At 64.9% G+C, this 52,040-nt stretch carries 42 protein-coding genes; 19 read left to right on the top strand and 23 right to left on the bottom strand.

Annotated elements, in window-relative coordinates; genetic code table 11:
• Positions 1–637 precede the first annotated feature (637 nt).
• The 3 genes from pyk to BM125_RS16800 form a co-directional block, all read right to left on the bottom strand.
• Entirely contained in the window at positions 638–2,104 is a 1,467-nt protein-coding gene (gene pyk / locus BM125_RS16810; RefSeq protein WP_092410112.1) for a pyruvate kinase, read from the bottom strand.
• 289 nt (positions 2,105–2,393) lie between these two features.
• Positions 2,394–3,041, bottom strand: a complete 648-nt coding sequence (locus BM125_RS16805; RefSeq protein ID WP_175498152.1) for an HAD hydrolase-like protein — start codon at positions 3,039–3,041, stop codon at positions 2,394–2,396.
• Positions 3,038–4,213, bottom strand: coding sequence for a phosphoglycerate kinase (locus BM125_RS16800; protein WP_092410110.1), 1,176 nt, complete (start codon positions 4,211–4,213; stop codon positions 3,038–3,040). Before BM125_RS16800 ends, BM125_RS16805 begins: the two co-directional genes overlap by 4 nt.
• Positions 4,214–4,444: 231 nt before the next feature.
• Between BM125_RS16800 and BM125_RS16795 the strand changes: the two genes are divergently transcribed.
• From BM125_RS16795 to BM125_RS16785, 3 genes are read left to right on the top strand one after another with little or no spacing between them, the layout of a single operon-like run.
• Positions 4,445–5,746, top strand: coding sequence for a cytochrome c (locus BM125_RS16795; protein ID WP_092410108.1), 1,302 nt, complete (start codon positions 4,445–4,447; stop codon positions 5,744–5,746).
• A gap of 57 nt (positions 5,747–5,803) precedes the next feature.
• Complete coding sequence (locus BM125_RS16790) at positions 5,804–6,277, top strand: (2Fe-2S)-binding protein (protein ID WP_092410106.1); 474 nt, start codon at positions 5,804–5,806, stop codon at positions 6,275–6,277.
• Positions 6,270–8,573 carry a xanthine dehydrogenase family protein molybdopterin-binding subunit gene (locus BM125_RS16785; RefSeq protein ID WP_092410104.1) on the top strand — a complete coding sequence of 768 codons (2,304 nt, stop codon included), beginning with the start codon at positions 6,270–6,272 and terminating at the stop codon, positions 8,571–8,573. Before BM125_RS16790 ends, BM125_RS16785 begins: the two co-directional genes overlap by 8 nt.
• Positions 8,574–8,639: 66 nt before the next feature.
• Here the strand turns inward: BM125_RS16785 and BM125_RS16780 are convergent, their stop codons facing one another.
• Positions 8,640–9,569, bottom strand: coding sequence for a M23 family metallopeptidase (locus BM125_RS16780; protein ID WP_175498151.1), 930 nt, complete (start codon positions 9,567–9,569; stop codon positions 8,640–8,642).
• 671 nt (positions 9,570–10,240) lie between these two features.
• Here BM125_RS16780 and BM125_RS16775 point away from each other — a divergent pair.
• Positions 10,241–11,125, top strand: a complete 885-nt coding sequence (locus BM125_RS16775) for an SH3 domain-containing protein (protein ID WP_139225082.1) — start codon at positions 10,241–10,243, stop codon at positions 11,123–11,125.
• A gap of 130 nt (positions 11,126–11,255) precedes the next feature.
• On the opposite strand, the gene BM125_RS16770 is transcribed toward BM125_RS16775, so the two are convergent.
• The 3 genes from BM125_RS16770 to BM125_RS16760 all read right to left on the bottom strand — a co-directional run bounded on the left by BM125_RS16770 (position 11,256) and on the right by BM125_RS16760 (position 13,937).
• A complete protein-coding gene (locus BM125_RS16770; RefSeq protein ID WP_092410100.1) occupies positions 11,256–11,594 on the bottom strand; it encodes a glutaredoxin domain-containing protein in 339 nt (112 codons plus the stop codon).
• Between the two features lie 116 nt (positions 11,595–11,710).
• Complete coding sequence (locus tag BM125_RS16765; RefSeq protein WP_092410098.1) at positions 11,711–13,240, bottom strand: B12-binding domain-containing radical SAM protein; 1,530 nt, start codon at positions 13,238–13,240, stop codon at positions 11,711–11,713.
• Between the two features lie 67 nt (positions 13,241–13,307).
• Positions 13,308–13,937, bottom strand: coding sequence for a P-loop nucleotide/nucleoside kinase family protein (locus tag BM125_RS16760; protein WP_175498150.1), 630 nt, complete (start codon positions 13,935–13,937; stop codon positions 13,308–13,310).
• A 219-nt stretch (positions 13,938–14,156) separates the two neighbouring features.
• On the opposite strand from BM125_RS16760, the gene BM125_RS16755 reads away from it, so the two are divergent.
• Entirely contained in the window at positions 14,157–14,858 is a 702-nt protein-coding gene (locus BM125_RS16755; protein WP_092410094.1) for a DUF502 domain-containing protein, read from the top strand.
• Between the two features lie 10 nt (positions 14,859–14,868).
• Here the strand turns inward: BM125_RS16755 and BM125_RS16750 are convergent, their stop codons facing one another.
• Positions 14,869–15,417: an SEL1-like repeat protein gene (locus BM125_RS16750; protein ID WP_092410092.1), complete on the bottom strand. Its 549-nt coding sequence runs from the start codon at positions 15,415–15,417 to the stop codon at positions 14,869–14,871.
• Between the two features lie 305 nt (positions 15,418–15,722).
• Between BM125_RS16750 and BM125_RS16745 the strand changes: the two genes are divergently transcribed.
• The 4 genes from BM125_RS16745 to rapA all read left to right on the top strand — a co-directional run bounded on the left by BM125_RS16745 (position 15,723) and on the right by rapA (position 23,425).
• Positions 15,723–17,822 carry a M13 family metallopeptidase gene (locus BM125_RS16745; RefSeq protein WP_092410090.1) on the top strand — a complete coding sequence of 700 codons (2,100 nt, stop codon included), beginning with the start codon at positions 15,723–15,725 and terminating at the stop codon, positions 17,820–17,822.
• A 179-nt stretch (positions 17,823–18,001) separates the two neighbouring features.
• Entirely contained in the window at positions 18,002–19,027 is a 1,026-nt protein-coding gene (locus tag BM125_RS16740; RefSeq protein WP_092410088.1) for a stealth family protein, read from the top strand.
• A 122-nt stretch (positions 19,028–19,149) separates the two neighbouring features.
• A complete protein-coding gene (locus tag BM125_RS16735; RefSeq protein WP_092410086.1) occupies positions 19,150–20,433 on the top strand; it encodes a DUF7453 family protein in 1,284 nt (427 codons plus the stop codon).
• A gap of 133 nt (positions 20,434–20,566) precedes the next feature.
• The gene (rapA, locus tag BM125_RS16730; RefSeq protein ID WP_245778965.1) at positions 20,567–23,425 is read left to right on the top strand and encodes an RNA polymerase-associated protein RapA; all 2,859 of its coding nucleotides are present in this window, start codon (positions 20,567–20,569) and stop codon (positions 23,423–23,425) included.
• A gap of 193 nt (positions 23,426–23,618) precedes the next feature.
• Here the strand turns inward: rapA and accD are convergent, their stop codons facing one another.
• The 9 genes from accD to prmB form a co-directional block, all read right to left on the bottom strand.
• Positions 23,619–24,482, bottom strand: coding sequence for an acetyl-CoA carboxylase, carboxyltransferase subunit beta (gene accD, locus BM125_RS16725; RefSeq protein ID WP_092410084.1), 864 nt, complete (start codon positions 24,480–24,482; stop codon positions 23,619–23,621).
• A 77-nt stretch (positions 24,483–24,559) separates the two neighbouring features.
• Positions 24,560–25,372, bottom strand: coding sequence for a tryptophan synthase subunit alpha (gene trpA, locus BM125_RS16720; protein WP_092410082.1), 813 nt, complete (start codon positions 25,370–25,372; stop codon positions 24,560–24,562).
• The gene (gene trpB / locus BM125_RS16715) at positions 25,369–26,589 is read right to left on the bottom strand and encodes a tryptophan synthase subunit beta (RefSeq protein WP_175498149.1); all 1,221 of its coding nucleotides are present in this window, start codon (positions 26,587–26,589) and stop codon (positions 25,369–25,371) included. The genes trpA and trpB overlap by 4 nt, the downstream gene beginning before the upstream one ends.
• A gap of 13 nt (positions 26,590–26,602) precedes the next feature.
• Entirely contained in the window at positions 26,603–27,229 is a 627-nt protein-coding gene (locus BM125_RS16710; RefSeq protein ID WP_092410080.1) for a phosphoribosylanthranilate isomerase, read from the bottom strand.
• A complete protein-coding gene (gene truA, locus BM125_RS16705) occupies positions 27,226–27,996 on the bottom strand; it encodes a tRNA pseudouridine(38-40) synthase TruA (RefSeq protein ID WP_092410118.1) in 771 nt (256 codons plus the stop codon). Before truA ends, BM125_RS16710 begins: the two co-directional genes overlap by 4 nt.
• Before the next feature lie 94 nt (positions 27,997–28,090).
• Entirely contained in the window at positions 28,091–30,616 is a 2,526-nt protein-coding gene (locus BM125_RS20855; protein WP_092410078.1) for a FimV/HubP family polar landmark protein, read from the bottom strand.
• Between the two features lie 103 nt (positions 30,617–30,719).
• The gene (locus BM125_RS16695; RefSeq protein WP_092410076.1) at positions 30,720–31,748 is read right to left on the bottom strand and encodes an aspartate-semialdehyde dehydrogenase; all 1,029 of its coding nucleotides are present in this window, start codon (positions 31,746–31,748) and stop codon (positions 30,720–30,722) included.
• A gap of 133 nt (positions 31,749–31,881) precedes the next feature.
• A complete protein-coding gene (gene aroC / locus BM125_RS16690) occupies positions 31,882–32,985 on the bottom strand; it encodes a chorismate synthase (RefSeq protein ID WP_092410074.1) in 1,104 nt (367 codons plus the stop codon).
• Positions 32,986–33,011: 26 nt separating this feature from the next.
• A complete protein-coding gene (prmB, locus tag BM125_RS16685) occupies positions 33,012–33,926 on the bottom strand; it encodes a 50S ribosomal protein L3 N(5)-glutamine methyltransferase (protein WP_092410072.1) in 915 nt (304 codons plus the stop codon).
• Positions 33,927–34,124: 198 nt separating this feature from the next.
• Between prmB and BM125_RS16680 the strand changes: the two genes are divergently transcribed.
• From BM125_RS16680 to BM125_RS16670, 3 genes are all read left to right on the top strand, one after another.
• The gene (locus BM125_RS16680; RefSeq protein ID WP_175498148.1) at positions 34,125–34,766 is read left to right on the top strand and encodes an SCO family protein; all 642 of its coding nucleotides are present in this window, start codon (positions 34,125–34,127) and stop codon (positions 34,764–34,766) included.
• Complete coding sequence (gene asd, locus BM125_RS16675; protein WP_092410116.1) at positions 34,766–35,656, top strand: archaetidylserine decarboxylase; 891 nt, start codon at positions 34,766–34,768, stop codon at positions 35,654–35,656. Before BM125_RS16680 ends, asd begins: the two co-directional genes overlap by 1 nt.
• 87 nt (positions 35,657–35,743) lie before the next feature.
• Complete coding sequence (locus tag BM125_RS16670; RefSeq protein ID WP_092410068.1) at positions 35,744–36,181, top strand: hypothetical protein; 438 nt, start codon at positions 35,744–35,746, stop codon at positions 36,179–36,181.
• 89 nt (positions 36,182–36,270) lie between these two features.
• Here BM125_RS16670 and BM125_RS16665 read toward each other — a convergent pair whose 3' ends face one another.
• Positions 36,271–37,770: a transglycosylase SLT domain-containing protein gene (locus BM125_RS16665; RefSeq protein ID WP_245778964.1), complete on the bottom strand. Its 1,500-nt coding sequence runs from the start codon at positions 37,768–37,770 to the stop codon at positions 36,271–36,273.
• A gap of 123 nt (positions 37,771–37,893) precedes the next feature.
• On the opposite strand from BM125_RS16665, the gene BM125_RS16660 reads away from it, so the two are divergent.
• On the top strand, positions 37,894–39,393 hold the full coding sequence (locus BM125_RS16660) for a helicase HerA-like domain-containing protein (protein ID WP_092410066.1): 1,500 nt from the start codon (positions 37,894–37,896) through the stop codon (positions 39,391–39,393).
• Positions 39,394–39,571: 178 nt separating this feature from the next.
• On the top strand, positions 39,572–40,078 hold the full coding sequence (gene greB / locus BM125_RS16655) for a transcription elongation factor GreB (protein ID WP_092410064.1): 507 nt from the start codon (positions 39,572–39,574) through the stop codon (positions 40,076–40,078).
• Positions 40,079–40,219: 141 nt separating this feature from the next.
• Here greB and BM125_RS16650 read toward each other — a convergent pair whose 3' ends face one another.
• The 3 genes from BM125_RS16650 to BM125_RS16640 all read right to left on the bottom strand — a co-directional run bounded on the left by BM125_RS16650 (position 40,220) and on the right by BM125_RS16640 (position 43,392).
• Complete coding sequence (locus BM125_RS16650; RefSeq protein ID WP_092410062.1) at positions 40,220–41,368, bottom strand: SRPBCC family protein; 1,149 nt, start codon at positions 41,366–41,368, stop codon at positions 40,220–40,222.
• 210 nt (positions 41,369–41,578) lie between these two features.
• A complete protein-coding gene (locus BM125_RS16645; RefSeq protein ID WP_092410060.1) occupies positions 41,579–42,220 on the bottom strand; it encodes a response regulator in 642 nt (213 codons plus the stop codon).
• Positions 42,217–43,392, bottom strand: a complete 1,176-nt coding sequence (locus BM125_RS16640) for a sensor histidine kinase (protein WP_245778963.1) — start codon at positions 43,390–43,392, stop codon at positions 42,217–42,219. Before BM125_RS16640 ends, BM125_RS16645 begins: the two co-directional genes overlap by 4 nt.
• 213 nt (positions 43,393–43,605) lie before the next feature.
• Between BM125_RS16640 and BM125_RS16635 the strand changes: the two genes are divergently transcribed.
• The 5 genes from BM125_RS16635 to BM125_RS16615 are packed head-to-tail and all read left to right on the top strand — an operon-like array spanning position 43,606 to position 46,585.
• On the top strand, positions 43,606–44,220 hold the full coding sequence (locus BM125_RS16635) for a GNAT family N-acetyltransferase (protein ID WP_092410056.1): 615 nt from the start codon (positions 43,606–43,608) through the stop codon (positions 44,218–44,220).
• A gap of 9 nt (positions 44,221–44,229) precedes the next feature.
• Positions 44,230–45,000 (top strand): septum site-determining protein MinC, encoded by a 771-nt coding sequence (minC, locus tag BM125_RS16630; protein ID WP_092410054.1) that lies wholly within the window; start codon positions 44,230–44,232, stop codon positions 44,998–45,000.
• 41 nt (positions 45,001–45,041) lie between these two features.
• Positions 45,042–45,854: a septum site-determining protein MinD gene (gene minD / locus BM125_RS16625; protein WP_092410052.1), complete on the top strand. Its 813-nt coding sequence runs from the start codon at positions 45,042–45,044 to the stop codon at positions 45,852–45,854.
• A gap of 2 nt (positions 45,855–45,856) precedes the next feature.
• Positions 45,857–46,132, top strand: coding sequence for a cell division topological specificity factor MinE (gene minE / locus BM125_RS16620; protein WP_092410050.1), 276 nt, complete (start codon positions 45,857–45,859; stop codon positions 46,130–46,132).
• Positions 46,133–46,138: 6 nt separating this feature from the next.
• Complete coding sequence (locus BM125_RS16615; RefSeq protein ID WP_092410048.1) at positions 46,139–46,585, top strand: hypothetical protein; 447 nt, start codon at positions 46,139–46,141, stop codon at positions 46,583–46,585.
• Between the two features lie 157 nt (positions 46,586–46,742).
• On the opposite strand, the gene BM125_RS16610 is transcribed toward BM125_RS16615, so the two are convergent.
• Both BM125_RS16610 and BM125_RS16605 read right to left on the bottom strand, forming a co-directional pair.
• Entirely contained in the window at positions 46,743–49,460 is a 2,718-nt protein-coding gene (locus BM125_RS16610; protein WP_139225080.1) for a beta propeller repeat protein, read from the bottom strand.
• 254 nt (positions 49,461–49,714) lie between these two features.
• Positions 49,715–52,040, bottom strand: a 2,326-nt coding sequence (locus tag BM125_RS16605) for a beta strand repeat-containing protein (protein ID WP_139225079.1), incomplete at its 5' end; no start/stop codon positions are given.

The raw sequence follows: 52,040 nt of genomic DNA, 5'->3' as shown, positions 1-52,040 counted from the left end.
TTGGGGTGGCCTTCTCTTTGGTTACTTTCTCTTGGCCACGCAAGAGAAAGTGACTCGCTCGCCGAAGGCGAGTGAAAGCTTGGCACTGGATCGACACATCTCGCGCCGCGTAGCGATGCACGAACATGCGCAGAAGCCGAGTCATAAGGTCCCTGCCTGCACAGGGACGACGATGTAGAAGTTCGAAGCGTGCAGGAAAGCATCGCGCCTGAAGGCGCTCCTACAGTGCAATCGGAGTGACTCGCTCGCCGCGGGCGAGTGAAAGCTCTGCATTGGATTCAGGCATGCGCCGCGAAGCGATGTCGAACAGAGCGACAAGCACTGTTACTGGATCCCTGCCTGCATAGGGACAACGGCGTGGATGTTCGAATCGTGCGGAAAGGCATCGCGCCTGAAGGCGCTCCTACCGTGGAATCGGAGTGACTCGCTCGCCGACGGCGAGTGAAAACCATTACCTCCACGAGAAGGCCCAAGGCAAACCATCGTGATTCGGCGGATTGGGACGAACGTCCCCCGGAGCGTGCACGCAACTGCTCTTCGATATCAAAGTCCCGGCCAGCATCACCGTGCCGTGCCGGATCACCATGCAAAGAGTCATCTAATGCTCAGGTACGCTCTCCCTTCGGCCAGGGACCCATCAGAGGTCTCCCAACCCCTCCGCCAACCCATTCGCCCCGACACGTAGCAACTTGAGCGTGTTCGTTCCGCCGAGCTGGCCGGTATGGTCGCCGGTGGTCAGGATCACACGGTCGTTCTCGGCGAGGTGGCCGAGAGTGAACAGGTGCTGGATCGCGGCACGCCCGGCCTGGGTCGGGCCGACGTCATGCGGATCGAATTCGATCGGATGCACGTCGCGGAACAGCAGCATGCGCCGACGCGCCGGGCCGTTGCGCGAAAGCGCGTAGATCGGCACGCTTGAGCGGTGTCGCGAGAGCCAGCGGGCGGTCGCGCCCGATTCGGTCAGGGCGACGATCGCGCGCACGCTGATGCGATCGGCAAGGAACATGGTCGCCAGCGCGATCGCCTGGTCGGTGCGATCGAGCACGCGCGCGCCCGGCGCGACATCCGAGGGTGGTTCGAACTGGCGCTCGGCACCGAGGCAGACGCGACGCATGGCGGCCACGGCCTTGTCTGGATGCCGGCCCGAGGCGGTTTCCTGCGAGAGCATGACCGCATCGGTGCCGTCGATGACGGCGTTGGCGACATCGAGCACTTCGGCCCGGGTCGGGATCGGCGATTCGACCATCGACTGCATCATCTGAGTCGCCGTGATGACGACGCGGCTGCGTTCGAGGGTTTCGCGGATGATCTTCTTCTGCAGGCCCGGCAGTTCGGCATCGCCGATTTCGACGCCGAGATCGCCACGCGCGACCATGACGACGTCGCTCGCGTCGATGATCTCGCCGAGCGCCGTGATCGCCTCGGTGCGCTCGATCTTGGCGACAATGGATGCATCGCCACCGGCTTCATGCAGCAACCTGCGCGCCTGCTCGACGTCGGTCGCGCTCTTCACGAACGAGACGGCGAGGAATTCGACCTGCAGTTCGGCGGCAAGCTGGATGTCGCGGCGGTCCTTGTCCGACAGCGCGGCGACGGTCAGGCCGCCGCCCTGGCGGTTGATGCCCTTGCGATCGGACAGGCGGCCGCCGATGGTCACGCGGCAATGCACCTGTTCGACGGCGACGTCGACGACCTCGAGCGCAATCAGGCCGTCGTCGAGCAGGAGCAGGTCGCCTGGCTTCACATCCCGCCAGAGATCGAGATAACCGACGCCGACCCGCTCGATGTCTCCGGGCGGCGCATCGGCGCGACAGTCGAGGGTGAAGCGCGCACCGACTTCGAGGTGCACCGCGCCATCGGCAAACCGTTCGACGCGGATCTTCGGCCCCTGCAGGTCGCCGAGCACGGCCACTTCACGCCCGAGTTCGGCGGCGGCAGCACGCGCCGCCGCGGCCCGTGCGCGGTGATCGTCGGGATGACCGTGCGAGAAATTGAGGCGGACCACGTCGACACCTTCGGCCAGGACTTTCTTGAGCATGCCTGGCGCATCGGTGGCCGGGCCGAGCGTGGCGATGATGCGGGTACGGCGCAGTTGTTCGGACATCCATCGGCTCCTGTTTCCAGCGCGTGAACCTATCACAGCTGGTCGCCGGGAAGATGTGCGAAGCCGATCAATGCAAACCTATTCATTGCATCCTGTCTTGTCGGTCAGGACGCAGCAGGGAAATGTCCTGCGCGACATTCCCTCGAATTCCATCAGCGTCATCCGGGCGAAGGGCAACCGCGACATGGCGGACCAGGACTGGAGCACTCCACAACAGCCGCGGCGCGGTCCGTCCAGCGCAGCGACTGCCGCGCAAGTGAGCTTGGGGCGTATCCAGCACCCGCTGGATTCAGAGCGCTGCCAGAAGCTCGCCGGGCGCCGTGACGATCGCATGGGCGCCGGCCTTGCGCAGTTCGTCGGTACTGCCGAAACCCCAGAGAACGCCGACCGCACGCACAGCGTTCGCGCGGGCCCCTTCGATGTCGTAGCGACGGTCACCGATCATCGCGGTCTTCGATGGGTCGCCATCGAGCGTGCGCAAGGCTTCGGCGACGAGCATGGCCTTGGTGCTCGACCGCGTCTCCGGGGTCGGCCCGAACACGGCATCGAAGCGGTGACCGAACGGCAGATGTGCAACGATGCGCCTGGCCTGCGTCACGACCTTGCTCGTGACGACGGCGAGGCGGTCGCCGCGCGCGTGCAGCTCGTCCAGCAGCTCGACGATGCCCGGATAGACGACATGCTCGCTCCAGCCGATGGCGTCGAAGCGTTCGTGGTAGTGCTGCACGGCCAGATCGACGCGCTCGCTGTCGGCGCCGAGCACCTGCGGGAACGAGGCATGCAGCGGCGGCCCGATCCAGCTGCGCAGTACTTCGCGCGGCGGCGGCTCGACATCGAGCGCGCGCAGGGCGTGCGTCATCGAGCCGGTGATGCCGATCTCCGAGTCGATCAGGGTGCCGTCGAGGTCGAACAGGACCAGGCGCGGGCGCCCGTTCAAACCGCGCGTGCCCGCAAGGCGGCCACGGCAGGCAGCTCCTGCCCTTCGAGGAATTCGAGGAACGCGCCGCCGCCGGTGGAGATGTAGGAAACCTTGTCGGCGATGCCGTACTTGTCGACCGCGGCCAGGGTGTCGCCACCGCCGGCAATCGAGAACGCGGGCGACCTGGCGATGGCCTGCGCTAACACCTCGGTACCATGCCCGAATGCATCGAACTCGAAGACGCCGACCGGGCCGTTCCAGACCACGGTACCGGCCCTTTCAATGAGTGCCGCGTACTGCGCCGCGGTCTGCGGACCGATGTCGAGGATCATGTCCTCGTCGCCGACATCGGCGACCGCCTTCACCGTGGCCGGCGCGTCGGCCGCGAAGCGCGGCGCGACGATGACATCGACCGGAATCGGCACCTGGCCGCCGCGTGCGCGTGCCGCTGCGCTGATCCGGTTCGCCGTTTCGATCAGGTCCGGTTCGCACAGCGACTTGCCGACCTTGAAGCCGGCGGCGGCGAGGAACGTATTGGCGATGCCGCCACCGACAATGAGCTGGTCGACCTTGTCGACGAGATTCTCGAGCAGGGTCAGCTTGGTCGAGACCTTCGAGCCGGCGACGATCGCGAGCAGGGGGCGCGCCGGGTACTCGAGCGCCTTGGCCAGCGCATCGAGTTCGGCCATCAGCAGCGGGCCGCCGGCGGCGATCCGGGCGTAGCGGATCACGCCGTGCGTGGACGCCTGGGCACGATGCGCAGTGCCGAACGCGTCCATGACGAAGACATCGCAGAGTGCGGCGTACTTGCGCGATAGCGCTTCGTCGTCCTTCGCTTCGCCGACGTTCATGCGGCAGTTCTCGAGCAGGACGATGCCGCCATCGGGGACATCGATGCCATCGACCCAGTCACGCACCAGCGGCACCTCGCGACCGAGCAGTTCGGCGAGGCGCGCAGCGACCGGGGCCAGCGAATCGGCCTCGCTCCAGGCGCCCTCCTTGGGCCGGCCGAGATGCGACATCACGAGCACGGTCGCACCTTTCTCGAGGGCGAGTTTCAGCGTCGGCAGCGAGGCCGTGATGCGCTGCTCGGACGTGATCCTGCCGTCCTCGATCGGCACGTTGAGATCCTGGCGGATCAGCACGCGCTTGCCGCGCAGGTCGAGTTCGCTCATGCGGATGATCGGCATCGGAGGTCCTTGCAGTGGGCTGGAGTGGCAGCCCGACATTACAGCGGCGCGCCGGAGACTTTGCAATGCCGTCGCCCCTGCGGATGTCGACAAGATGAACGCGATCCTGTCCGCGCACCGAGCATGACGGGCATTGGAGTCGGAACGGGAGTACCCTTTAGGGCCTGTCGCGGCAATGCCCTATCCGACAGCCGTCGGATCGCCCCAGTTCACGCAACGCGGAGGCCGTCCATGTTCAAGCGCGTGATCCTCTTCCTGCTGGCCCTGATCGTGGTCGGCATCGCCGGGGTCTTCGTCCTCGCCTGGCACCCATCCTACGAGCCGATCGAACCGCCGGCAGCCGCATCATTCGATGCCGGCCAGGTGCAGCGCGGCGAGATGCTCGCCAGCGCGGGCTACTGCGCCACCTGCCATACAGCGAAGGGCGGCGCGCGCAATGCCGGCGGCTATCCGCTGAAGACCGGATTCGGCACGATCCATTCGACCAACATCACGCCCGATCCGGCCACCGGCATCGGCACCTGGTCCGAGGCCGCATTCGCCCGCGCCATGCGCGAGGGCATCGCGCGCGACGGCTCGGAACTGTATCCGGCATTCCCGTTCGATCACTTCACCCGCTTGAGTGATGAAGACGTTGCCGCGCTGTATGCCTACCTGATGAGCCAGGCCGCGGTCAGTGCTCCGGCCAAGGACAACAAGCTGCCATTCCCGCTCAACATCCGTGCCCTGCAGGCGGGCTGGAAGCTGCTTTTTCTCGATCAGGGCCGCTTCGAACCGGTCGCCGGCAAGAGCGAGGAATGGAACCGCGGCGCCTACCTGGCCGAAGGTCTCGGTCACTGCGGTGCCTGCCACACCCCGCGTAATGCGCTCGGCGCGGAGAAGTCCGGCGAGCACGTATACGCCGGCGCCTTCATCGATGGCTGGACGGCTCCGGCGCTGAACGCCGCCCAGGCGGCGCCGCTGGCCTGGAATGCCGACGAGTTGTTCGGCTTCCTGCGCCGCGGCGGCACGGCCCTGCACGGCGTTGCCGCCGGACCGATGTCCGAGGTCGTGCACGAGGGTCTTTCGGCCCTTCCCGACAGCGACATCCATGCGCTTGCGACCTACTTCGCCGAGGTCAACGGATCTGACGCACGCAGTGCCGAGTCGAACGCACGCCTGGCCACGCTCGTCGAATCCGGGGCACCAGATCCACGCGCCCGCTATGACGAAGGAGCCGACCTGTACCGCTCGGCCTGCGCCGCCTGTCATTACAACAGCGCCCATCCGCCTGCCCTGCTGCGCCCCGAGTTGGCCCTCAACAGTGCCTTGAGCGAAGCCGTCCCGACCAATTTCATACGCGTCGTGCTGCATGGCGTCGGAATTGGCGAAGGCATTCCCGGCGCCATGATGCCGCCGTTCGACCGGGCCCTGAGCGATCCCGAAATCGCGGCGATCGCGGCCTATCTGCGCGACACGATGACCGACAAGCCGGCGTGGACCGATCTGTCCACGCGCATCGCCGCGGTGCGCCAGGGCGGTTCCGGCTCGTGACCAGCGCCGCCTATTCCCCTTCGCCCTGATCGTTCGCAGCACGGGAGTCAGCCCACCATGACGACATTGAAACTCAATGGACGCGACGTCTCGTTCGACGTCGATCCGGAAACGCCGCTGCTCTGGGTCATCCGCGACCAGCTCGGACTGACCGGCACCAAGTTCGGCTGCGGCATCGGCATGTGCGGCGCCTGCACGGTGCATCTGAACGGCCGCGCCGTGCGTTCCTGCATCCTCCCGGCCGCAGCCGCCGACGGCGCCGCGATCACGACGATCGAGGGCCTCGACCCGAATGGCCAGCACCCGCTGCAACAGGCCTGGATCGAGACCCAGGCGCCGCAGTGCGGCTACTGCCAGTCCGGCCAGATCATGCAGGCCGCGACCTTGCTCCAGGATTTTCCGCAACCCACCGACAAGGACATCGACTCGGTCATGAACGGCAACCTGTGCCGCTGCATGGCCTACCGGCGCATCCGCGCCGCGATCAAGCTGGCGGCCACGCGCATGGGCGAGGAGGCGGGCCATGAGTAAGCTGCGGCAACATGCCGACGATGCGTCCACGTTCGCGATGTCGCGCCGCGGCTTCCTGATCGGCGCCGCGGGCGCCGGGCTCATGCTGGCCTTCGCCCGCAACGGACTCGCCGCGACCGATCCTGACAAGACGATCGCAGAAGGTGCCTACGAGCCGAACCTCTGGTGTCGCATCGCCCCCGACGAAACGATCACGGTCAACATCATCCGCGCCGAGATGGGCCAGCACGTCGGCACCGCGCTGGCGCGCATCCTCGCCGACGAGCTCGAGGCCGACTGGGACCACGTGCGCATCGAGCACGTCGACTCCGATCCGAAATGGGGCACCATGGTGACCGGCGGCAGCTGGTCGGTCTGGCAGAGTTTCACCCCGCTGAGCCAGGCCGGCGCCGCCGCGCGCACGGCCCTGATCGCGGAAGGGGCGCGCCTGCTCGGTGTCGCTGCCTCGGCCTGCACGGCGCGCGCCAGCGTGGTGAGTGCCGGCGCGAAATCGATCTCCTACGCCGACATCGTCAGGCGCGGCAAGCTCAGCCGCAGCTACTCCGCGGACGAACTCAAGGCCATGCCGGTCAAGCCGCCGGACCAGCGCCGCCTGGTCGGCCACGACACGCAGGCCATCGATATCCCCGACAAGACCGATGGCAAGGCGCTGTATGGCATCGATGCCAGCGTCGAAGGCATGGTCCACGCACGGCCCGTGATTCCACCGACACGCAACGGCTCGAACGTGGTGTCGGTCGATGATTCGGCGGCCAAGCAGGTCATGGGCTACTTGGGCCATCTCGTGCTCGACGATCCGTCGGGCACGGTGCCGGGCTGGGTCATGGTCTTCGCCGACTCGTTCGATGCGGCCAATCGCGCGGTCGAACGGGTCAAGGTCGAATGGACCAACGACGACACCGTCGGCATTTCCGAGAAGGACATCCTCGACCACGGCGCCGAGCTCATTGCCGATGCGAGCACCGGCGCCATGGTCTTCAACGACGAGGGCGTCGATGCCGCCTTTGCGAGCGCGGACTCGACCCTCGAACAGACCTACACCACCGCCAGCGTGCTGCATTTCGCACTCGAGCCGATCAACGCACTGGCCTTCGAGAAGGACGGCATCTGGGAAATCCACACCGGCAACCAGTGGCAGACCCTGATCCTGCCGGTGCTGGCCAAGGCCCTCGGCGTCGACGAGAGCAAGATCGTCATGCGCACCTATCGACTCGGCGGTGGCTTCGGTCGCCGCCTCAATGGCGACTACGCGGTGCCGGCGGCGCTGGCCGCCAAGGCCCTCGGCAAGCCGGTCAAGATGGTCTGCACGCGCGCCGACGACGTGCATTTCGATTCAATCCGCTCGCCCTCGATCCAGCGCGTGCGCATGGCCTTCGACAAGGAGGGCAAGGTCACCGCCATGCAGCATGATGCCGCCGCCGGCTGGCCGACCCAGGTCATGGTGCCGTCGTTCATGCCGAAGGGTCTCAACGACCAGCCCTACGATCCATTCTCGATCTCCGGCGCGGACAGCTGGTACACGGTCGGTGCGCAACGCGTACGGGCGATTTCCAACGACATGGCCAATCGCGCGTTCCGCCCCGGCTGGCTGCGCTCGGTTGGTCCGGGTTGGACCAACTGGGCCTCGGAATGTTTCTTCGACGAGGCCGCACACAAGCTTGGCGTCGATCCGGTCGCGTTCCGCCTGCGCCTGCTCGACGCGACCGGCCGCAACGCCGGCAGCGCGCCCAACGCCGTCGGCGGCGCGAGTCGCCAGGCCGCCGTGGTCAGACGCCTGGCGGAAAAGACCAGCTGGGGCAAGCTCGCGCTGGCGGCCGATACCGGGGTCGGGTTCGCCACGACCTTCGGCCAGGAACGCGGCATGCCGACCTGGATCGCCTGCGTGGCCCAGGTCCATGTCGATCGCTCGACCGGCATGGTCCGCTTGCAGAAGCTCACGCTCGTCGTCGACGCCGGCACCATCGTGCATCCGGATGGCGCGCTCGCCCAGATCGAGGGTGGCGCGCTGTGGGGGGCGAGCATGGCCCTGCACGAAGGCACCACCTTCCTCAATGGCCAGGTCAAGGACAGCAATCTCGACACCTACACGCCGATGCGCATGGCCGACGTGCCCGAGATCGACATCGAATTCCTGCCGAGCACCGAGACTGCGGTGGGACTCGGCGAGCCGGCGACGACCGTGGTCGGTCCGGCCATCGGCAATGCGATTTTCGCGGCGGTCGGTGCGCGCCTGCGGCATATTCCGATCCGTCCGGCGGATGTGCTGGCAGCCCTGAAAAGCAGCGCCAAGGCCTGACCGCGCGCCGTGGCGGCACCGCCGCGCGCCTGACGGACGCGCCAGGAGGACCTCCAAGCCCCGGGCTCAGCCTTCGTCGTCGACTGGAATTTCGCCTTCGTCCGGGTCGCGCTGCTCGGCCCGGTCGATCTTCTGTTCGGCCTCGGCGTGGGTGTCGCTGACCGAGGGCAGCGATGTCGGATTGGCGAACAGCAGGGCCGGATCGACACGCTTGCCGAGCCAGCGCAGGCCGATATGAAGATGCGGACCGGTCGCCCGGCCGGTACCGCCGACCTTGCCGAGGGTCTGGCCGCGCTTGACCTGATCGCCAGACTTCACGTCGAGCTCGGAGAGATGGAAGTTCATGCTGACCAGTCCGGCACCGTGATCGACATAGACCGCGTTGCCGGTGAAAAAGTGATCGGCAGCGAGCACAACCTTACCGTCGGCGACCGCCTTGACGGCATTGCCGGCGCCGACCGGGTAATCGCGCCCGGTATGCAGGCTCGTGCGGTCCTCGGTAAACGTGCGCACGCTGCCGAAATCGTCCGCGCTTTTCGGAAGCGTTGCGGCCGGGGCGCCGAGCGGTAGCGAGAAGTGTGCGGATTCATCGAGTCGACCACCGAGGATCGGCGTGATGTCGGCGCGTTCGGCGACGGCGCGCTGGGTATCCTCCGCGGAGGGATGCACGTAGCGGTCCAGCGACTCGGGCAGCGGCATGTCGACGGCCGGAAAGTCGGCCGTCTCGACGCGCAAGGTGCCGAGGTGGCGCTTGCCGTCCTGGTCCCAGAGCGCGATTTCGTGCGTGCCGACCTTGGTGCGGATATCGACCGGGTAGTAGCAGACCGCGTCGACCGCCGGGTAGCGCTTGCCATAGATGCCGCACTCGCTGGCGGCGAGACCGGCCCAACGCGCGACGCCGCCCTGCGGTGCGGTGACGGTGTTGGCGGCTACCGCGCTTCCGGCGCAGAGCACGCCGAGGGCAAGGAAAATCGTGGTCTGTCGTATCGTGCTCATCATCCCCCTCCATCGTGACAGCGAACACGAGGACCGTAGCCGACCCATTCGGAACGGCGGCCCAATGGCGTTTACTCGCGTCAGGATGCGTTAAGGAGGGTCTGATCAAGTAGCAAAGTCGTCACGACGCCTGCCTGTGTGCAGATCGCGACGCGTCGACGCAGACAGACTGGCCGTCTTTCAAGTCGACGCAACAAGGATCTGCGCGCAGGCAGGCGTCGCCTGACTGATTGATTGGATGCTGAAAAGGTGGCGTCCAGAAGGCTCCCCCCAGGCACCGCGCGCCTCGCCAAGGCAACCAGCCTTCACTTCGCCACGCGGCACATGTGGAAGACCTTCTGAACGCCATGACGACTTTGCTACTTGATCAGCCCCTCCTTTAGGAGGCTTGGGAGGGGCGCGATCGACGGCCTGCTCGATTGGGCGTTCTCGGGCTTGTCCGCTCATCCTTCGACTGGCTCACGAAGAACGGATGTGAAGTTTCAGACGCCCGTTTGCCAAGGCAGCGAACCGTGGGTATCGGCGGCCATGGCGCACCTGTCGGTCACGTTACGTCATGCCGATATCAGGAGAGGTTCACGTTGGCGGGTCTAGAACGGATTGCACAACCTGCGTGTATTCCGTCAGTGGCGGTCCAGGCGCTTTCTTCAACCGAACTGGAGACCCCAACCATGAAACGATTAGCATGGCTTGCGGCAGCAGCCGCACTGTTCGCCACCGCATCCGTGGCCGCCCGGGCGCAGGATGCGTACACCACGGTCAACCTCAACATGCGCGCGGCGCCCGACGTCGACTATCCGCTGATCCGGACCCTGCCCGCAGGGACGGCCGTGTCGGTGCAGGGCTGCATCGACGGCTGGCTCTGGTGCGACGTGGTTGCCTATGGCGAGCGCGGCTGGGTCGCTGGCGACTATCTCGAATACGTCTACCGCAACCACCGCGTGTTCCTGCCTGACTACGGCGCGCGCCTCGGCATCCCGATCATCAGCTTCGTCATCGGCGACTACTGGGGTCGGCACTACAGCCATCGGTCCTTCTACCGGAATCACCACTATCGGGACCGCTGGTACAACCATGGCGTCCACTACGCGCGGCATTCGCGGCACCATGGCAATCGCTGGGATCGTCGCAGTGGGAACCGCCACGACGTTCGGCATGACGGCCGCCATGATGGTCGTCGCGACGGGCACCACGATTCGCGGCGCAGAGCTCATCGCAGCTCCGCGCACGATCGGCGAGACTATGATCGCGGACGCGGCCAGCATCAGGCACGCAACGGCAATCACCGCCAGTCCACCCGCAGCGTCCAGCGCTCCAGCGTCCGCGTCGCCCATCGCGGCAATCGGCAGGTCAGGCACGACACGCGGATGACGCGAACGACGAACGCACGTCGCGACGGAGGCATGCATGGACGCTCAGGCTCGCGTGCAGCGCATGCAAGCACCGATCGCAAGCACGGCAAAAGGCAACGTGCTTCGGTCGGCAAGCGCCAGCACGGTGATGCGCGAAAATCGTCGCACAGCAAGGGCAGCCGGGATCGCAATCGCGAACGCTGATTAGATGTGAGATCCATCACGGCGAGGCGGCCGGCGCGAGGGATACGAGCCCGCGCTGTCGCCTCGCTGTCTGAATTGGTCACCCTACCAGGAGGAAGTTCTCCTCGACGTTGTGGAGAGCTTCCTCGACTCAGCGGTAGCTGGCGAGTTCCTGCTCGAGGCGGGCCGGGACGAATCCATTGAACGGCTTGCCGTTGATCAGGATCAGCGGCGTGCCGACGCCTCCGTAATTCCGCCACTCGTCGCGCGACTGCGCGGACGCTTCGATGTCGCGCTCATCCCACTTCAGGTCATGCTCGCTGAACCAGGCGCGGGCCTGTGCGCAGTATCCACAGGTCCTGGTCGAATACATCACGATTTCGACGGCGGGCTTGCGAACCTCGTTGGCCATGGCGTCACCCGCCGCAAACGCAGGAAGGACTGCCGCGCCAAAACCGGCAATGGATAGTGCCAGCACGATCCGATTCATCACGAACGATCTCTTCTGGAGATGCCGGCCATCTGGCGGCTTCGTTGAACAGAGTCCGTCGCGGGCCGATGGTTCCCGCTTCCGGCGCCGCCTCGGCCCCGGATCGCTCCTGACCGTCAGGACTCCAGATGCCGTGCCTGCCTCGCGGGCGTGGCCGTTCGCTCCGGCTTGCGGGGTGGGACGCGCCGGCGCTCATCGTCCTCGAAACGCAGTCGACTGCGTCCACCGGTGGCCCGATAGTCGGCGACGAGGGCCGATGCAACGGTCGTTTCAGGCAGACCGCGTTCGACGGCAAGGAACGCATGGACAAGGTGCACCAGTCGTTCCTGGGCCAGCGCATGGGTCTGTCCGGTCCTGGCGTACAGCCAGTCGGAAAAGGCGAGGAAATTCGCGAACGGCGCATCGCCGAGCAGCAGTGGCAGGGTCCGCGTATAGCGCCCCGAATTGGCCACGATGTCCCAATAGCGCGAGAACCGCACGAGGCGCTGCATGGTCTGGAAATCCACCGCATCCGTGGCAAGGATGTTGTAGGGAGGATCGGGATTGAAGCGCAATCCAAAATCCGCCGTGTGCCGTGCGATCGGTGCACCGCGAAGCCGCTTGAGGATACCGAACTGGATCTCGTGCGGTCCGAGCCGGACCAGCCGATCGAAGCCCGCGGCGAAACTCTCCACGCTTTCGCCGGGAAGGCCGGCGATCAGGTCGACATGCAGGTGCGCACGCGTCTGCTGGCGCAACCAGGCCAGGTTTTCAGCCGCCACCTCATTCTTCTGGCGGCGCGAAACGCGTGCCTGCACGGCCGGGTCGAAACTCTGGATGCCGATTTCGAACTGCAGCGTGCCGTCCGGAAAACGCATGATCATCTCGCGCAGCCGGTCCGGCAAATGATCCGGGATCAGTTCGAAATGCACGAACGGCGGGTCGTCGGGGGCCGACTCGAGCTTTCCCAGAAAGAACTCGAGGATGGCCATCGAGGTGTCGATCTTGAGATTGAACGTGCGATCGACGAACTTGAACTGGCGTGCCCCGCGCGCGTAGAGGGTTTCGAGATCGGCGAGAAATGCCTCGAGCGGAAACGGCCAGGCGGTCTTGTCGAGCGCGGACAGGCAGAATTCGCACTTGAACGGACAACCCCGCGAGGCCTCGACGTAGAGATGACGCTGGCGGATGTCCTCGTCGGTGTATTCGGCGTAGGGAGATACGATTGCCGGAAGCGGCGCCTGTACGCCGACGACGACTTTCTGCGCCGGGCGTTCGCCGCCCATCAGCTGCCGAACGAGGATAGCGAAGCTGACGTCGCCCCAGCCGGTGATGACATGGTCGGCCAGGGTGCAGATGCGCTGTTCGTCGATTTCGAAACTGACCTCGGGACCACCGAGCACGATGATCGTCTCCGGCGAGACGGCCTTGAGCTGGGCCACGAGCCGCGTGGATTCCTCGACGTTCCAGATATACACGCCGATACCGATGATGCGCGGCCGCTCGGCAAGCAGCTTTTCGACGATCTCCTCGGTCTTCTGGCCGATCACGAACTCGCGGATCGCCGAAGACTCGCGCCACTCGCCGAGATTGGCGCGCAAATAGCGCAAGCCGAGCGAGGCATGCGCGTAACGGGCATTGAGGGTGGCCAGCAGGATTTCGGGCATGCCGGCATTATCGCCGCTAATGCCGGCCGGATCGGACTGCGATCGACATTCCGGGCACGCCCCCGGCTCAGGCGCCAAGGGAATCCCGCGATTCCGCGATGCACCGGCGTATGGCGTCGAGGGCGGCACGGCACATCTCGGCCTCCGGCAGGGCGCCGTCGACGACGAGCGTCCCTGCCGGCGCCGGCTCGCGCCGGGCGAGCACATCGTTGACCGTTTCCGGAGTGCGGTCCAGGGCCACGTGCCGGCCGGTCGCGAGATCGCGGGCAACGCGTTCGCGGGCGATTTCGGGCGGGCATTCGACCAGTACCGGGATGGTCGCGATCCGGTGCCTGGCGGCAATCTCGGCGACGCGATCGAGTTCGGAGCGCCGTGAGAAGGTCATGCCGTCGATGACGCTGCCCGCACGCAACATGCAATTGATCTCGAGCGCCAGCAGCACGCTCCGGTAGGCAGCACGCTTCTCGATGAAACTGTAATTGCAGTTCGGAAACATCGCCGCGCGAATCCGGTCGCGGCAAATCCTGCGCAGGCCGAGTTGCACTTCGATGGCGCGCGCGACGACCGACTTGCCCGCGCCCGGCAGTCCCATCGTCGCGATGACGATCGGGACCGGCAGCAATTCCGGACCGAGAGGAAAGGCCTCCCCTTCCGGCGTGGCGTGTTCTGGCAGGGATGGATCCCGGGTTGGCGCCACGTCCGCTGCCTCGTGCTGTTGCGACTTCGCGATCGATGGGTCAAGACTGCCATGGCCAGCGCACTGGCGCCATGCCATGGCTCCAGGGTGCGCACCAGGGCCTTGCCGGACATCCATTGCGCACCACCCGGACATTCAAGGACCGCCCGGCAAGCCCGGCCCGATTGGCCCCGAATCGCGTTTGCCGCGATAATCGGGTTCGGCAGCCCCGGGAACGACATGGCCAGGCGACAGCTCTATTTCAAGCGCTACATGATCACCGGCCTGTTGACGTTCGTGCCGCTTTGGCTGACCTGGGTCGTGTTCAAGTTCGTCTTCGGCCTGCTCTCCGAAATCAGTGCGCCCCTGGTCGCCGGAATGGTCTCGGCGCTGGGCAGCACGTGGCCGGCCACCGGCGAATTCCTCGGCCAGCCCTGGCTGATCTCGCTGATCGCGTTCGTGATTACCGTGGTTTCCCTCTACCTGGTCGGGTTTGCCGCCAACTTCGTGCTTGGCCGGCGCCTGATCGACGGCGTCGAGAACCTGATCGGCCGGATTCCGATCGTGCATTCGATCTACGGCGGCACCAAGAAACTGATGTCCGTTCTGCAAAGCAAGCCGTCCGGAACGCAGCGCGTGGTCCTGATCGACTTTCCGTCGCCGCAACTGAAGTCGATCGGCTTCGTTACCCGCGCGTTCCGTGATGCCGGTGGCCGCGAGCTCGCCGCCGTCTATGTCCCGACGACCCCGAACCCCACTGGGGGATACCTCGAAATCGTCCCCATCGAGCGCCTCACCGCGACCGACTGGAGCGTCGACCAGGCGATGGCATTCCTGCTCTCGGCGGGCGCCGTCGGTGCCGATACGCTGCCGTTCGCGGCACGCTGGGACGCGGACCCCGCCTCACCGTCGGCGATGGCGCCGGTCGACAGGCCGGGCTGAAACTTCTTCGTCAGTCGAACTTGATGTCATCGCAGCGCCGCAGCAGCACACGCCTGCCCTCGCGCCGTGGCGTACAGACGATCTGGTCGATGATGTGGCCGCCCCTGGACGCGCTCTGCGAGCAGCTCATGCCCGTGGCGCCCAGGCTGTAGCGCTCCGTGAGCACCGCGACCCGGCCATCGGCAATCTTTCGCTGTTCGGGCGTCATGGCCTCCTCCAGCGCACGTACCACCGACTGGTACCTGGGATAGATGAACTCGGCAGCCAGCTTGAGCCAGGCGTACCCGGTCAGGTCGTCCCGCCGCACGCCCTGGCCGAGCAGGTACATGCGACCGATAGCCGACTGGCTCTGCTTGTCGCCCGCGCAGGCCGTGCGACGGAACCTTGCGAACGAGTCGTCGTAGTGCTCGGCCGCATAGGCGGACGCGGCATCCCTGACCATGTCCCGGTAGGTAGATGGTTCGACGCGTTCGAACCATGCCGCATCCGATTCCGCGGCAAAAGTCTGCGCGGACGTAAAGATTCCCGCAGCGAGCAGCAGCCGTTTCCCGATAGCCATGATTGATTCCCGGCGTGGCGGAGGGAGAAGTGTAGGCGGCACCGGCGGCTTTTCGAAATGTGCGTGTATCCAGCGCGCCAGCGCTGAGCGATGTAGACGGGGTGAGCCTTTGACCACATCGGCTGCCCCGCCCGCCGGGCAATGACCTTCGACACTGCAGGCGGCACTCATTCCGCACTAGAATCGCCGGTTTGGCACTGCCCAGCTGAACCCGGAAGGTGGCCTCTGGCGCCCCCACGGTGTCTCCTGACCGCATCCAGATCCCCGACCGGGGCGAACCTCGCCCCATCCCGAAAGGAGCCCCCATGAAAATCCGAATCCTTCAACCGCTGGCCATTTCGATGGGCATTGCGGTCGCCCTGGCAGCCTGCAACAAGCAGCCCGCCGAGACCGCCCCTGAGACCGCGGCGACGCCCGCGGCACCGGCTGCAGCGGCTCCCGAGGCGCCCCACGTAGCATTCGATGTCAACGACATCGATGCGAACATCAATGCCTGCGCCGATTTCAACGGTTTCGTCAACGGCAAGTGGATCGCGGCGAACCCGATTCCGGCAGACAAGACGCGCTGGACCACGTTCGACCTGCTGCGCGAAGAGAGCCTCAAGACCCAGCATGAACTGGCCGAGGATGCGGCCAAGTCCGACGCGCCGGCCGGCTCGATCGAACACAAGATCGGCGAGCTCTACCGCGCCGGCATGAACGAGGCCGCCATCGACCAGCTCGGCGCCGAACCGATCAAGCCGGAACTGGCCAAGATCGACGGACTCGCCTCGAGCGCCGATGTCGTCGGCTATCTCAACGACAGCTTCTCGCGCGGCCAGGGCACCCTGTTCCAGTTTGGCGCGGAAACCGATTTCAAGAACTCGCAACGCAAGATCGGCTATGCCTTCCAGGGCGGACTCGGACTGCCGACCCCCGACTACTACAGCAAGCCCGACTATGCCGAACTGCGCGATGCCTACGTCGCCCATGTCGCCAAGGTGCTCGAGCTGACCGGCGTCGATGCCGAGGCGGCGAAGAAGCAGGCCCAATCGGTACTCGCCTTCGAGACCCGTCTGGCCAAGGCTTCGCTGGCACCGACGGAACTGCGCGATCCCCAGAACCAGTACCACTTCGTCAGCATCGAGGAAGCGAACAAGGTCACCCCGCACTTCGACTGGAATGCCTTCTTCAAGGCCCAGAAGGCCGACGTCACCGACGGTTTCTCGCTATCGCAGCCGAAGTTCTTCGCCGAAGTCGACAAGATGCTCGAGCATGTTCCGCTTGACGACTGGAAGGCCTACCTGCGCTACCAGTATGCCGACGGCGCCTCGCCCTACCTGTCGACGCCGTTCCAGCAGGAGTTCTTCGCTTTCCACAAGCAGACCCTGAACGGCCAGAAGGAAGATGAGCCGCGCTGGAAGCGCGTGCTCGGCACGGTCAATGAACAGCTCGGCATGGCTCTCGGCGAGCTCTATGTGGCCAAGGCCTTTCCGCCCGAGGCGAAGCAGCGCGCGCAGGAGCTGGTCGACAACATGCAGGCGGCCCTCAAGGCGCGCATCGAGAGCCTCGACTGGATGAGCGACACGACCAAGGCCAAGGCGCTCGAGAAGTGGTCCACCTTCCTGCCCAAGATCGGCTATCCGGAGAAATGGCGTGACTGGTCGGGCCTGAGCTTGCCGGGCGGCAGCTACTTCGCCGATGTCGCTGCGGCCAACCAGTTCAATCACGACTACGACATCGCCAAGATCGGCAAGCCGACCGACCGCAAGGAATGGGGCATGACGCCGCAGACGGTCAATGCCTATTACAACCCGACCGACAACACGATCAACTTCCCGGCCGCGATCCTGCAGCCGCCGTTCTTCGACGCCAAGGCCGACGACGCCATCAACTACGGCGGCATCGGTGCCGTGATCGGCCATGAGGCCAGCCACGGTTTCGACGACCAGGGCAGCCAGTTCGATGCCGAAGGCAACAATACGAACTGGTGGACCGATGAGGACCGCAAGGCCTTCGAGGCACGCACGGCCAAGCTGGTCGACCAGTTCAACGGTTACGAGCCCCTGCCGGGCAAGCACGTCAATGGCCAGCTCACGCTCGGCGAGAACATCGCCGACCTCGGTGGCCTCGCGATCGCCTACGACGCACTGCAGGTCGCGCTGAAGAAGTACCCTGAGGAAGCCTCGAAGAAGATCGACGGCTACACCGAAGACCAGCGCTTTTTCCTGAACTGGGCGCGGGTCTGGCGCGGCAACACACGCGAGAAGCGCCTTGAGGTTCTGCTCAACACGGATCCGCATTCGCCAACCCCGATCCGGGCCATTGGCGCCCCATCGAACATGCCGACGTTCGCCACGGCGTTCGAATGCAAGACCGGCGATGCGATGGTTCGCGACGGCGACAGTCAGGTCAAGATCTGGTGACACCCCTGCCAATCCGCCGCCCGAAAACGGGCGGCGGATTGCGCAGCATCGCCGGGTCTCCGTGTCGGGCTCGCGCATGATGCAAAGGAGTGCGCACCGGCTCCCGTGAGGTCCGTTGCGACGTATCATTCGCCGGACAAACAGGCGATCTTCGGTGCCATGCCCCCTACACTACCGACATGAACATCGACGCCGTCATCACCTGGGTCGACGGCGCCGATCCCGCGCACCGACAGCGGCTCGATGCCTATCTCGCCGGTATCGGCAAGTCACGCCCGGCCAGCGCCGAACGCACCCGCTTCAACGACGCCGGCGAGATCGACTGGTGCGTGCGGTCGATCCTGCGTTTCGCCCCCTGGTTCCGGCGCATCCACATCGTCGCCGATGGCCAGAGGCCGCGCATCCTCGAGCGGCTTGCCGGCACCCCGCACGCCGGACGATTCCGCGTCGTCGACCACGCCGAGATCTTCCGTGGCCACGAACACGCCCTGCCGACGTTCAACAGCCGCTCGATCATCACGATGCTCTGGCGCATCGAAGACCTGGCCGAGCACTTCGTCTACTTCAATGACGACATGTTCCTGCTGCGTGAGGTTGCGCCGGAGGATTTCTTTCGCGATGGCAAGGTCGTGCAGCGTGGATACTGGCGGCCGCAGACCGGACACGGCGCATTCGCGCGCTTGGCCAGCTGGATCAAGCACAAGCGCGGCATCGCCGAAACCCGGGTCGGCAATCTCGAATCGCAGCAGTTAAGCGCGCGCCTGGCCGGATTCGAGGACCGCTACTACCGCCATTACCACAATCCCTACCCGCTGCGGCGCTCGACCCTTGAGGCGTTCTTCGCCGAGCACCCCGAAATGCTTGAAGGAAATGCCGGTTACCGACTGCGTTCGAGCGAGCAGTTCAAGGCCGAAGTGGTCGCCTCCCACCTCGAACTCGCCAGCGACAACGCCCATCTCGACAATCGCCTGCACGTGGTCCAGCTCAAGCCGAGCGAACAACTGCCGATGCGCGTGCGCCGCAAGATGCGCAAGGCCGACGCCGACCCGAATGCGGCCTTCGTCTGCGTGCAGAGTCTCGAGATGGCACCGGAACCGGTACAGCGCGAAATCGCCGCATGGCTGGACCGGCGCATCGGTGCCGACCTGGCCTTGCCAGGCGCCGGAGCACAATCGAGTACCGGAGACGTTGCGCGCGGCGATTGAGAAGATCGGACAACGTCCACGCACGTGCGATCTTCATGCGCGAGCGGTCCGAGGGAATCGATTTGCCCTGGCCGTGTCGGGTTGCAACAATTCGCATGTCGTCTTCTGAAGAGCCACCACTGATGCCCACGAACCCGATCCTGATCCGTTCCCTGGTCGCCAGTCTTGCGCTGGCAGTTTCGCTGCCGGAGGCGACTGCGGCATCACTCGCCTACAGCCAAGTCGAACTGCAGGCGCGTACCAACCTGCTGGTCAACGACAATGGCTGGAATTTGCCGCCGGGATCGTCTTTCAACAGCATTTCGGCGAGCATCAACAACGAAGGAACCGTCGCGTTTCCGGTGCAGATCGTGCCGATCAATGGCAGCCAGTCGAATACTGGGGTCGGACTCTGGGTCGGCGCGCACGGCGCGGGCGGCATCGTCGCCCTGCACGAACCGCCCGTCGACGGCATTTCCGACCGGACCAGTATCAATGCCGGCGGCGAAGTGGCCTACTACACCTACGAGGACGGCAGCAGCTACCGCCTCAGGCGCTACGATCCCGGAACAATGCTCTCGGTCATCGTCAATACCCTGCCACTGACACCGACGTCATTCAGTGGGCACGTGATCAACGATGCCGGCGTCATTGGTTACCGGGCGGGTCTGGGCTCGGGCTATGGCCTGGCCTCGACCGGAGCCGGCAGTTCGCTGCTGCATATCGTCGATTCCAATGTGCAGCCGGGACCGTATGCGTTCATCTACACGCCGGCGATGAACGCGAATCGCCTGATTGCCTGCAAGGTGAGCATTGGCGACTTCAGCCACAACGAGATCCGCAGCTTCGCCAGCGATGGCAGCTACACCGCGCTGGCGGTCGACGCGGCGACGGACCCGACCTCACCCTACCGCCGCTTTGACAACGGACTCGCCTACAACAGTGCCGGACAGCTTGCCGTGGTGCTCAATCTCGATGCCGGGAATGTGCGCGCGATCTACCGTCTCACGCCGAACGGCGGCACCGTCGACGCGGTCGAGATCGCGCGCGTCGAGGCCACCGGCACGATCCGCGACATAGAGTCGTTCGCGCCGGCCATGAACGCGGCCGGTCTGGTCGTGTTCCGCGCCCGCGATGCCAATGGCCAGGCCCTGTATGCCGGCGATGGCAAGACGCTCGTCCGCGTCATCGGCAAGGAGGATCCGGTCACGACCGATCTTGGCCCCGCCCGTATCGGCCAGCACATCGACGATCCGAGCTCGTGGCCGATCTTCAGCGGCGCGCCGGGCGTGAACGACAACGGCGACATCGCCTTTATCGGCGCCCTGCACCCGGACGGCGATACCCAGGTCGAGTGGGGAAGCGGCGTGTTCGTGGCCTATGCCGGCGGCGATCCGATCTTCAGCGACGGTTTCGATGGCCCCTGAACACATCTTCGCGACCATCGATGGACGTCGATAGGGCCTGTTGCACCCGTTTCATTGCGAGTTTTTCCCGGCCTTGCCGGATTTCGAGTTTATGCACGCCGCCATAGCGTGGATAATTGTCGACCCTCTCGCAATGCGCCCGACACTGATGGCTCTGGTTCCTGGTCAACGCTATATCTCCAATGCCGAACCCGAGCTGGGTCTCGGCACCCTGATCCGGATCGAGGGGCGCAGCGTGCAGGTCCTGTTTGCGACGGCCGGAGTGCTGCGCCAGTACGCGGCGCACAGCGCCCCGATCGCCCGGGCTGAATTCCGCGTTGGCCAGAAGGTCATGGGCAAGGGCATCAGCCTGGTCATCGAGCGCATCGCCGATGCCGACGGCCTGCTCGAATACCACGGCGGCGGCAAGAAACTGAATGAAGCCGAGCTCGACGACACCCAGGCCATCTCGCGCGCCGACGAGCGCCTGGTTTCCGGCCGTGTCGATCGCGCCGACCGCTTCGATTTCCGCCAGGAAGCCCTGCTGCGTCGAGCCGATGCCCTGCGCTCGCCGGCCTGGGGCCTCGAATCCGCGCGCATCGACCTGATCCCTCACCAATTGCGCGTGGCCGAGATCGCCTCGTCGCGGCAGCCCTTGCGCATCCTGCTGGCCGACGAGGTCGGACTCGGCAAGACCATCGAAGCCGGCATGATCCTGGCCCGGCTGCTGGCCGGTGGTCGGGTTGGCCGGGTCCTCGTCCTGCTGCCCGAAAGTCTTGTCTACCAGTGGTTCGTCGAGCTGCTGCGCCGCTTCAACCTGCAGTTCTCGCTGTTCGACGAAGAGCGCTGCGAATCGATCGAGACCAGCGACCCGGGGCGCAATCCGTTCCAGGACGAACAGCTCGTGATCGCGAGCATCGGCTTCCTCAGCGGATCGGAGAAGCGTGCCACCCAGGCCATCGAAGCGGGCTGGGATCTGCTCATCGTCGATGAAGCGCACCACCTGGCCTGGTCACCGGAGGCGGCCAGCGACGAATATGCGCTGGTCGAAACCCTGGCCGCGCGCACAGCGGGCCTGATCCTGCTGACCGCCACGCCCGAGCAACTGGGACGCAGCGGACATTTCGCCCGGCTGCGCCTGCTCGACCCGGCGCGCTACCACGACCTGTCACGGTATGTCGCCGAGTCGGACGGTTATGCCGCGCTGTCCGAGATCGCCGGCAAGCTTCACGATGGCGAAGCATTGACGGACGGCGATCGCGGGGAACTCGTGGCACGTCTCGGCGAAGATCCGGAACTCGGTGAGTTGTTGGCCGGTGCGATGGAGGCCGCGGCGAGAAATCGCCTGCTCGATGCGCTGATCGACCGCCATGGCACCGGACGCGTGATGTTTCGCAACCGGCGCGCCCAGGTCGGCGGCTTTCCGCACCGGGTCGCCCAACTTGCGGTGCTCGATGGCAGCGAGCTGGACGATGCCCAACGCCAGCACCTGCTCGCCGAGTTCCATGCCGACCTGCAGGCCTCGCCGCCGGAAATCGAGCTGGCCTATGCCAGCGATCCGCGGCTGGACTGGCTGCTCGGCCTTATCGAGCGCCTCGGCTCGGACAAACTGCTGCTGATCTGCCGCAGCCAGGCCAAGGTGCTGGCCCTGGAGGAGATCCTGCGGACCCGCAGCGGGGTCAAGGTGGCCCGCTTCCACGAGGGCATGAGCCTGCTCCAGCGTGACCGCAACGCCGCCTACTTCGCCGACAAGGAAGGCGCGCGCCTGCTGCTGTGCTCGGAGATCGGCTCCGAAGGCCGCAATTTCCAGTTCGCCCACCATCTGGTCCTGTGGGACCTGCCGCTCGATCCGGACCTGCTCGAACAACGCATCGGCCGGCTGGACCGGATCGGCCAGAAACACGACATCATGATCCACGCCTGCGCCTTCACCGGCACGGCGCAACACGCCTTGATGCGCTGGTACGATCTCGGGCTAGCCGCGTTCCGCAGCAGTCCCTCCGATGGTCGCGAACTGCTCAAGCGCTACGGCGAGCGCCTGGTCGAACTGGCTGAGCAGCATGCCCACGGCGGCGAGGATCCGGATGCCGAGCTCGACGCCCTGATCGCCGAGAGCCGCGCCACCCACGAGGAGTTGTCGGCGCTCGTCAATGCCGGTCGCGACCGGCTGCTGGAACTCGCCAGCGTGCGCCAGACCCATGCCGACCGCCTGCGCCGCGCCCTGGCTGATGCCGACGGGAACCTGGCCAATGACGATTTCGTCCTGCGCCTGTTCGAGCAATTCGGCGTGGAGAACGAGGAGCATGGGCCGCGTACGGTCGTGCTCGATCCCGAATACCTCAGCACCGACGGGTTCCCGGGGCTCAAGGACGGACCGCAGATGGTCACCTTCGATCGTGTGACCGCGCTGACTCGCGAAGACCTGCCGTTGCTGCGACTCGATCACCCCATGGTCAGCGGCGCCATCGACCTGCTGCTCGAGGGCGAACACGGCAATGCCTCGTTCCTGGTCGACGACGCGCTGCCGGGGCGCACGGCCCTGCTCGAATGTGTCTTCGTGCTGGCATGCGTCGCCGACCGAGAGCTCAACGTCGAGCGCTACCTGCCGCCGCTGCCGCTGCGCATCGTCGTCGACACGCGCCTGCTGCCCCGCCACGATTATCGTCCGAGTGCCGAGAGCGTGAAGCGCTCGACCGAGCGCGCGATCGAGTACTCGCGCTATCGCAACCTGCTGTCCAAGTTGGTCAAGCCCATGCTTGCGCACGCCGAAACCCTGGCCCGGGAGCGCGCACAGATCGAGATCGGACGTGCGCTCTCGAGCATCGAAACCGAACTCGGCGACGAACACGCGCGACTGGTCGCGCTGGCCCGGGTCAATCCGGCCGTGCGCAGCGAGGAAGTGGAAGCGATCGAGGCGCAGATGGAAGCCCTGCACACGGCGATTCCGCAGGCCGCTCCGCGCCTCGACGCCGTGCGCTTCATCTGCAGCGCGGATTTCCTCAACCTGGCCTGAGGGGCCGGGATTCGGGATTCGGGATTCGCGGATTCGGATATACCACCGTAGGAGCGGGTATGAGACCCGCCCCTACGTCGACGATGGGACGGCGAGTGTGTTTCGTGCTTCCGAATTCCGAAAATCAAGTGCCGCGTAAAGATTCACCCAGCATCCCGCATCCCTAATCCCCAATCCCCAATCCCCAGCGCCCTCAGGCGCTCCGGGCCTGCCGCATCAGCAGGGCGAACAGGCTGGCCAGCTTGTCGCGCATCTCGCGGCGGTCGACAATCATGTCGATGGCGCCGTGCTCGAGCAGGAATTCCGAGCGCTGGAAGCCTTCGGGCAGGGTCTCGCGCACGGTCTGTTCGATAACCCGGGCGCCGGCGAAACCGATCTGCGCCTTGGGTTCGCCGATGTTGACGTCGCCGAGCATGGCGAAGCTGGCCGAGACACCACCCGTGGTCGGATCGGTCAGCACCGAGATGAAAGGCAAGCCGGCAGCGCGAAGTCGGCCGAGCGCTGCCGAGGTCTTGGCCATCTGCATCAACGAGAACAAGCCTTCCTGCATGCGTGCGCCGCCGGTGGCGCTGAAGCACACCATCGGCGCCCGCTCGGACAGGGCAAGGTCGGCGCAACGGGTGAACTTTTCGCCGACGACCGAACCCATGGAACCGCCCATGAAAGCGAAGTCGAAGGCGCAGGCGACCAGCGGGCGGCCCTTGAGCGAGCCCTTCATGGCAACCAGTGCGTCGCGTTCGCCGACCGCCTTCTGCGATGCGGTCAGGCGATCCTTGTACTTCTTCGAATCCTTGAACTTCAGTGGATCGACCGGCTCGAGATTGGCGAACAGTTCCTCGCCGCTGCCGCTGTCGAACAGCGCGGCCAGGCGCTTGCGCGCCCGGATCTTGTGGTGATGGCCGCACTGAGGGCAAACCTGCAGGTTGTTTTCGAGCTCGGGACCGTAGAGCACGGCGCCGCAACCTTCGCACTTTTCCCAAAGGCCCTCTGGGACCTTGCCCTTGCCGGCTCCAATCGTGCGGATCCGCGGCGCCATCAGTTTCTGCAACCAGTTCATGGTGAATTCTTCTCCGGGTACGGAAGGCAGCTCCGGTACCGTTGATTTGATTTTCGCATCGCAGTTCGTCGTCGCGGTCAGGCGGCAGCCGCTGCGTCCAGCGCCTTGCGGATCGGGACGAGGAAATCGCGGGCGGCGGATACCGCCGATTCGGCGTCGCTGGCCTCGGCGAGGCTCGCAACCAGCGCGCTGCCGATGACTACCGCATCGGCACTTTCGGAAATCGTCACTGCCGTGGCCGCGTCGCGAACGCCGAACCCTACCGCAACCGGGATGTCGCCGCCCTGCTTTATGTGATCGACGCGACGACGCACGTCGGCGGGATCGAGCTGGCTGGCGCCGGTAATGCCGGCGAAGGATACATAGTAGACGAAACCCCGGGCCTGCCTTCGTATCGCGGCCAGACGCACTTCGGTGGTGGTCGGCGCGACCAGGAAGATCTGGCGGATTCCGGCCTCACGCAGCGGCTCGATCGAGGCGGACTCCTCCACCGGAACGTCGACGATCAGGACGCCGTCGACACCCGCCGCGCGGGCCTGTTCGGCAAAGCGCGCATAGCCGTAGATCTCGATCGGATTCAGATAGCCCATCAGCACGATCGGCGTCGTTGCATCGGTCTCGCGAAATTCCGCGACCCAACCGAGGATCCGTTCGATGCCGACACCGCGCGCGATCGCGCGTTCGCTCGAGTGCTGAATGGTCGGCCCGTCCGCGACCGGGTCCGAATACGGCATGCCGAGTTCAATCAGGTCGGCACCGGCATCGGCCAACGCGCGCATGATCGCAACGGTCGCCTCGGGCAGCGGGTCGCCCGCGGTCATGAACGGAACCAGGCCCTTGCGCCCACGCTTGCGCAGATCGGCGAAGCGTTGCTCGATGCGCTCGCTCACAGGGTGATGCCCTCGTGCGCCGCGATCGTCTGCACGTCCTTGTCGCCACGACCGGAAAGATTGCACAGGATCAGCTTATCCTTCGGCATGGCACGTGCGAGCTTGATGGCCTGGGCAATGGCGTGGCTCGATTCGAGCGCGGCCAGGATACCCTCGGTACGCGCCAGCTCGTGGAAGGCGGCCATCGCTTCGTCGTCGGTGATGCCGACATAGCTGGCGCGCCCGGAATCCTTGAGGAAGGCATGCTCGGGACCGACGCCCGGATAATCGAGACCGGCCGATATGGAGTGCGTTTCGGTGATCTGACCCTGGTCGTCGCAGATCACATAGGTGCGGTTGCCGTGCAGGACACCGCGCCGGCCGGCCGCCAGGGACGCCGCGTGACGACCCGTCTCGATGCCCTCGCCAGCGGCTTCGGCACCGACCATGGCGACTTCGCGATCGTTGAGGAAGGCATGGAACAGGCCGATCGCGTTCGAGCCACCGCCCACGCATGCGGTCAGCACGTCGGGCAGGCGCCCGTACTGTTCTAGCATCTGCGCGCGCGCCTCGCGGCCGACCACCGCGTTGAAGTCGCGCACCATCATCGGATAGGGATGCGGGCCGGCCACCGTGCCGATGATGTAGAAGGTATCGGCGACGTTGGTCACCCAGTCGCGCATCGCCTCGTTGAGCGCATCCTTGAGCGTCTTCGAACCGGAGACGACCGGCACGACTTCCGCGCCGAGCAGCTTCATGCGGAAGACGTTGATCTTCTGTCGCTCGATGTCGACCGCACCCATGTAGACGATGCAGTCGAGACCAAAGCGCGCGCAAACGGTGGCGGTGGCAACGCCGTGCTGGCCGGCGCCGGTTTCGGCAATGATGCGCCGCTTGCCCATGCGTCGGGCGACCAGGGCCTGGCCGATCGTGTTGTTGATCTTGTGCGCGCCAGTATGGTTCAGGTCCTCGCGCTTGAGCAGGATCTGGGCGCCGCCGATCTTCTTCGACAGGCGCTCGGCGTGGTAGATCGGCGAGGGCCGACCGACGTAGTGCTTGAGATCACGCTCGAATTCGGCGATGAATTCGGGATCGTCGCGCAGGGCCAGATAGGCCGCGGTCAGTTCTTCCAGCGGCGGCATCAGGGTTTCCGGCATGTAGATGCCGCCGTAATCGGCAAATCGCCCATGCGCATCGGGATAGGCGTGGAAATCGCTGACGGGAATGGGTTTGTTCATGCTCACGACTTGCTCATTGGGTGTTGGTGGCTTGCACGGCGGACACGAAGGCACGCATGCGTCCGGCGTCCTTGATCCCCGGGCTCGACTCGATGCCGCTGGACACATCCACGGCATGGGGTCGAAGCAACCGGATCGCCTCGCCGACATTGCCGGCATCGATACCACCGGCGAGCAGCCATGGCCGATCCAGGCCGGGGTCCCGCGTCCAGTCGAAGCGGACGCCCTGCCCGCCGGCCTCGCCTCGGGCGTGGGCATCGAGCAGGAATCCGGCCGCTCCGGCGAAGCCGGCCGCATAGCTTGCCACATCCGTGACCGACGCCATCGGAACGCCCTTCAGAAAGGGTAATCCGTAGCCCTCGCAATCCGTTGCCGATTCCTCGCCATGGAACTGCAACAGGCTCGGCCGGACCATCGAAATCACCTGCCGTATCCAGGCCGGCTCGTCATCCATGAACAGGGCCACCGAGCTGATCAGTGGCGGCAGCCGGCGGATCATGCCGGTTGCGGCGGCGGGATCAACGAAGCGTCGGCTCTTGCGGGTGAACACGAACCCCAGGGCGTCGACGCCGAGTCGCGCTGCCAGCATGGCGTCCTCGCTGCGCGTCATGCCGCAAAACTTGATCCGGACCCGGTTCATGGCCGGCTTGCCTCGGCTGGCAAACCGAATCCGGACGGGAAGACCGGCGCGATGAAGCAAAGCCCGGCGGCAGCGGCGGTGGGTCCGGCGACACTGCGATCCCGTCCGGCGAGGAGTTCGGCCATCCAGTCTTCGGCTTGCTCGCCACGACCGATCGGCAGCAGCGAACCGACGATGTTGCGCACCATGTGGTGGAGGAAGGCATTGGCTTCGATGTCGATCAGGACCTGGTCCCCGCTGCGCCGCACCTGGACCGAGCGAACGTTCCGGAACGGCGTGCGGGCCTGGCAGGCAATGGTCCGGAATGCGCTGAAATCCCGTTCGCCGAGCAGCGCCTGGCTGGCCCTGTGCATCGCGTCCGCGTCGAGCGGTTGGCGCTCCCAGGCGACGTAGCGGGCATCGAGCGCCGGTCGCGCCGGTCGGTTGAGGATGGTGTAGCGATAGCGGCGTCCGAGCGCCCCGTAACGGGCGTGGAAGTCATCCGCCACGCGCACCGCCCAGCGCACCCCGACTGCCGTGGGCAGGCGCGAATTGGTCCCGAGCATCCAGCTGCGCTCGTTGCGGGCGGCGGCGCTGTCGAAGTGCACGACCTGGCAGCGCGCGTGAACACCGGCGTCGGTCCGTCCTGCGCAGGTCACCGTGACCGGATGATCAGCAACAAACGAGAGGGCCTCCTCGAGCGCCCCCTGCACGGTCGGGCCGTGCGAAAGCCGCTGCCAGCCGAAAAAGTCGGTGCCGTCGTACTCAATGCCGAGCGCAATGCGCAAATCGATCTCCTGGGCCATCCCCGAGGGATTCTATCGCCCACAAACGACAAGGCCGGGATTCCTCCCGGCCCGGACGTGACCTCGCGCGGACAAATCAGCCGATTTCGCTGATCAGTTTGCGCGCTTCTTCCTGCTGCGCCGGCGCACCCTCGGCAAGGACCTCCTCGAGCATCGAGCGCGCCCCGTCAGGGTCGCCCATGTCGAGATAGGCCTTGGCCAGATCGAGCTTGGTGCCGATCGCATCCTCGCCGGCGAAAAACTCGTCGTCGCTGGCATCGGCCGGCATTTCGGGCGCTTCGAACGACTCTTCGGGCTCGTCGGCCCTCGGTGCGGCCATCTTCGGTGCCTCCTCGATCGGTGGCAAATCGAAACTGAACGAGGTGTCGGCGCTCGGAGCCGGCTGCGGCGGCCTGGTTTCGCCGAGATCGAAATCGGGGACCTCAAGGGCCGGCATGCTGGCCGTTGCCAAGCTGCTCTCGGCAGCGACCGGCCGTGGCGGCTCCTCGCCAAAATCCGGGAAGTCGTCCGACTCGTCGACCGGCGGTTCCTCGAACCGATACTCGCCCGCGGATTCATCTTCCGGATACTTGTCGACAATGGAGTCACGCTGGCTGAACAGCGGGTTGTTCGGCACCAGTTCCTCGCCCATGGTGCGCACCTCGCGCCAGGCGGGCTGGTTCGGATCGGCGACGTAGGCATACATCTCTTCGGCCGCGGCCTCGAACTTGTGGCTGTCGCCCTGGGCGTAGTAGAGGCTCAGCAACTCCAGATGCGCCCCGGCGTTGGTCGGGTCGCTCTGGACCTGGGCAATGAGCTCGCGTTCCTCGGCATCGTCGCCAGCGACGGCCGCTGCACCAATCGGCGAATCGCCGAACGAACTCGCGATCGAGGTACGCGTCGCGGTCGGCGCGGGCTTGCGCTTGCGCAGTCCGAATATGCCAAGCCCGACCAGAAGCAGACCACCGACGCCGGCGGCACCGAGCGCCCAGGGTTCGAGGTACCAGGGTCCGGATGCTGCCGGTCGCGGCGCAGGCACCGCCGCCGCAGGCTTCTTTGCTGGCGGCTTCGGCGCGACCTTCTTCGGTTCGGGCGTAGTGGTTTTTTCCGGTGTCACCGCGGCCGTCGGTGTTGTTGCAGGAGTCGGCGCCTTGGTCGCATCGGCCGGCGTCGCTTCAGGCGAGGCGGTGGCCGTGCTGTCGCCGGGCGACGGCGGCGCTGCCTTGATCGCACCGTCGGCGCTGCCCCAGATGTCGTCCTTGGTGATCTTCGCATCAGCGCTGGCCGTTTCCGGCTTGGTCGGTTCCGGCGCAGCGCCGGCCTTGACCGGTGGCTCGTTCTTGCTCGCGGTCGCAGGCGTGGCGGCAGCGGTAGCAGCGGTAGCTGCCTCCTTGCTGGCTTCTTCCTGCAGTTTCTTGAGCTTTTCGCGCAACTCGGCGAGTTCGGTGTTCTGCAGGCTGATCAGCTTTTCGTTCTTGCCTCGAATATCTTCGAGGTCCTTGACCCGGGACTTGAGTTCGCTGGACTCCTGCTCCTTGCTGGTCAAGGCCTCCTTGACCCGCGCCAGTTCGGCCTTGGACGCGGCATCGCCGGCGCCACCGGCACGGCCACCGCCGGGACGATCGGCCGACTGCTGGCCAGACTTTCCTTCCATCGGCGGCACCAGGGCCAGGCGCTCCCCGGACGACTGCGTTGTGCTCGCCGAACCCGGGCTGGACGGCTTGGTCGTGGTGGTCGCGACAGGGGCCGTATCGGCAACCAGGGTTGGCGCGTCGGCGGCGCGCCCGCGCCATTCGTCGATCTGGGCACGAACGGCCGCGGCGGCTTCGCGCGCGGAGCCGTTGGCGGCAATCTCCTCGGCATTCGGAATGCGCAGTACCGCACCGCGCTTGAGGGCGTTGATGTTGTCCTTGAAGAACGCGTTCGGGTTGTTCTTGAGCAGGGCCAGCATCATCTGGTTGACGCTGACGGATTCGCCGGGCCGAGTCGCGCGGGCGATTTCCCCGAGTGTCTCGCCGGCAGCAACCGGACCGTATTCGTTACCAGCGGCGGCCGGCGGGGCGGCGGTCGGCTTGGCCGCGGGTTCCGCTCGCGCAGCAGCCGGTGCCGCCGCTGCGGCGGGCGCAGGCTTGCTGGCCGGCTTGGCTGGCGGCAATGGCTGGGTCGCCGTACGTTCCGGCTCCTTTGCCGCCACGGCTACCGCGCTCGATCCTTTCACGGCAGGCGCCATGACCGGTGGATCGAGCAGCAGGGTGTATTCGCGGAGCAGCCTGCCCTTGGGCCAGTTGGCTTCGAGAAGCAGGCCGACAAAGGGCTCGCGGACGATTTCCTTGCTGGTGATGCGGATCACCGGCTCGCCCCTGGCGTTCTTTTCGAGATTGAACTCGATCGGCACGCCAATACCGGCCCGGCTCATGCCGACCCGTTCGAAATCCTCGTCGGACGCGAGCGTGATGATCAGGCCCTCGGCCTCGCCCGGCGCGCTCTGGATGATCGGAATCTCGGCCTTGAGCGGCTGATTCAGACCTGACTGGACCTGGATCGCTCCCAATCCGAGTGCGAACGCATTGGTCACCCCCAACGCGAGCGCGATGGCCAGCGACAATTGCAACGGTCGTTTCATGAACAGGGCTCCCCGAATGCGATGACTAGGAACATTTGGCTGACAGCCTCCTGGGCGCCTTCCAAAGCTCGAAAATGCCTTATAACACAATCGTAACTATAGATCACAGATACGTTTTCACCAAGAGTTCCGCAACCTGAACGGCATTCAGGGCGGCCCCCTTGCGAATGTTGTCGGAGACGACCCAGAGATCGATCCCGCGCGGATGCGATATGTCATCGCGGATTCGACCCACAAATACCGCATCCTGGCCTGCCGCATCGCTGGCCGGCGTCGGATAACCGCCCGCCTTGCGCTCGTCGATGACCTCGACACCGGGGGCACCTTGTAGCAACTCGCGGACCTGTTCTGCCGTGATCTTGTCGCGGGTTTCGACATGCACGGCCTCGGCATGGCCGAGGAAGACCGGCACGCGGACCGCGGTCGGATTGACCTGGATCGACGCGTCACCCAGGATCTTGCGCGTTTCCCAGACCATCTTCATCTCTTCGCGCGTGTAGCCGTTGTCCTGGAAGTCGTCGATGTGGGGGATCACGTTGAAGGCGATCTGCTTGCTGAACTTGGCCGGCCTGGCTTCCTGGAAGTTGAGCAGCGCCGCGGTCTGCCGACCGAGTTCCTCGATCCCGGAACGACCCGCTCCCGAGACCGACTGGTAGGTCGCCACATTGATGCGCTCGATGCCGACCGCGCGATGGATCGGCGCCAGGGCAACCAGCATCTGCATGGTCGAACAATTCGGATTGGCGATGATGCCGCGCTGCGTATAGGCCGCGATGGCCTCCGGATTGACTTCGCTGACGACCAGCGGCACATCCGGCGCGTTGCGGAATTCGGAGGTATTGTCGATGACCACCGCGCCCGCGGCGACCGCGCGCGGTGCGTGTTCGCGACTGACGCTGCCGCCCGCCGAGAAGAAGGCGATATCGACACCGTTGAAGTCGTATTCGGCAAGATCGCGCACGGTGAATTCACGCGCGCCGAACCCGAGTTTTTCCCCGGCACTGCGGGCGCTGGCCAGTGGAACGAACTCCGAGACCGGAAATTTCCGCTCTAGGAGAATGCTGATCAACGCCTCGCCGACGGCGCCTGTCGCACCGACCATTGCCACCTTGTAGCCGCTCTTGGCGCTCATCTGTAATCCTTTTCGGTGTTCATTGCCTGTTGTCGACCGATGCCATCTTGCCCTGCGCTGCTGCTGCCGGCGCCGTCGACGGGACGCATTGATCGCCTGTGCCCGCTCCATGCGGGTGAGGCCGACGATCCGTTCAATCCCCAACCGCCCCGGGAATCCGGGGTGCGACCGCCGCGACATCGCCGCACTGGGCGCGATGGCGCAAGGCGTGGTCCATCAGTACCAGTGCCAGCATCGCCTCCACGATCGGGGTCGCCCGGATGCCCACGCAGGGATCGTGGCGGCCCTTCGTGCGTACTTCGATTTCCTCGCCAGCCAGGTTGACGCTGCGTCCCGGGATCAGGATGCTCGATGTCGGCTTGAAGGCCGCAGTGGCGACGATGGACTGGCCGCTGCTGATGCCGCCGAGGATGCCGCCGGCATGATTGCTGAGAAACCCGCCAGGCGTCATCTCGTCGCGATGTTCACTTCCGCGCTGCGAGACCGCCGCGAAGCCATCGCCGATCTCGACGCCCTTGACCGCATTGATCGACATCAGGGCCGCAGCGATGTCGCCATCGAGCTTCCCGTAGACCGGCTCGCCCCAGCCGGGAGGGACGCCGTCGGCAACCACATTGACCCGCGCACCGACCGAATCTCCGGACTTGCGCAGCGCATTCATGGCGGCCTCGAGTTCGGCGACCATGCCGGCATCGGGCCAGAAAAACGGATTCTTCTCGACCGCATCCCAGTCGAACGAACGCGGCACCAGTTCGCCGATCTGCGCGAGGTGACCGCGGATGCGGATGCCGAAGCGTTCGGCCAGCCACTTGCGCGCGATCACGGCCGCGGCCACGCGCATGGTGGTCTCGCGTGCGGACGAACGCCCGCCACCGCGCGGATCGCGGATGCCGTATTTTTGCCAGTAGGTGTAGTCCGCGTGGCCGGGCCGGAAGGTATCGAGGATTTCGCCGTAGTCCTTCGAGCGCTGGTCGGTGTTGCGGATCAGCAGCGCGATCGGCGTCCCCGTGGTGCGCCCTTCATACGTGCCTGAGAGTATCTCGACCTCGTCGGCTTCGCGGCGTTGCGAGGTGAACCGCGAGCGACCGGACGCGCGGCGGTCCAGATCGACACGGAAATCCGCCTCCGAAATCGGCAGACCGGGCGGACAGCCGTCGATGACGCAGCCGATCGCCGGGCCGTGGCTCTCGCCGAAGGTCGTTACCGTGAAAAGCTGGCCAAAGGCGTTGCTGGACATGTTCCGATCGCGATCCCGTTCTCGACTCAACGCTTCGCGACGGATCGAATCAGGTCCCCGTATTCAACCAGATCGGCGCGATCGATGACGAATACGCCCATCTGCCCGACATTGAATTCGACCCAGTTGAAAGGCACTTCGGGCAGCAGTTCGACCAGGGCCCGCTCGCTTTCACCGACCTCCACGATCAGGACGCCGTCCTCGGTCAGATGGTCGGGCGCTTCGCGCAGGATGCGCAGGGCGAAATCCAGGCCATCGCTGCCCGCGGTCAGCCCGAGCTTCGGCTCGTGTCCGTACTCTGCCGGCAGGGCATCGAATTCCGCCTCCGTCACATACGGCGGGTTGCTCACGATCAGGTCGTAGCGTTCTCCCTCGACCGCCGCAAACAGATCCGAAGCGATGGCACGAACCCGATCGCCGAGGTCCTGGTAGGTGATGTTTTCCCTGGCAAGGGCCAACGCCGGCTCGCTGATGTCGATCAGGTCGACCTGCCAGTCCGGGTTGTGCGCGGCCATGGCGATTCCGATGCAGCCCGAGCCGGTACAGAGGTCGAGCGCCCTCGCTACCTCGTGGTCGTCCAGCCATGGCTGAAAGCCGGCCTGGATCAGCTCGGCGATCGGTGAACGCGGCACCAGCGCGCGCCGGTCGGAGAGGAACTCGAGTCCGGCAAACCAGGCCTTGCCGGTCAGGTAGGCCACCGGCGTCCGCTCGTTGACCCGGCGCTCGAACAGGGCCAGCACGCTCTTGCGTTCCTCCGCAGTCAGCCTGGCCTGGCCATAGGCCGGCGAGAGGTCGTGCGGCAGGTGCAGGCTCTGCAGTACCAGGTGGGTCGCTTCATCGATGGCATTGTCGTAACTGTGACCAAAGGTCAGCCCCGCCGCCGAGAATCGACTGGCGCCGTAGCGGATGAAATCGATGATGGTGGCGAGTTCGGCGGTCATGGCTCGTATTCTTGGCGCGGCCGCGAAGTATAAGCCGGGATACCCGATATCCAGCCAGCCAGCCGCAACGATCGGGCTTCTCCCGGCCGTTCTGTCGTCCCCGGCAGCGGTACAGACCATGGCGCAGCCACGCGCGAATGCTTGATGCAACGTCGCAGCCTGGCTCGTGAAAGGTCCGCCCGACGCTATACTGGAGGCATGAAGCTCACTCGTTCGCGCGGCCGAATCGGCGCCACCCCCCTCATCATCATTGCAGCAGTCGCCCTCGCCCTCGGCTTGTGGGCGGGGTCACGCCGGATCGGTCCGCCTGCGCCGCCGGTCGTGGCGACTGCGATCATGTACCCCGCGCCGCAGCCGATCGGCCCATTCACGCTTCGCCGGGCGGATGGTCAGGCGCTGACCGAATCGGACCTGCGCGGCCACTGGACCATTGCGTTCTTCGGCTTCACCCATTGCCCGGACATCTGTCCGACCACGCTGGCCGCGTTCAAGCAGGTCTGGACTCGGTTGGCTTCGCAAGGCAAGACCGACCAGGTGCAATTCCTGTTCGTCTCTGTCGACCCGCAGCGCGACACACCCGAGCAGTTGTCACGCTACGTCGGCTTCTTCAACGAGGACTTCCTCGCCGCCACCGGAACGGACGACCAGCTCACCCGACTGACGCGCTCGCTGGGCCTGGTCTATGCGCGCATTCCCGATGAATCCGGCGGCTACAGTGTGGATCACAGTGCCTCCGCCGTGATCATCGACCCCCAGGGGCGTCGCGCCGGCCTGTTTCGCCCACCCTTCGAGCCCGGCCCCGTCAGTGCCGACATCCTCGCCCTGACCGGGTCACGATGATGCCACCCTCGATTCTCATCCAGTACCTGTTGCCGCACCGGTTCCTCTCGCGCATCGTTTTTCATGCCACGCGCTGGACCTGGGTACCGTGGAAGAATTTCCTGATCCGCCAGGTGACCCGGCGCTTCGGTGTCGACCTGGGCGAGGCGCTGGAGCCCGATATAGCGGCCTTTCCGCATTTCAATGCGTTCTTCACGCGGCAGTTGAAGCCCGGCGCCCGTCCGCTGGACCCCGATCCGGAATCCCTGGTGTGTCCCGCGGACGGGCGCATCAGCCAGGCCGGCCCGGTCAGCGACGGACGCATCTTCCAGGCCAAGGGGCAGTCCTTCAGTGCAGCGGAACTGCTTGCCGACAGCGCGGCCGCCGAGCCGTACCGGGACGGACGCTTCGTCACCGTGTACCTGTCGCCGCGCGACTACCATCGCGTGCACATGCCGCTGGCCGGCACCCTGGTGGCGACCCGCCATGTCCCGGGACGGATTTTCAGTGTGGCGCCGCTCGCCGTGCAGTCCATTCCACGTCTGTTTGCACGCAATGAACGCCTGGTTTGCCACTTCGAGGGCGAAGACGGGCCCTTTTCAATGGTCCTGGTTGGCGCCTTGCTCGTGTCGAGCGTCTCCACGGTCTGGGGCGGACTAGAGATACCCCCGTATGCCGGCCGGATCAGCACGACCGAATGGCGCGAGCCGTCCATCGCCCTGGACCGGGGCGCCGAGATGGGGCGCTTCAACATGGGTTCCACGGTCATCCTGTTGTTGCCGGCTGGCGGACCCGTGCTGGACGCTGGACTGCTTCCGGAGCAGCCGGTGCGGGTCGGGCAACGCATCGGTCACCGTCGCGAATCGGCAACTTTTCGTGAAACCGGTCAAAAAAGCGTGACTGCGGGATAGCTTTATCCCGGGAAATCGGACTAGAATTGTCACATCATTACATTCCGCGTCAAAACCGCGGCGTACGATTTTTCAGGGGGAGCTCCGATGCAATTGATAACCCGCTTGATCGCTCTTACTCGCGGAATGCAGCTCCGACGCCAGTTCAAGGAAATCGAAAAGGCTCTGGAGCAGCTCAATCCGAGCGCGCGGAGGCAACTGGCTGCACTTGCGATGCGCGAGTTCTCGAATGCCGCCAAGAGCGAATTCCCGCACCTTTACGCGACGCCACCCGATGAGAAGTACTCGCCTTGGGGCAGCGGCACCTCGATCGGTTTCGAGCGGATGAAATCGGACAGCCTGCAGGTGCGCATGCGCGGCGTGGCGCTGTGGCTCACAGTGACCTTTCACGAGACCAAGGATTCGCCGTATGCCGATCAGCGTGAGCTGCACCGCCTGGTCATGCGCACCCTGCGCACCCTGAAGGAATCGGTGCCGGCCAAGGAAATGTCGCAGTTGCTGGCCAACCACCCGCAAGCCGCCTGAATCGTCGAAACTCCACCTGAGGCTGATGCTTCAGGACACAAGAAAAGCGCAGCGGGTCTGCGCTTTTTTTGTGTCCGACCTGCACGTCTTCAGCGCCGCGAACAGGCCGGCATGCGCAGCCGCTGCCCAGCCCGGATCCGGTACTGGGGGCCGTGGATACCATTCAATTCGGCGATTTCGCGCAGGTGCTTGCAGCCGCTGCGGCGCGCGATCGCCGCGAGATTGTCGCCCCGCCTGACCGTATAGGAGGACGCCGTGCTTCTGTTCGACGGCGCCGGCCGGCTCGGCCGGGTCGCCTGCGTCGCCGCATTCAATTCCCCGGCCAGCTGGGCCCATTGACCACCCGCGCATAAACCTTCATAAGCGGCCTCCAGCACCACCGGCACCTCGAGACGCGTGCCTGGCGTCAACTTCAACTGTGGGTCAAGAGCTGGATTGAGATTTCTCAGGGTCCGGAACCAGCCGTCATACATGCCGCCTTCGCTGCCGAAGCAAACCGAAAGTTCGGCCAGCGATGCCGAATTCGCCAATTGGATGCTGCCGGGTTTACCGTCGATCTTCGGGAATTCGAGGTTGTAGCGTTCCGGGTGGAGAAACAGCCAGGCCGCAGCGAGAACCATCGGCACGTAGTCGCGGGTCTCATCCGGCAGGATGGAATACACAGCCGGATCCCAGAAGCTGGTGCTGCCCCCGCGCGCGGCGAGACGGCGAATGCGGCCCTCGCCGCCATTGTAGGCGGCGATGACCAGCTCGAGATTGCCATTAAAGATCGCGAGTTGCTCATTGATGTAGGCGGCATTGGCGCGCGCGGAAAGGGCGGGGTCGAATCGCTGGTCGAATCCGTCCCTGGCACTGAGGCCAAAGCGCAGCCCGGTCGCGTACATGAACTGCAGAGGGCCAGAGGCTCCGGCTCGCGAGACGGCATGAACGCGCCCCCCGGATTCCTTGGCCAGCATGCCGAACAGCAGGGCCTCGGGCAGGCCTGCCTGATGGTATTCCGGCCACATCCGGTAGCGCATGTATTCGTAATTCACGTACGCCGTCATCAGATTGGGGCGGTACTGGGTCAGCCATTGTTCGAGTGCGGCCTTGACCGGATCGTTGATGGTCAGGATATCCGCCAGTTCGCGTCCGTTGAGCAGGGTAATCGTGCGCTCCATCGCCGGCAGGCTGGCCACGACCGGCGAATCTTCGCTGCCCACTTCCGGGACGTCCTCGATGGCAGCATCCTGCTCGCTGTCGCCATCAACGACCGGCACCTGCAAGCCCAGGCGTAGCAGCCGGTCGTAGGCCGAGACGAAGCGGCTTGCATCGCATCCGGGAATCGTCGTGCAACGAACTGCATTCGACTGAATGGCATCGAGCGCAGCCTGGGTTTCGGACTGCGCCCGTCCGGAATCGCCGCCGCGCGCGAGCTCGAGGCCGGCCTCGAACCGCTGGCTACCCCGGTCCAGTTCCGCGTACAGCGCATTGACGGCTTCTTCGTCGACCTTGGTGGATGCAGGAGACCGGCCCGACGGAGCCACGCCGGCACAGGCACCGAGCGCCAGCAGCACGACAACGAAGGGAATGCGACGAGTCCTGGACATCAGTAGATTTCCGCCTGGCAGTGCGCGCACGGTAACCGACCCGATGCGTCCGCGGCAACGAAGGCCCATGCGTCGACTACAATCGGATCCGCATTCCGGCCTTGAAACCCTAGGAGTCCACCGGTGAACGATATCCTGATCGGCAAGAGCGACGAGGCGGTCTGGCTGCACGCCCGCTACGCAAACCGCCACGGCATGATTGCTGGCGCCACCGGCACCGGAAAATCGGTCAGCCTGATGTTGCTGGCGGAGGGATTTTCGAAACTCGGCGTGCCGGTCTTCCTGGCCGACGTCAAGGGCGACCTGGCCGGCCTGTGCCAGGCAGGAGTGATGAGCGACCGGCTCAAGGCCCGCATCGACAAGCTCGGTGTCGACTGGAGTCCGAACGCCAATCCGGTCGTTTTCTGGGATATCTACGGAAAGCTGGGGCATCCGATCCGGGCCACGATTTCCGAGATGGGGCCACACCTGCTTGGCCGCCTGCTCGAACTCAACGATACCCAGCAAGGCGTGCTGGAGGTCGTCTTCCGCTGCGCCGACGAGGAAGGCTTGCTGCTGCTGGATCTGAAGGATCTGCGGTCGATGCTGAACTTCGCTGCGGAAAATGCCAAGGTCATTTCGAAGCAGTACGGACTGATGAGTACCGCTTCGCTGGCCGCGATCCAGCGCGCGCTGCTCTCACTGGAAGAGTCGGGTGCCGATCATTTCTTCGGCGAGCCCGCGCTCGATCTGGCCGATTTCATGCGTCAGGACATGTCCGGACGCGGCATCATCAGCGTCCTCGCCGCCGACCAGTTGATCCTCAAGCCCAAGCTCTATTCGACCTTCCTGCTCTGGATGCTTTCCGAGTTGTTCGAGAACCTGCCCGAAGCGGGCGATCTCGACAAGCCGAAGCTGGTATTTTTCTTCGACGAGGCCCATCTGCTGTTCGACGACGCCCCGCCCGCCCTGGTGCAGCGCATCGAGCAGGTGGTCCGCTTGATCCGCTCGAAGGGTGTCGGCGTCTATTTTTGTTCGCAGAATCCCGACGATGTTCCCCAGGTCGTGCTCGGGCAGATGGGCAATCGCATCCAACATGCCCTGCGGGCCTTCACCCCCCGCGACCAGAAGGCCGTGCGCGCGGCCGCGGAGACCTTTCCGCCCAACCCCAAGGTCGATGTCGTCGCCACGATTACCCAGCTCGGGGTCGGCGAAGCGCTCGTGACGACGCTTCAGGATGGCGGCGTCCCGTTGCCTGTTCAACGCAGCCTGATCGCATCGCCCGGCTGCCGGATCGGCACGATTACCGATGAGGAACGGGCTGCGATCCGTTCGCGCTCGCCCTTTGGCAGCAAGTACGACACGATCGTCGATCGCGAATCGGCCTTCGAGAAGCTCGCTGCGCGTACCGAGGAGACTGCCGCGCAAGCCCCCGTGGCGCCGGCCGGCGGAGCGCCGGTTCAGCCCGCCGCGAAGCCGAATGGCGGTGGACTCATGGACAAGGTCAGCGGCATGCTGTTCGGCACCGGTCGCCGACAGGGCATGATCGAGGCGCTGGCGAAGTCCGCAGCCCGGAATGCCGGCAGCCAGATCAGCCGGTCGATCATGCGCGGCGTCCTCGGGGGAATCTTCAAGGGACGCTAATGGGGTGGCCCGCAGATGGCGCGAATACTTCGTAGATGGATTTCCGCGCAAGGCAAGGCGTCGGGAAGAGGCGTAGCGATGCCATGACGATGACGAACAACCCGGCATCGCCACGGAAGACCCGGGAAGCATTGGCCGGGGGTTCCTGCACGTCTCGCCAGAATGGAGCTCGAACCGGATGAGCCGCTGGCGTGCGCCGGTCGCGGCATCGACCAATCTGGTTACCGCCGCGGGCCTGCGCACACTTCAGGAAGAACTCAACGAGCTCTGGACGGTGCGGCGTCCCGAAGTCGTGGCGGCCATTACCGCCGCGGCCGCTGAAGGCGATCGCTCGGAAAATGCAGAGTACATCTACCGCAAGAAGCAACTGGCCGAAATCGACCGCAGGGTACGCTACCTGAGCAAGCGCATCCCTTCCCTGCGGGTTGCCGAGGGGCGGCCCGGGGACGGCTCCGCAATCTATTTCGGCGCGTGGTTCGCCGTCGAGGATGCCGACGGCAGCGAACATCGTTACCGAATCGTGGGCGCCGATGAAACGCACGCGGACCATGGCTGGATAAGCATCGATTCGCCGTTTGCGCGGGCCGCGCTCGGCAAACGCGCCGATGACGAGTTCGAAGTCCAGACGCCGAACGGAATCCGCTCATGCGTGATCACGCGAGTCGACTACGAAGACTCCAATTGAAGGCCCTGACCGCAGGCGGATAGGCCAACCAGGCAGGAGGGAGTCCGACTGCAACGCCGACCATGGATTCGCCAGCCTGCGCTCGAAAAAAAAGCGGGCCATTCGGCCCGCTTTTCATTTCGGCTCGGAGCGGTCTGGCAATCAGGGCTCGACCGGGAGGGTAACCTTGAAGGTCTGGGTTCCATCCTCGTCGGTGGCGGTCGCCTCGTCCCAGAATCGTCCGCCATTCATCTCGCTGTACAGGTAGCCGTGGGTTTCCGCGAAGGCCTTTTCCTGCAATCGCAGCAGAGGCAGCGCGGCAGGGCTGCCGGTGTACTCGGTGACCAGGGCCAGACCGCTGTAGCTGATCTTTGCGCGCACGCCGTCTTCGATGATCAGGTATCCATCCTCGTCATGATCGCCGGTCTTCAGCTCACGCGGGGCATCCTCGGTGGTAACGTCATCGACCAGGTCGGAAACCGCAGGAACGGTGATCTCGTAGGTGTTCCCGTCCAGCGTGAAGGTCGTCGAATCAACCGGGATCGATACGTCGAAGACGTAGTTGTCGTCCCCCCAGTTGGTGGTGACCGTGCGCACCGGCCCCGCCTGGTTCAGGCCAGCCTTCTTCATGACCGCTTCGATCCTGGCAACGGCCTGGGAGGTCGCCTCCGCAACTTCGTCGAGCGTGCGCGGCGCCTTGGTCGACAGGACGAGAACCGGCACACCGGTCACTTCGGCGACCTGGATGTCCTGATCCTTGTAATCCACGTTCGGAAACGAAGCGAGCATGTTGGCCATGTTCGCGACGGCAGTCTGGATGGTCGCATCGGGTTTGCCGTGGATGTAGAGCCCGGCATAGCGCCACATCAGGTTCCAGCCGTAGTCGACGTCGTAGGCCCAGTTGATTCGCGTGGTCTTTCCGCTTTCCGACGGTTTCAGCGTGATCGTGTAGGTCTTGTTCTCGCCGGCGAAGTCGTTGGTGATGTCCATCTTGACCTGGCTGTCCTCATCGCTGGCGGCGATGGTCAGACTGCCCTTGCCCACGGTCTCGTTACCGGAGTAGTTCACGGAGGCGCCGACGCCCGTGCGCGGGCCGGAATATTCCATGTGCAGCTGTGGGTCGAGGCGGCGCTCGGGCGACCATTCCGGGAACCGGCGCAGCGTATTCACCGAATCGTATATCTGGCGAAGCGGGCTGGATACTTCGACCGATCGCTCGACGTGGCCGTGACTCGGCAGCAACACGCCAACCACGACGATCAGTACGGCGACGATCAGCAGGGAAACCAGCAATTCAAGAACACGCGTCATTCCGGACCTCTCCAGGACTTGATTGATCGCCGGCGCATCTTCCCCAGCCGAACCCTGCCCGCTGGCGAAGGATCGCTTGGCCCGACGTGTTGATACCCACAGGAGGATCCTCCCGGACCCGTGTGGCTCAGAACCGGCATGTTACTTGACTCCGGGCCGCAATGGCTACGACCGGAGCGGGCCCGGCCAAGGGCCTGAAATCGGCGCCAATCAGACGATTCCGAGCTCAAATGCCTTCAAAACGGCGCGTGTACGGTCACGGACACCCAATTTCGAGAGAATATTGGACACGTGGTTCTTGACCGTCCCCTCCGCCACTCCGAGCGAGTTGGCGATTTCCTTGTTGCTGTAGCCGCCGGCCATGAGGCGCAGGATCTCGGTTTCCCGCTCGGTCAGGGGATCCGGTCGATCGAGACTGGTGAAATCATTCTGCATGCGCTCGAGGCCGGACAGAAGCCGCTGGGTGACCATTGGCGCGACCAGGGAACCCCCGTCCGCAACCACCTTGACCGCATCGACGAGCTGGTCCAGGGAAACATCCTTGAGCAGATAGCCCCTGGCCCCGGCCTTGAGCCCGGCCAGGACGAGTTGCTCGTCGTCAAAGGTGGTCAGGATGATGGTCGGTGGCAATTTTCCAGCGGCATTGAGCGCATTCAGCACATCGAGCCCCGACATCCCCGGCATGCGCATGTCCAGCAGCACCACGTCGGGCGCTACCTCGGGGATCATCTGCACGGCCTGCGCTCCGTCTATCGCTTCGGCGACGACCCGGATCGAATCGGACAACTCCAGCAATGATCGTATGCCCTGGCGCACCAGGGTCTGATCATCGACAAGGCATACGGAAATCATCGGGTTGCCTCCATTGGCAGCCAGGCATCGAGCGAAAAGCCCTGATCCTTGGCAGTAACGATATCGAGTTGGCCGCCAAACTGCGAAAGACGCTCGCGCATGCCGGTCAGGCCGTTGCCGTGACGCAGCTGGATGGCGCCGCGGCCGTCGTCGCGTGCGTGAATGGCCAGCCTGCGATCCGGCGTCCGCTCGAACGACAACCACAGGTTGCTGGCATTGGCGTGGCGGACCGCATTGGTGATGATCTCCTGGGCGCAACGCAACAGCAGCTGGGCCCGGCGTGGATCGTCGATCGTGAAACGCGGAGGCAGTTCCAGGTGGATGCGCAGGCCCGGAACGCCCTCGATGAGCGTGTTCAGCGCATCGGTCAGGTCGATGCTGTCATCCTCGCGCAACTGGCTGACCACCTCGCGCACATCGGACAGCAGCAAGCGCGCCACCGACTGGGCCTGGCGGACATGTTCGTGGGCCTGGCCGCTGACCAGATGGCTGGCAACCTCGAGGTTGAGGCTGAGCGCGGTCAGGTGGTGTCCGACCAGATCGTGCAGTTCGCGCGAAATGCGCATGCGCTCGCCCAGCCGACTCGATTCGGCAAGCAGGGCTCGCGTTGCACGCAATTCGGCATTCAACCTGCGCTGGTCCTCGCGCGCCTCGGCCTGCTGCTTGGCGATCAGGGACGTGACGAACGTGGTCGTCGAAATGCCCAGGTACATGGTGGCCTGCCATGCAGCCAGGCTCAGCGAGTAGGTGGGCCAGCTGGCAAACAGTGGCAGCAGGGAGAAATTCTGCAGCACCATCCAGGTGACGCCGACGTGGAGATTGAGGATCCAGGGCAAGGCGACCGAAACCACCACGAGCAGCAAGGCGCAAAGGCCACTCTGGCTGAGCCAGCCGACCGCGATCGCAAGCAGGTTGAGCAGGACCAGCAGTGCGATCTGGACCAGCCTGCGCAAGCCGGACGGATTGCGCGCGCCCATGTCGTGGGTCAGGAACCAGAAGACCAGACCAAAGGCCAGATAACAACCCAGCCAGAGGTCATAGAAATAGGCCGGTCGGGCCCGCTCGAGCATTTCGGCGACGACCGTCTCGTACTGCAGCAGCGGAATACCCACGCAGGCGTAGGTGAACAGACTGGCGTAGCGCAGCAGGCGGATATGATTGAAATGCGGCATCGGCATGCCGACATCATAGGCGGGTCGGGAGGTCCCGCAACCTGTCCGAAGTCATTGCCCGCGCCCGATTGGCGGCGCTCCTGCCAATTCCAGCTGTCCCGTGCTGGAATCGCGTCCCGGTCGAGATGGCCCGTGGGGGTCGCGCATGCGATAATCGGGGCTCCGTGCCGAATGATTCGGCAGTCGCAATACCCTGTTGGAGCGCCTGAACGCATGACCCTCGTTATTCGCGACGTGCGTGAGCACGAGCTCGATTCCGTGCTCGCCCTCAACAACGCCGTCGGACCGCGCATCCTGGCTCTCGATGCAACAAGGCTCCAGTGGTTCTTCACCTATGCCTCCTACTTCAGGGTCGCCGAAGTGGACGGCGTCATCGCCGGTTTCCTGATTGCCCTGCGCGAATCCTCGAATTACTCCAGCCCCAATTTTCGCTGGTTTCGAGAGCGCTATCCGGAGTTCGTCTACATCGACCGGATCGTCATCGCCGAACCCTACCGCGGCCTTGGCCTTGGCCGGATCTTCTACTGCGATGTCACCAGCTACGCCGAGGTGCGCGTGCCACTGCTCGCTTGCGAGGTCTTTCTCGAGCCCCGTGACGATGCCGCCGTGCTGTTCCACGGCACCTACGGCTTCAACGAGGTCGGCCAGCAGTTGATGGATGGCGTTGGCCGGCCTGTCAGCCTGCTTGCCAAGACCCTGTGCAGCTTTGAATTTGTCCGCGATACCTATCTGCAGGCCGGCAGCGGCGAGCTTCCGGACCTACCGTGGCTGGCCGAGCGCCTCCACGCCAACCCGGCGCAAGGGCTGGCCCGCGCCAGCCGTGGCTGACCCGCGCCGATGATCGACGCCGCGAAGAATTTCGAGCCGGCAGCCGAACTCAAGTTTGGCCAGGTCGGCATCGCCAACCTGCGCCTGAAACGCCTCGATGCCGAATCCATGTCGGCAGAACTTGCAGCCAGGCTCAAGAGTGCACCGCAGCTGTTCCTGCGCACACCCGTGGTACTCGACCTGAGCCACCTGCCCGCGCTTCCGGCCGCCGAAGTGGTTCGCGATCTATTCGACCGCATACGCACTGCCGGCATGTTGCCGGTTGGCCTCTCCTACGGCACCAGTGAGAACGAGGCCCTCGCACGCACGCTCGACTTGCCGCTGTTTGCCAAGTTCCGGGCCGCGTTCGAACGCGGCGGCGAGCCTGCGGTTGCCCCGCCTTCGCCGTCTGCCAACACCGCCGAACCGCCGCCAGGCGTGCCTACGCCGGCGCCGGCGAGTCGCGAACCTGCGCGCACCCTGCACCAGGACGCTCCGGTCCGCTCCGGCCAGCAGGTCTATGCGCGCGGCGGCGACCTGGTCGTCACCAAGCTGGTCGCCAACGGCGCCGAAGTGATCGCCGACGGTTCGATCCATGTGTATGGCGCGTTGCGCGGACGCGCCCTGGCGGGCGCGCAGGGCGACGTCGGTGCGCGCATCTATTGCCAGGAGTTCCACGCCGAGCTGGTTTCAATAGCCGGCCAATACCGTGTGTTCGAAGATCTTCCACCCGACCTGCGCGGCAAGCCCGTGCAGGCGTGGCTGGAGGGGGAAAAACTGCTGCTGGCCAGGCTCGGCTGACTGCGGAACCATCACAAGAGCCAACAAATGGAGAATCGACCTTGACAGATATCATCGTCGTCACGTCCGGCAAGGGCGGTGTGGGAAAGACCACCACCAGTGCGTCGCTGGCCGTCGGTCTGGCAAAGCGCGACAAGAAGGTTGCCGTCATCGACTTCGATGTCGGCTTGCGCAACCTGGACCTGATCATGGGCTGCGAGCGCCGCGTCGTTTACGACTTCGTCAACGTCATCAATGCCGAATGCACCCTCAAGCAGGCACTGATCAAGGACAAGCGCTACGACAACCTGTTCGTGCTCGCAGCCTCGCAGACGCGCGACAAGGATGCGCTGACCAGGGAAGGCGTCGAGTCGGTACTCAACGGTTTGCGGGAGGAAGGATTCGACTACGTCATCTGCGATTCGCCCGCAGGCATCGAGAAGGGTGCGGCACTCGCCATGTATTTCGCCGACCGTGCCGTGGTCGTGGTCAATCCGGAGGTCTCCAGTGTTCGCGACTCGGACCGGATCCTCGGCCTGCTCGCCAGCAAGACGCGCCGCGCCGAACTGGGCAATGGGCCGGTCGAGCAGCATCTGCTGCTGACCCGCTACAACCCGAACCGCGTCGAATCCGGCGACATGATGAGCATCGCCGACGTCAAGGAAATCCTCGGCATCGAGGTGGTCGGCGTCATCCCGGAATCCGAAGGCGTTCTGGCGGCCTCGAATGCCGGCATCCCGGTCATTCTCGACGAGGAGTCGAATGCCGGACACGCCTACGACGATGCCGTGGCCCGCCTGCTTGGCGAATCTCGCCCGCTGCGTTTCATCGATGCGCAGAAGAAGGGCCTGTTCTCGCGAATCTTCAGGAGTTGAGCATGGGAATCTTCGACTTTCTGCGTGCGCGACCGAAGAACACCGCCAATGTCGCCAAGGAGCGCCTGCGCATCATCGTCGCCCAGGAACGCGCCCAGCGCGGCAGCCCGGACTACCTGCCGACCCTGCGCCGCGAGATCCTCGAAGTGATCAAGAAGTACGTCAACGTCGATCCCGACGCGGTCTTGATCAATGTCGAACGCGACGGCGATCACGAGGTTCTCGAACTGTCGGTCGCCCTACCCGAGAAGGGCGCCGCCGTCGTCGGCGAAAACTGATCGCCCTTGCTGCTGCTCGGCGACATCGACATCGACGGGGTGCGGGAGCTGCTGCACGGCCACGGCTTGTGCCTGGAAGTCGTCGGCGAAGACTGTCCCATCCCGGGCAGCTACTGGGGTGAACCCGAAGCCGGGCTGATTGGCGCTACCGTATTCGCGCGCAATGACACGCCAGTGCATTCGCTATTGCATGAAGCCTGTCATCTGATCGTGATGCCCGCGGAACGCCGGGACGGCGTCCACACCAATGCCACGGATTCCATCGCCGAGGAAGACGCCACCTGCTACCTGCAGATAGTGCTTGCCGATTCCCTGCCCGATGTCGGCGCCGTGCGCCTCATGGCCGACATGGATGCCTGGGGGTATACATTTCGACTGGGCGCCACGAGGGCCTGGTTCGAAAACGATGCGGCAGAGGCGCTGGCCTGGCTGAATGAGCGCGGTCTGGCATAGCCCCGAAGCGGACGATTCCTGATGGGCCGGGCCGCCGTCGAGGCGGCCCCTTTGTGGCACTGATGCCAGCTCCCTGGCCCGCGCTTTTTCCTGTTCAGACAATCAGGAGCTCCCGACGCGCAGCGCGCGTCGGGGATCGCCAGGCCAAACCCGCAAGTCAGGGCGACTCGAAACCATCCTGGAAGATGATGTCGATCGGACCGGTCGGCAGCGGCCAGGCCCAGACGCCGCGGCTGCGCGTGAACACGGCCAACGTGGTGAAACCGCGGTCGATGGCCATGTCCCAGATCATGACGCGCGGCAGTCCGTTCTCGAAGCGGTACCAGACCGGATTCGGCGCGGACACGTCGTCGGTGTAGTAGAGACCCCAGTCCGTGCCTGCGAACACCTGGTTCGGAATGTTCGGATTCACCGCCACGGAGTTGGCCGGAATGTTCGGCAGATTGCCACTGACGTTGCGCCAGGTGAAGGTCGTGCAGTTGTTCTGGCAGGTCACCTCGTAGATGTGGCCTGGGTTGCCCGGCGTGTTCTGGTCAAAACCACCGAGCGCGGCGTATCCGATCGCACTCGTCGCCGGGTTACCGGCATCGCCGACGTCGACCGTCACGTCCATGACCGGACGGTTCGGCAGCACGCTGTTGTTGTCCGTCAGGTTGACCCAGGTCGCGCTGTCGGCGACGCCCTGGTTCATGCCGTAGCCCAGTTGCACATTGCCGTCGTTGGTGCCGACGATGACTACGCTCGGCGTCTTCGTCGCATGCGCCAGCTGGTTGATGAACGAGCGATTGCCAAGGGTGTTCTTGGTCAGGTTAGGGCTGTTCGGATACCAGCTGGTGCGCGGAATTCCGCCCTGCAGGGTTTCCCAGACGCGATTGGTGCCGCCCAGCATGTAGGAGCAGCCGATTGCCGTGCTGCAGCCGCTGCCCGCCACATCGAGCTCACCATATCGGTAGATTTCGACGGGCATCACGAAGCTCAGCGTGTCACCACCCCAGCCTGCGGCGGACGGCGTTGCATTGGTCGTGCCGCCACTCGGGCCAGTCTGGCTCACCACGAGCGCGCCGTTCTGGCTTGAGTAGTACCAGCGCAATTCGTTGACCGGCTCGATTCGCGTGTAGATACCGTCGCCACCGTTCCTCACGGTCCACTGGGCCGGCGCCGGATCCGTATTGGTCCAGCGTACCCATTCGCTGCCGTTGTCCTGCGCGCCGGCACTCGCCCCCGGGGTTGCCGCAGTGGCGAAATTGGCCGTGATGTCGCCCGAATACAACTCGATCGAACCGATCGTCTGGTTGAGCGAGATGAAGGTCGGTCGATTCGCCGACGACGAGCCGCCCGTCCCGAACTGCGCATTGGCTGTATAGAACACGCCGCCGTCGCTGCCGCTCAGCACCTTGTTGTTGTCGTAGCCGCCAAAGCCGTTCGGCAGGAAGGCGCGCGCGTGATGATCTACGTGGACGTTGCCGCTGCCGTAGCCGCAGGTGATGTCCTGGAACGTCGTGCCGCCGTTGGTCGAACGCCACATGTCGACGCCACTGAGCAGCACGATTTCCGGATTGCCCGGATCGACCAGGAGGCCCGAGTCATACCACATCTGGCTGCCGCCATTGGTCGCGTTCGAGCAGCCACCCGCCTGCACGCCCGATGCAGTCGCCCGCTGGACCCAGCTGTTGCCGCCATCGTCCGTTCGCCACACGCCAAGAACACCGCTGGATACCGCATCGGATCCGAGCGCGTAGATGGTATCGGGATTGCTCGGGGCATCGGCGATCTCGAGGCGACCGAGCAGTTTTCCTGTCGGATCACCATTGCCGGTACCTGCCGGCCACCCGTTGTCGAGCAGGGTCCAGTCTCCGGTCGCCGGGCAACCGGTGGCCGGCCATGTCGCGCGATAGACGCCGTTTGCGCCAAAGTTGGCGAGGTCCGGCTGAACCGTGGTCGGCAGGCCGCGCGTGCCGACCGCGGCGAATACGCGAACGGCACCCGCGCCGGCGTTCTGCACGATCAGGCCGGTGATGTCCTGACGCTGGGAACTGAACGAATTGGTATAGCAGGGACCCGTCCAGTCGACGCCTGCATTGTTGGATACGAACAGTCCGGTCTTGGTACCGACAATGATCGTATCCGGATCGATCGGGCTGGTCCGTACCTTGCCGACAGCCTGGTACTGCGGAAATCCGAGACTGACTGACGGAGCATAGAGCGGATTGAACACGTCTTCACCGAGGACCGTCCAGGTCTCACCCTTGTCGGTGCTTTTCAATACGCCGGAGGAGCCAAAGGTGAACGAGCCGTAGCGAAGATCGCCGGTGCCGGCGTAGATCACGTTTGGATTGCTCGGCTCGATATACAGGTCGCCAATGGCGATGCTGGCGATGTCACGATCATCGGTAACGTTGCGCCAGGTCGTGTTGGCGTCGCAGCAGTTCGTTGTTTTCCAGACGCCACCGCCGTCCGACGCGGCGAATACAGTGTGTTTGCCATTGATATCCGGACCGGTCGGATCGGCGACGATCACATTGGTTCTTCCGGCGACGACGACACCACCATTGAGCAAGGGCGATGGCCCGAGGAAGGTCCAGCCGTTCGGGGCCAGGGTCAGGGGAGACTCCGCAGAACGCAGATACGATTTCTCGCCGGCAGGCACGCCGTTGGCGATTGCGCGATCCGCCGGCTTGGCCTCTCCATACCAGCCGGGGCTGAAATTCATGGTCGGATAGGAAACGCGGTGCGCCCAGTAATCGCCGGCGACCGGTTTCGACCAGGGGCCTGCGGCGTCCTCGTCGAATGACTCGACTTTCGAATCCGAGAAGTAGGCGGTTGCGCCGGCCGCAACAGCGACCAGCCCGATCGCCGCGAAAAATTTGAATCGCATGATGGTCCCCCAGGCGTCCGCCGACAGGCGGAGTCGGCAGATCATATGGACCTTCGCGGTGTTCGTCCATGTGCCGAGGCACCCGGCCCCGTTCCGGTGCGGGATCCGCTTCGCCGTGGCGGCAACGGGACGCCGGACCGTCGGGCACTTCCCGGGGACGGCCCAGTGCCGACGGCACATCCGGGTGCCCGAACCATGCCCCTTCCAGCACGGAGCCGGGGCCGGCAAGTCCTGACTTGCCGACCCCCTGATCGTCAGTTGCGACGCAAGGCAAGCGCCCGATTCGAGAACAGCGCAAGCAATCCGATGAGCAACAACAGGGCCCAATTGGCGTCAACATCGACCTCGACCACTTCCGTACCCGCGCCAATCGTCACCGTATCGTCATCCTGGTTGTTGAATGGCGTGTCATCGCCGCCACCGGTGACCGTCGCCAGGTTGACCAGAGGCGAGGCCGCATTCAGCGCGACACTGACAGTCAATGTGACCGGCGGGAAGCTCGCCCCAGGATTCAGTATGTCGGAACGCGTGCAGGTCAGCGTCGCCAGTACGCAGGTCCAGCCGGGACCGCTGATCGCCTCGGCAGTAAGGTCCATCGGCAGCGTGTCGATCAGCGTGACCACACCGCTCGTTGGCCCGGCGCCGATGTTGCTGACGACCAGTGTATAGGTCGCGCCGACCTGTCCCTGCGTGAAACTGCCGACATGCGTCTTGACCACGGTGAGGTCGGGCAGCTGGACGACAGGTACCTCGACGTCATCGCCGCAACGCGGAAGCGCGGGGCAATTGGGATCACCGCCGCCGCTTGCGCTTGCCGAGTTGTCACCATCTACCGCACTGGAATCGACGGCGACGTTCAGGGTGAGGACCGTGCTTGCTCCTGCCGTCAGCGTTCCGCTGAACGTGCAGGTCAAGGCTGAAGTCCCCACGCAACTCCAGTTGCCACCCGCTGCGCTGGTCAGCGTGATGCCAACCGGCAAATTGTCGCTGACCACGATGTCGCTGAACGTGCTGACGCTGCCGGTATTCGTCACCGTTATCGTATAGCTGCCCGGCTGGCCGACCGTAAACGACCCCGGAATCGCCGATTTGACGACGGTCAGCGCAGGACTCGCGCCTACCGGGGTAATCAGCGTGTCCTCGTCCGGCGGCGTCTCGTCCGAGTCGCCCGTGCCGGTATTGGTGATCGTACCAGTCGCCACATCAGCCGCCGTGACCGAGTAGGTACCGATCAGCGTGCAGGTGCCGCCGACCGGAACACTCGCGCATGGCGTCGTGCCGCCCGTCGCTGTGATGAGGCTATCCGCCACCACGACATTGCTCAGCGGGATATTGCCCGTATTCGTGACGGTCACCGTGTAGGTGAGCACATCGCCCTGGGTGACCGTACCGGAAGCATCGCCATCCGCGTTGCTGGTCAACGCCTTGGACGTACTCAGTGCAGGACTGCCGACGACTGGCGTTACAACCGTGTCCGCATCCGGCGGCGTTTCATCGGAGTCGCCCGTGCCAGTGTTGGTGACATTGCCGGCTGTGACATCGGCTGCTGTCACGGTATAGGTACCGATCAGCGTACAGGTGCCGCCGACAGGAACACTCGCGCACGGAGTGGTACCACCCGTCGGCGTGATCAGGCTGTCGGTCACGATCACGTTGGTCAGCGGAATATTGCCCGCATTGGTGACCGTGACGGTGTAGGTCAGTACATCCCCCTCCGTCACCGTGCCGCTTGCATCGCCGTCGGCGTTGCTGGTCAAGGCCTTGGCAGTATTGAGTGCCGGGCTGCCGACAATAGGCGTGACTAGAACATCATTGTCAGGGCCGGTTTCATCGGAGTCGCCCGTGCCGGTATTGGTGATCGTACCAGTCGTCACATCAGCCGCCGTGACGGTGTAGGTGCCGATCAAGGTGCAGGTGCCGCCGACCGGGATACTGGCGCAGGGCGTCGTGCCACCCGTCGGAGTGATCAGGCTGTCCGTGACAACGACGTTGGTCAGCGGGATATTGCCCGTATTGGTGACGGTCACGGTGTACGTGAGCACATCACCCTGGGTCACCGTTCCGGAAGCATCGCCGTCGGCGTTCGACGTGAGCGCCTTGGCGGTGTTGAGCGCCGGGCTGCCGACGACCGGCGTGATGACCGTATCGCCATCGGGTGGCGTTTCGTCCGAGTCGCCGGTACCGGTATTCGTAATCGTACCGGTCGTGACATCCGCCGCCGTGACCGTGTAAGTGCCGATCAGCGTGCAGGTGCCGCCCACCGGAACGCTGGCGCATGGCGTCGTGCCGCCGGTTGGTGTGATCAGGCTGTCGGTCACCACGACATTCGTCAGCGGGATATTGCCGGTGTTGGTCACCGTCACGGTGTACGTGAGCACGTCGCCCTGGGTCACCGTTCCGGAGGCATCGCCATCGGCGTTCGACGTCAGCGCCTTGGCGGTGTCCAGCGCCGGGCTGCCGACGACCGGCGTGATCAGCGTGTCGCCATCGGGTGGCGTTTCGTCCGAGTCGCCGGTACCGGTATTCGTAATCGTACCGGTCGTGACATCCGCCGCCGTGACCGTGTAAGTGCCAATCAGC

The organism is Dokdonella immobilis (assembly GCF_900115085.1).
GTDB classification, from domain to species: Bacteria; Pseudomonadota; Gammaproteobacteria; order Xanthomonadales; family Rhodanobacteraceae; genus Dokdonella; species Dokdonella immobilis.
This window is presented reverse-complemented; position numbering and strand designations above follow the sequence as displayed.

What these genes read in the sequence shown, in the direction of transcription:
- pyk (WP_092410112.1), bottom strand. Translation starts at nt 2,104, where the DNA reads ATGTCCGAACAACTGCGCCGTACCCGCATCATCGCCACGCTCGGCCCG.
- BM125_RS16800 (WP_092410110.1), bottom strand. Translation starts at nt 4,213, where the DNA reads ATGCCGATCATCCGCATGAGCGAACTCGACCTGCGCGGCAAGCGCGTG.
- BM125_RS16795 (WP_092410108.1), top strand. Translation starts at nt 4,445, where the DNA reads ATGTTCAAGCGCGTGATCCTCTTCCTGCTGGCCCTGATCGTGGTCGGC.
- BM125_RS16790 (WP_092410106.1), top strand. Translation starts at nt 5,804, where the DNA reads ATGACGACATTGAAACTCAATGGACGCGACGTCTCGTTCGACGTCGAT.
- BM125_RS16785 (WP_092410104.1), top strand. Translation starts at nt 6,270, where the DNA reads ATGAGTAAGCTGCGGCAACATGCCGACGATGCGTCCACGTTCGCGATG.
- BM125_RS16780 (WP_175498151.1), bottom strand. Translation starts at nt 9,569, where the DNA reads ATGAGCACGATACGACAGACCACGATTTTCCTTGCCCTCGGCGTGCTC.
- BM125_RS16775 (WP_139225082.1), top strand. Translation starts at nt 10,241, where the DNA reads ATGAAACGATTAGCATGGCTTGCGGCAGCAGCCGCACTGTTCGCCACC.
- BM125_RS16770 (WP_092410100.1), bottom strand. Translation starts at nt 11,594, where the DNA reads ATGAATCGGATCGTGCTGGCACTATCCATTGCCGGTTTTGGCGCGGCA.
- BM125_RS16765 (WP_092410098.1), bottom strand. Translation starts at nt 13,240, where the DNA reads ATGCCCGAAATCCTGCTGGCCACCCTCAATGCCCGTTACGCGCATGCC.
- BM125_RS16755 (WP_092410094.1), top strand. Translation starts at nt 14,157, where the DNA reads ATGGCCAGGCGACAGCTCTATTTCAAGCGCTACATGATCACCGGCCTG.
- BM125_RS16750 (WP_092410092.1), bottom strand. Translation starts at nt 15,417, where the DNA reads ATGGCTATCGGGAAACGGCTGCTGCTCGCTGCGGGAATCTTTACGTCC.
- BM125_RS16745 (WP_092410090.1), top strand. Translation starts at nt 15,723, where the DNA reads ATGAAAATCCGAATCCTTCAACCGCTGGCCATTTCGATGGGCATTGCG.
- BM125_RS16740 (WP_092410088.1), top strand. Translation starts at nt 18,002, where the DNA reads ATGAACATCGACGCCGTCATCACCTGGGTCGACGGCGCCGATCCCGCG.
- BM125_RS16735 (WP_092410086.1), top strand. Translation starts at nt 19,150, where the DNA reads ATGCCCACGAACCCGATCCTGATCCGTTCCCTGGTCGCCAGTCTTGCG.
- rapA (WP_245778965.1), top strand. Translation starts at nt 20,567, where the DNA reads ATGCGCCCGACACTGATGGCTCTGGTTCCTGGTCAACGCTATATCTCC.
- accD (WP_092410084.1), bottom strand. Translation starts at nt 24,482, where the DNA reads ATGAACTGGTTGCAGAAACTGATGGCGCCGCGGATCCGCACGATTGGA.
- trpB (WP_175498149.1), bottom strand. Translation starts at nt 26,589, where the DNA reads ATGAACAAACCCATTCCCGTCAGCGATTTCCACGCCTATCCCGATGCG.
- BM125_RS16710 (WP_092410080.1), bottom strand. Translation starts at nt 27,229, where the DNA reads ATGAACCGGGTCCGGATCAAGTTTTGCGGCATGACGCGCAGCGAGGAC.
- BM125_RS20855 (WP_092410078.1), bottom strand. Translation starts at nt 30,616, where the DNA reads ATGAAACGACCGTTGCAATTGTCGCTGGCCATCGCGCTCGCGTTGGGG.
- BM125_RS16695 (WP_092410076.1), bottom strand. Translation starts at nt 31,748, where the DNA reads ATGAGCGCCAAGAGCGGCTACAAGGTGGCAATGGTCGGTGCGACAGGC.
- aroC (WP_092410074.1), bottom strand. Translation starts at nt 32,985, where the DNA reads ATGTCCAGCAACGCCTTTGGCCAGCTTTTCACGGTAACGACCTTCGGC.
- prmB (WP_092410072.1), bottom strand. Translation starts at nt 33,926, where the DNA reads ATGACCGCCGAACTCGCCACCATCATCGATTTCATCCGCTACGGCGCC.
- BM125_RS16680 (WP_175498148.1), top strand. Translation starts at nt 34,125, where the DNA reads ATGAAGCTCACTCGTTCGCGCGGCCGAATCGGCGCCACCCCCCTCATC.
- asd (WP_092410116.1), top strand. Translation starts at nt 34,766, where the DNA reads ATGCCACCCTCGATTCTCATCCAGTACCTGTTGCCGCACCGGTTCCTC.
- BM125_RS16670 (WP_092410068.1), top strand. Translation starts at nt 35,744, where the DNA reads ATGCAATTGATAACCCGCTTGATCGCTCTTACTCGCGGAATGCAGCTC.
- BM125_RS16665 (WP_245778964.1), bottom strand. Translation starts at nt 37,770, where the DNA reads ATGTCCAGGACTCGTCGCATTCCCTTCGTTGTCGTGCTGCTGGCGCTC.
- greB (WP_092410064.1), top strand. Translation starts at nt 39,572, where the DNA reads ATGAGCCGCTGGCGTGCGCCGGTCGCGGCATCGACCAATCTGGTTACC.
- BM125_RS16650 (WP_092410062.1), bottom strand. Translation starts at nt 41,368, where the DNA reads ATGACGCGTGTTCTTGAATTGCTGGTTTCCCTGCTGATCGTCGCCGTA.
- BM125_RS16645 (WP_092410060.1), bottom strand. Translation starts at nt 42,220, where the DNA reads ATGATTTCCGTATGCCTTGTCGATGATCAGACCCTGGTGCGCCAGGGC.
- BM125_RS16640 (WP_245778963.1), bottom strand. Translation starts at nt 43,392, where the DNA reads ATGCCGCATTTCAATCATATCCGCCTGCTGCGCTACGCCAGTCTGTTC.
- BM125_RS16635 (WP_092410056.1), top strand. Translation starts at nt 43,606, where the DNA reads ATGACCCTCGTTATTCGCGACGTGCGTGAGCACGAGCTCGATTCCGTG.
- minC (WP_092410054.1), top strand. Translation starts at nt 44,230, where the DNA reads ATGATCGACGCCGCGAAGAATTTCGAGCCGGCAGCCGAACTCAAGTTT.
- minE (WP_092410050.1), top strand. Translation starts at nt 45,857, where the DNA reads ATGGGAATCTTCGACTTTCTGCGTGCGCGACCGAAGAACACCGCCAAT.
- BM125_RS16610 (WP_139225080.1), bottom strand. Translation starts at nt 49,460, where the DNA reads ATGCGATTCAAATTTTTCGCGGCGATCGGGCTGGTCGCTGTTGCGGCC.